Annotated in this window: 59 protein-coding genes and 2 pseudogenes (1 of these 61 cut by a window edge); 28 read left to right on the forward strand and 33 right to left on the reverse strand. The window is 69.7% G+C overall.

What is annotated here, in order from left to right:
• Window positions 1-96 precede the first annotated feature (96 nt).
• Both ACIQI8_RS34615 and ACIQI8_RS34620 read left to right on the forward strand, forming a co-directional pair.
• Window positions 97-657: pseudogene (locus ACIQI8_RS34615) on the forward strand (tyrosine-type recombinase/integrase); the annotation flags it as partial.
• Between the two features lie 590 nt (window positions 658-1,247).
• The gene (locus ACIQI8_RS34620) at window positions 1,248-1,436 is read left to right on the forward strand and encodes a hypothetical protein (RefSeq protein ID WP_402359412.1); all 189 of its coding nucleotides are present in this window, start codon (window positions 1,248-1,250) and stop codon (window positions 1,434-1,436) included.
• 87 nt (window positions 1,437-1,523) lie between these two features.
• On the opposite strand, the gene ACIQI8_RS34625 is transcribed toward ACIQI8_RS34620, so the two are convergent.
• Window positions 1,524-2,285, reverse strand: a complete 762-nt coding sequence (locus ACIQI8_RS34625; protein WP_402359415.1) for a phosphoglyceromutase — start codon at window positions 2,283-2,285, stop codon at window positions 1,524-1,526.
• A 196-nt stretch (window positions 2,286-2,481) separates the two neighbouring features.
• Here ACIQI8_RS34625 and ACIQI8_RS34630 point away from each other — a divergent pair, with 196 nt between their 5' ends.
• A complete protein-coding gene (locus ACIQI8_RS34630; RefSeq protein ID WP_402359418.1) occupies window positions 2,482-3,741 on the forward strand; it encodes an MDR family MFS transporter in 1,260 nt (419 codons plus the stop codon).
• Between the two features lies 1 nt (window position 3,742).
• Here ACIQI8_RS34630 and ACIQI8_RS34635 read toward each other — a convergent pair whose 3' ends face one another.
• A complete protein-coding gene (locus ACIQI8_RS34635) occupies window positions 3,743-4,207 on the reverse strand; it encodes a DUF2000 family protein (RefSeq protein ID WP_402359421.1) in 465 nt (154 codons plus the stop codon).
• 49 nt (window positions 4,208-4,256) lie between these two features.
• On the opposite strand from ACIQI8_RS34635, the gene ACIQI8_RS34640 reads away from it, so the two are divergent.
• A complete protein-coding gene (locus ACIQI8_RS34640) occupies window positions 4,257-5,117 on the forward strand; it encodes an AraC family transcriptional regulator (RefSeq protein WP_402359424.1) in 861 nt (286 codons plus the stop codon).
• Here the strand turns inward: ACIQI8_RS34640 and ACIQI8_RS34645 are convergent.
• From ACIQI8_RS34645 to ACIQI8_RS34655, 3 genes are all read right to left on the reverse strand, one after another.
• Complete coding sequence (locus ACIQI8_RS34645) at window positions 5,077-6,756, reverse strand: glycosyl hydrolase family 28-related protein (RefSeq protein WP_402359427.1); 1,680 nt, start codon at window positions 6,754-6,756, stop codon at window positions 5,077-5,079. The two genes, ACIQI8_RS34640 and ACIQI8_RS34645, sit on opposite strands and share 41 nt — an antisense overlap.
• A gap of 194 nt (window positions 6,757-6,950) precedes the next feature.
• Complete coding sequence (locus ACIQI8_RS34650; protein ID WP_402359430.1) at window positions 6,951-7,481, reverse strand: YbjN domain-containing protein; 531 nt, start codon at window positions 7,479-7,481, stop codon at window positions 6,951-6,953.
• On the reverse strand, window positions 7,474-8,985 hold the full coding sequence (locus tag ACIQI8_RS34655) for a glycosyltransferase (RefSeq protein WP_402359433.1): 1,512 nt from the start codon (window positions 8,983-8,985) through the stop codon (window positions 7,474-7,476). Before ACIQI8_RS34655 ends, ACIQI8_RS34650 begins: the two co-directional genes overlap by 8 nt.
• A gap of 186 nt (window positions 8,986-9,171) precedes the next feature.
• On the opposite strand from ACIQI8_RS34655, the gene ACIQI8_RS34660 reads away from it, so the two are divergent.
• The 3 genes from ACIQI8_RS34660 (at window position 9,172) to ACIQI8_RS34670 (ending at window position 12,867) form a co-directional block, all read left to right on the forward strand.
• Entirely contained in the window at window positions 9,172-9,966 is a 795-nt protein-coding gene (locus ACIQI8_RS34660) for a class I SAM-dependent methyltransferase (protein WP_402359436.1), read from the forward strand.
• Window positions 9,967-10,181: 215 nt separating this feature from the next.
• Window positions 10,182-11,285 carry an NlpC/P60 family protein gene (locus ACIQI8_RS34665; RefSeq protein WP_402359439.1) on the forward strand — a complete coding sequence of 368 codons (1,104 nt, stop codon included), beginning with the start codon at window positions 10,182-10,184 and terminating at the stop codon, window positions 11,283-11,285.
• Between the two features lie 268 nt (window positions 11,286-11,553).
• Complete coding sequence (locus tag ACIQI8_RS34670; RefSeq protein WP_402359442.1) at window positions 11,554-12,867, forward strand: PP2C family protein-serine/threonine phosphatase; 1,314 nt, start codon at window positions 11,554-11,556, stop codon at window positions 12,865-12,867.
• 53 nt (window positions 12,868-12,920) lie between these two features.
• On the opposite strand, the gene ACIQI8_RS34675 is transcribed toward ACIQI8_RS34670, so the two are convergent.
• The 3 genes from ACIQI8_RS34675 to ACIQI8_RS34685 all read right to left on the reverse strand — a co-directional run bounded on the left by ACIQI8_RS34675 (window position 12,921) and on the right by ACIQI8_RS34685 (window position 14,821).
• Window positions 12,921-13,253 (reverse strand): DUF2516 family protein, encoded by a 333-nt coding sequence (locus ACIQI8_RS34675; RefSeq protein ID WP_402359445.1) that lies wholly within the window; start codon window positions 13,251-13,253, stop codon window positions 12,921-12,923.
• A gap of 151 nt (window positions 13,254-13,404) precedes the next feature.
• Entirely contained in the window at window positions 13,405-14,091 is a 687-nt protein-coding gene (locus tag ACIQI8_RS34680; RefSeq protein ID WP_402359448.1) for a hypothetical protein, read from the reverse strand.
• Window positions 14,092-14,191: 100 nt separating this feature from the next.
• Window positions 14,192-14,821 (reverse strand): helix-turn-helix domain-containing protein, encoded by a 630-nt coding sequence (locus ACIQI8_RS34685; RefSeq protein WP_402359451.1) that lies wholly within the window; start codon window positions 14,819-14,821, stop codon window positions 14,192-14,194.
• 222 nt (window positions 14,822-15,043) lie between these two features.
• Between ACIQI8_RS34685 and ACIQI8_RS34690 the strand changes: the two genes are divergently transcribed.
• Entirely contained in the window at window positions 15,044-15,586 is a 543-nt protein-coding gene (locus tag ACIQI8_RS34690; protein ID WP_402359454.1) for an AAA family ATPase, read from the forward strand.
• Window positions 15,587-15,614: 28 nt separating this feature from the next.
• Complete coding sequence (locus ACIQI8_RS34695; RefSeq protein ID WP_402359457.1) at window positions 15,615-16,496, forward strand: GNAT family N-acetyltransferase; 882 nt, start codon at window positions 15,615-15,617, stop codon at window positions 16,494-16,496.
• On the opposite strand, the pseudogene ACIQI8_RS34700 reads toward ACIQI8_RS34695, so the two are convergent.
• The 4 genes and pseudogenes from ACIQI8_RS34700 to ACIQI8_RS34715 form a co-directional block, all read right to left on the reverse strand.
• Window positions 16,457-16,564 (reverse strand): annotated as a pseudogene (locus tag ACIQI8_RS34700) (MarR family transcriptional regulator); the annotation flags it as partial. The gene ACIQI8_RS34695 and the pseudogene ACIQI8_RS34700 sit on opposite strands and share 40 nt — an antisense overlap.
• Window positions 16,565-16,617: 53 nt before the next feature.
• Window positions 16,618-17,124 (reverse strand): hypothetical protein, encoded by a 507-nt coding sequence (locus ACIQI8_RS34705; protein WP_402359460.1) that lies wholly within the window; start codon window positions 17,122-17,124, stop codon window positions 16,618-16,620.
• Window positions 17,125-17,183: 59 nt separating this feature from the next.
• On the reverse strand, window positions 17,184-17,678 hold the full coding sequence (locus ACIQI8_RS34710; protein ID WP_402359463.1) for an HAD domain-containing protein: 495 nt from the start codon (window positions 17,676-17,678) through the stop codon (window positions 17,184-17,186).
• A gap of 109 nt (window positions 17,679-17,787) precedes the next feature.
• Window positions 17,788-18,411, reverse strand: coding sequence for an RraA family protein (locus tag ACIQI8_RS34715; protein ID WP_402359466.1), 624 nt, complete (start codon window positions 18,409-18,411; stop codon window positions 17,788-17,790).
• A gap of 183 nt (window positions 18,412-18,594) precedes the next feature.
• Here ACIQI8_RS34715 and ACIQI8_RS34720 point away from each other — a divergent pair, with 183 nt between their 5' ends.
• On the forward strand, window positions 18,595-19,476 hold the full coding sequence (locus tag ACIQI8_RS34720) for a nitroreductase/quinone reductase family protein (protein WP_402359469.1): 882 nt from the start codon (window positions 18,595-18,597) through the stop codon (window positions 19,474-19,476).
• 60 nt (window positions 19,477-19,536) lie between these two features.
• Here the strand turns inward: ACIQI8_RS34720 and ACIQI8_RS34725 are convergent, their stop codons facing one another.
• From ACIQI8_RS34725 to ACIQI8_RS34755, 7 genes are all read right to left on the reverse strand, one after another.
• Window positions 19,537-21,600, reverse strand: a complete 2,064-nt coding sequence (locus ACIQI8_RS34725) for a HelD family protein (protein WP_402359472.1) — start codon at window positions 21,598-21,600, stop codon at window positions 19,537-19,539.
• A gap of 39 nt (window positions 21,601-21,639) precedes the next feature.
• Window positions 21,640-22,263, reverse strand: a complete 624-nt coding sequence (locus ACIQI8_RS34730; protein WP_402359475.1) for a TetR/AcrR family transcriptional regulator — start codon at window positions 22,261-22,263, stop codon at window positions 21,640-21,642.
• A 23-nt stretch (window positions 22,264-22,286) separates the two neighbouring features.
• Window positions 22,287-23,174 carry a hypothetical protein gene (locus ACIQI8_RS34735; protein WP_402359478.1) on the reverse strand — a complete coding sequence of 296 codons (888 nt, stop codon included), beginning with the start codon at window positions 23,172-23,174 and terminating at the stop codon, window positions 22,287-22,289.
• An 82-nt stretch (window positions 23,175-23,256) separates the two neighbouring features.
• Window positions 23,257-25,446 carry a phosphotransferase gene (locus tag ACIQI8_RS34740; RefSeq protein ID WP_402359481.1) on the reverse strand — a complete coding sequence of 730 codons (2,190 nt, stop codon included), beginning with the start codon at window positions 25,444-25,446 and terminating at the stop codon, window positions 23,257-23,259.
• 370 nt (window positions 25,447-25,816) lie between these two features.
• Window positions 25,817-26,689 (reverse strand): GntR family transcriptional regulator, encoded by an 873-nt coding sequence (locus ACIQI8_RS34745; protein ID WP_402359484.1) that lies wholly within the window; start codon window positions 26,687-26,689, stop codon window positions 25,817-25,819.
• Between the two features lie 20 nt (window positions 26,690-26,709).
• Window positions 26,710-27,447 carry an HAD family hydrolase gene (locus ACIQI8_RS34750; protein WP_402359487.1) on the reverse strand — a complete coding sequence of 246 codons (738 nt, stop codon included), beginning with the start codon at window positions 27,445-27,447 and terminating at the stop codon, window positions 26,710-26,712.
• The gene (locus ACIQI8_RS34755; protein WP_402359490.1) at window positions 27,447-28,325 is read right to left on the reverse strand and encodes a GntR family transcriptional regulator; all 879 of its coding nucleotides are present in this window, start codon (window positions 28,323-28,325) and stop codon (window positions 27,447-27,449) included. Before ACIQI8_RS34755 ends, ACIQI8_RS34750 begins: the two co-directional genes overlap by 1 nt.
• A gap of 183 nt (window positions 28,326-28,508) precedes the next feature.
• Between ACIQI8_RS34755 and ACIQI8_RS34760 the strand changes: the two genes are divergently transcribed.
• Window positions 28,509-28,697, forward strand: a complete 189-nt coding sequence (locus tag ACIQI8_RS34760) for a hypothetical protein (RefSeq protein WP_123996644.1) — start codon at window positions 28,509-28,511, stop codon at window positions 28,695-28,697.
• Window positions 28,698-28,778: 81 nt separating this feature from the next.
• Here ACIQI8_RS34760 and ACIQI8_RS34765 read toward each other — a convergent pair whose 3' ends face one another.
• Window positions 28,779-29,621 carry a winged helix-turn-helix domain-containing protein gene (locus tag ACIQI8_RS34765; protein ID WP_402359493.1) on the reverse strand — a complete coding sequence of 281 codons (843 nt, stop codon included), beginning with the start codon at window positions 29,619-29,621 and terminating at the stop codon, window positions 28,779-28,781.
• Window positions 29,622-29,865: 244 nt separating this feature from the next.
• Here ACIQI8_RS34765 and ACIQI8_RS34770 point away from each other — a divergent pair, with 244 nt between their 5' ends.
• Window positions 29,866-30,048, forward strand: a complete 183-nt coding sequence (locus ACIQI8_RS34770) for a hypothetical protein (protein WP_123996642.1) — start codon at window positions 29,866-29,868, stop codon at window positions 30,046-30,048.
• Between the two features lie 269 nt (window positions 30,049-30,317).
• Here ACIQI8_RS34770 and ACIQI8_RS34775 read toward each other — a convergent pair whose 3' ends face one another.
• From ACIQI8_RS34775 to ACIQI8_RS34785, 3 genes are all read right to left on the reverse strand, one after another.
• Window positions 30,318-31,571 carry a GNAT family N-acetyltransferase gene (locus ACIQI8_RS34775; protein ID WP_402359496.1) on the reverse strand — a complete coding sequence of 418 codons (1,254 nt, stop codon included), beginning with the start codon at window positions 31,569-31,571 and terminating at the stop codon, window positions 30,318-30,320.
• Window positions 31,572-31,667: 96 nt separating this feature from the next.
• Window positions 31,668-32,648, reverse strand: coding sequence for an asparaginase (locus ACIQI8_RS34780; protein WP_402359499.1), 981 nt, complete (start codon window positions 32,646-32,648; stop codon window positions 31,668-31,670).
• A 138-nt stretch (window positions 32,649-32,786) separates the two neighbouring features.
• A complete protein-coding gene (locus ACIQI8_RS34785) occupies window positions 32,787-33,416 on the reverse strand; it encodes an aerial mycelium formation protein (protein ID WP_402359502.1) in 630 nt (209 codons plus the stop codon).
• 200 nt (window positions 33,417-33,616) lie between these two features.
• On the opposite strand from ACIQI8_RS34785, the gene dtd reads away from it, so the two are divergent.
• Window positions 33,617-34,042 (forward strand): D-aminoacyl-tRNA deacylase, encoded by a 426-nt coding sequence (gene dtd, locus ACIQI8_RS34790; RefSeq protein ID WP_402359505.1) that lies wholly within the window; start codon window positions 33,617-33,619, stop codon window positions 34,040-34,042.
• 22 nt (window positions 34,043-34,064) lie between these two features.
• Here dtd and ACIQI8_RS34795 read toward each other — a convergent pair whose 3' ends face one another.
• The 5 genes from ACIQI8_RS34795 to ACIQI8_RS34815 form a co-directional block, all read right to left on the reverse strand.
• The gene (locus ACIQI8_RS34795) at window positions 34,065-35,030 is read right to left on the reverse strand and encodes a YgfZ/GcvT domain-containing protein (RefSeq protein WP_402359508.1); all 966 of its coding nucleotides are present in this window, start codon (window positions 35,028-35,030) and stop codon (window positions 34,065-34,067) included.
• Window positions 35,031-35,040: 10 nt separating this feature from the next.
• Window positions 35,041-35,478 carry a Fur family transcriptional regulator gene (locus tag ACIQI8_RS34800; protein WP_402359511.1) on the reverse strand — a complete coding sequence of 146 codons (438 nt, stop codon included), beginning with the start codon at window positions 35,476-35,478 and terminating at the stop codon, window positions 35,041-35,043.
• A 15-nt stretch (window positions 35,479-35,493) separates the two neighbouring features.
• On the reverse strand, window positions 35,494-36,069 hold the full coding sequence (locus tag ACIQI8_RS34805) for an FABP family protein (RefSeq protein ID WP_402359514.1): 576 nt from the start codon (window positions 36,067-36,069) through the stop codon (window positions 35,494-35,496).
• 233 nt (window positions 36,070-36,302) lie between these two features.
• The gene (locus ACIQI8_RS34810) at window positions 36,303-37,172 is read right to left on the reverse strand and encodes a hypothetical protein (RefSeq protein ID WP_402359517.1); all 870 of its coding nucleotides are present in this window, start codon (window positions 37,170-37,172) and stop codon (window positions 36,303-36,305) included.
• Window positions 37,169-37,951 (reverse strand): hypothetical protein, encoded by a 783-nt coding sequence (locus tag ACIQI8_RS34815; protein WP_402359520.1) that lies wholly within the window; start codon window positions 37,949-37,951, stop codon window positions 37,169-37,171. The genes ACIQI8_RS34810 and ACIQI8_RS34815 overlap by 4 nt, the downstream gene beginning before the upstream one ends.
• A gap of 84 nt (window positions 37,952-38,035) precedes the next feature.
• On the opposite strand from ACIQI8_RS34815, the gene ACIQI8_RS34820 reads away from it, so the two are divergent.
• A complete protein-coding gene (locus tag ACIQI8_RS34820) occupies window positions 38,036-38,575 on the forward strand; it encodes a hypothetical protein (protein WP_402359523.1) in 540 nt (179 codons plus the stop codon).
• Here the strand turns inward: ACIQI8_RS34820 and ACIQI8_RS34825 are convergent.
• Window positions 38,506-39,243, reverse strand: a complete 738-nt coding sequence (locus tag ACIQI8_RS34825) for a hypothetical protein (RefSeq protein WP_402359526.1) — start codon at window positions 39,241-39,243, stop codon at window positions 38,506-38,508. The genes ACIQI8_RS34820 and ACIQI8_RS34825 overlap by 70 nt on opposite strands.
• 101 nt (window positions 39,244-39,344) lie before the next feature.
• Between ACIQI8_RS34825 and ACIQI8_RS34830 the strand changes: the two genes are divergently transcribed.
• The 6 genes from ACIQI8_RS34830 to ACIQI8_RS34855 all read left to right on the forward strand — a co-directional run bounded on the left by ACIQI8_RS34830 (window position 39,345) and on the right by ACIQI8_RS34855 (window position 42,498).
• On the forward strand, window positions 39,345-39,707 hold the full coding sequence (locus tag ACIQI8_RS34830) for a DsrE family protein (protein ID WP_402359529.1): 363 nt from the start codon (window positions 39,345-39,347) through the stop codon (window positions 39,705-39,707).
• Between the two features lie 137 nt (window positions 39,708-39,844).
• A complete protein-coding gene (locus ACIQI8_RS34835) occupies window positions 39,845-40,585 on the forward strand; it encodes a DUF2993 domain-containing protein (RefSeq protein ID WP_402359532.1) in 741 nt (246 codons plus the stop codon).
• 201 nt (window positions 40,586-40,786) lie between these two features.
• On the forward strand, window positions 40,787-40,867 hold the full coding sequence (locus ACIQI8_RS34840; protein WP_350751515.1) for an Ms5788A family Cys-rich leader peptide: 81 nt from the start codon (window positions 40,787-40,789) through the stop codon (window positions 40,865-40,867).
• Window positions 40,868-40,991: 124 nt separating this feature from the next.
• The gene (locus tag ACIQI8_RS34845; RefSeq protein WP_402359534.1) at window positions 40,992-41,831 is read left to right on the forward strand and encodes a sulfurtransferase; all 840 of its coding nucleotides are present in this window, start codon (window positions 40,992-40,994) and stop codon (window positions 41,829-41,831) included.
• Window positions 41,832-41,872: 41 nt separating this feature from the next.
• Entirely contained in the window at window positions 41,873-42,160 is a 288-nt protein-coding gene (locus ACIQI8_RS34850; protein WP_004986406.1) for a DUF1416 domain-containing protein, read from the forward strand.
• A gap of 77 nt (window positions 42,161-42,237) precedes the next feature.
• On the forward strand, window positions 42,238-42,498 hold the full coding sequence (locus ACIQI8_RS34855) for a DUF3099 domain-containing protein (protein WP_280879399.1): 261 nt from the start codon (window positions 42,238-42,240) through the stop codon (window positions 42,496-42,498).
• A 24-nt stretch (window positions 42,499-42,522) separates the two neighbouring features.
• On the opposite strand, the gene ACIQI8_RS34860 is transcribed toward ACIQI8_RS34855, so the two are convergent.
• The 3 genes from ACIQI8_RS34860 to ACIQI8_RS34870 are packed head-to-tail and all read right to left on the reverse strand — an operon-like array spanning window position 42,523 to window position 44,866.
• Window positions 42,523-43,653 carry a hypothetical protein gene (locus ACIQI8_RS34860; protein WP_402359539.1) on the reverse strand — a complete coding sequence of 377 codons (1,131 nt, stop codon included), beginning with the start codon at window positions 43,651-43,653 and terminating at the stop codon, window positions 42,523-42,525.
• A gap of 2 nt (window positions 43,654-43,655) precedes the next feature.
• Window positions 43,656-43,910 carry a MoaD/ThiS family protein gene (locus ACIQI8_RS34865; protein ID WP_123996627.1) on the reverse strand — a complete coding sequence of 85 codons (255 nt, stop codon included), beginning with the start codon at window positions 43,908-43,910 and terminating at the stop codon, window positions 43,656-43,658.
• Window positions 43,911-43,966: 56 nt separating this feature from the next.
• Window positions 43,967-44,866, reverse strand: coding sequence for an alpha/beta hydrolase (locus ACIQI8_RS34870; RefSeq protein WP_402359542.1), 900 nt, complete (start codon window positions 44,864-44,866; stop codon window positions 43,967-43,969).
• A gap of 193 nt (window positions 44,867-45,059) precedes the next feature.
• Between ACIQI8_RS34870 and ACIQI8_RS34875 the strand changes: the two genes are divergently transcribed.
• The 8 genes from ACIQI8_RS34875 to ACIQI8_RS34910 all read left to right on the forward strand — a co-directional run bounded on the left by ACIQI8_RS34875 (window position 45,060) and on the right by ACIQI8_RS34910 (window position 52,544).
• Window positions 45,060-45,839, forward strand: coding sequence for a response regulator transcription factor (locus ACIQI8_RS34875; protein ID WP_402359545.1), 780 nt, complete (start codon window positions 45,060-45,062; stop codon window positions 45,837-45,839).
• Between the two features lie 115 nt (window positions 45,840-45,954).
• Window positions 45,955-46,983, forward strand: coding sequence for a LacI family DNA-binding transcriptional regulator (locus tag ACIQI8_RS34880; protein ID WP_402359548.1), 1,029 nt, complete (start codon window positions 45,955-45,957; stop codon window positions 46,981-46,983).
• Window positions 46,984-47,176: 193 nt separating this feature from the next.
• Window positions 47,177-48,403, forward strand: a complete 1,227-nt coding sequence (locus tag ACIQI8_RS34885) for a S1C family serine protease (RefSeq protein WP_402359551.1) — start codon at window positions 47,177-47,179, stop codon at window positions 48,401-48,403.
• Window positions 48,404-48,457: 54 nt separating this feature from the next.
• Entirely contained in the window at window positions 48,458-48,646 is a 189-nt protein-coding gene (locus tag ACIQI8_RS34890; RefSeq protein ID WP_402359554.1) for a hypothetical protein, read from the forward strand.
• 100 nt (window positions 48,647-48,746) lie between these two features.
• Window positions 48,747-49,478 (forward strand): response regulator transcription factor, encoded by a 732-nt coding sequence (locus tag ACIQI8_RS34895; RefSeq protein WP_123996621.1) that lies wholly within the window; start codon window positions 48,747-48,749, stop codon window positions 49,476-49,478.
• Complete coding sequence (locus tag ACIQI8_RS34900) at window positions 49,475-50,932, forward strand: ATP-binding protein (protein WP_402359558.1); 1,458 nt, start codon at window positions 49,475-49,477, stop codon at window positions 50,930-50,932. The genes ACIQI8_RS34895 and ACIQI8_RS34900 overlap by 4 nt, the downstream gene beginning before the upstream one ends.
• Before the next feature lie 119 nt (window positions 50,933-51,051).
• Window positions 51,052-51,795, forward strand: a complete 744-nt coding sequence (locus ACIQI8_RS34905; protein WP_402359561.1) for a hypothetical protein — start codon at window positions 51,052-51,054, stop codon at window positions 51,793-51,795.
• A gap of 44 nt (window positions 51,796-51,839) precedes the next feature.
• Window positions 51,840-52,544 carry a response regulator transcription factor gene (locus tag ACIQI8_RS34910; RefSeq protein ID WP_402359564.1) on the forward strand — a complete coding sequence of 235 codons (705 nt, stop codon included), beginning with the start codon at window positions 51,840-51,842 and terminating at the stop codon, window positions 52,542-52,544.
• A gap of 24 nt (window positions 52,545-52,568) precedes the next feature.
• Here the strand turns inward: ACIQI8_RS34910 and ACIQI8_RS34915 are convergent, their stop codons facing one another.
• A protein-coding gene (locus ACIQI8_RS34915; RefSeq protein WP_402359566.1) for an ABC transporter ATP-binding protein crosses the window boundary here: on the reverse strand, window positions 52,569-54,348 show its 3' portion. The gene runs 5 nt beyond the window's last position; only the last 1,780 of its 1,785 coding nucleotides appear in the window; its start codon lies off the right edge, out of view; its stop codon occupies window positions 52,569-52,571.

Genomic DNA, 54,348 nt, shown 5'->3' on the forward strand with positions numbered 1-54,348 from the left:
CGGTGTGCGAGGGACAGGAACGCCACTGGGTGAATCGTCCACGTGATACGAGTGCCGGCCTGGGAGACGACGCGTCCGGGTCGAGTGCCGGTGAGATCGCTGCACGTGGTCCAGCAACTCAAGCGGAGCCGGAGCAAGGCCGTCTTCGCCCCGCCCAAGGGTGGCAAGCTCCGGGACGTGCCGCTTCCCGAGCCGGTCGCCGACGCGCTCCGAGCGCACATGAAGCAGTTCCCACCGGTCGAGATCACGTTGCCGTGGAAGGTGACAGATGGGCCTCCGGTGTCCAAGCAGCTGCTCTTCACCGGGCCGCGCAGTGGTCACGTCTGGCGCACGTCCCTCAACGAGGAAGTGTGGAAGAAGGCGCTCGCCTCGGCTGAAGTGATCCCCGAACGGAAGCCAGGTGAGTCGTACGCCGAGTCTCGCGAGAACGGCATGCACGCCCTCCGGCACTTCTACGCCTCGGTGCTCCTAGACGCCGGGGAGAACGTCAAGGCCGTCGCCGAGTACCTCGGACACTCAGACCCTGGTTTGACGCTTCGCGTGTACGCACACCTCATGCCATCCAGTCAGGAGCGCACTCGCAGAGCTGTAGCAGCGGTGTTCGAAGGATGTGCTACTGATGGAAAGCTGGCTAGCAAAGTTGAATCTACAGTTTAAGTTTCACAACCTAGATTCACATCACAGAATCAACTTGACACTCACAAAACATAGCTTCGCAAGCCACCGCTTCAACTTCATAGTTCACATCGCGCACCGAATCATAGCTTCACTGCAAGATTTCAAAACCTAGCTTCACGATGGAATCAGGGGTTCATTATCGGTGATGCCAGATCTGAAATCTACATCGGACTTAGTTCCGCGCGACTAGATTGCCCAACAAGCCGAACCGCGAGCCCATAGACACCGCCGACAACCAAACGTCCTGGCTGACGCGACCCTCTCTTCAACGGATCAACGGAGACACGGCTCTGCGGATCAACGGAGATGCGGCTTCACGGGTCAACGGTTTTGCGGTTTTCTGCGAGGAGTAAGGTAACCCTTACTGGAAACGCCAGCGCTCCCGCATAGTCATCGAGGAGAGAGGAAGGAGGGCCGCATAGGAGCAGGAACCCACCTTTAGCTGCGGATTTGGAATTCCCCACGCACGGTGAGTAAGGTCCTGCCATCGATATACCGGAGAGGCCGCCCGGCCAGGGGCGACCTCTCCTCTCCATCGGTGCAATCATTTCCACAGCATGGGAGAAGTCATGAACCGCCTGGAGAAGGCTATGGTGCCACGGCGCAGCCTGCGCATCGACCTTACCCCTCGGGAACTTCCGTTCGGCGTCATCGGGGGGACCGGGGCGGCGCTGAGCCTCTGGTCCGACGTCCATCCTGCTGCCGTAGTGCCCCTGGCGTTCGTGGCGTCCGTCCGCGTGACCATCCGCCTCGTCTAGTCCCTGACGGCCCAGGGGCGGCCCAGCCTCACCAAAGAGCCCCCGGCCCGCGAAGAAGTCGCAGGTCGGGGGCCTTCTGGCGTCAGATTACTTCTTCTTGCCCTGGTTCTTAACAGCCTCAATAGCCGCCGCAGCCGCATCCGGGTCCAGGTACGTGCCCCCGGCGGTGATCGGCTTGAAGTCCGCGTCGAGTTCGTAGGCCAGGGGGATGCCCGTCGGGATGTTCAGGCCCGCGATGTTCGCGTCCGAGATGCCGTCCAGGTGTTTGACCAGGGCTCGGAGCGAGTTGCCGTGGGCGGCCACCAGGACCGTGCGGCCCGCGAGGAGGTCGGGGACGATGCCGTCGTACCAGTACGGGAGCATGCGGACGACGACGTCCTTCAGGCACTCCGTGCGGGGGCGCAGTTCCGGGGGGATCGTCGCGTAGCGCGGGTCCGCCGACTGGGAGAACTCCGTGCCGTCCTCAAGGGGGGGCGGGGGCGTGTCGTACGAGCGGCGCCACAGCATGAACTGCTCCTCGCCGAACTCCGCGAGGGTCTGCGCCTTGTCCTTGCCCTGGAGGGCGCCGTAGTGGCGCTCGTTCAGGCGCCAGCTGCGGTGGACGGGGATCCAGTGGCGGTCCGCGGCCTCCAGCGACAGCTGGGCCGTGCGGATCGCGCGCTTCTGGAGGGACGTGTGGACCACGTCGGGCAGGAGGTCGGCGTCCTTCAGGAGTTCGCCACCGCGGACCGCCTCCTTCTCGCCCTTCTCGTTCAGATTGACGTCCACCCAGCCGGTGAACAGGTTCTTCGCGTTCCACTCGCTCTCGCCGTGGCGGAGGAGGATCAGCTTGTACGGTGCGTCGGCCATGGGTCAGAGCGTAATCGACGGGTTCGGGGCGCAGGAGGTCCGTCCGGCAGGTGGAGCGGTCAGTGCGGCGGCCAAGGGACAGTTGACGGGAATCGTTAATCCAGTGGTCATCCCGCACCTCACCTTCGTAAGTTGTGCTCGGCGCTTGAGACGCTTACCGCTTACCGCTTACCGCTTTCGTTCGTGGGGGACCCCTATGCCACTCGCCGGCCTCAGACGTGCCGCCCGTGAGTCCGTCTCCGGGCTGCCCAGGGAGTTCTGGTGGTTGTGGACCAGCACGCTGGTCAACCGGCTCGGGGCCTTCGTCGCCACCTTCATGGCGCTCTATCTGACGCTCGACCGGGGGTATTCGGCGACCTACGCCGGTCTCGTCGCCTCCCTCCACGGGCTCGGCGGGGTCGCCTCGTCGCTCGGGGCCGGGGTGATGACGGACCGGCTCGGGCGGCGGCCCACCCTGCTGATCGCCCAGGCGTCCACCGCCGCGTCCGTCGCGCTGCTCGGCTTCATGCACGACCCGGTCGCCATCGCCGCGGTCGCCTTCCTCGTCGGCATGGCCTCCAACGCCTCCCGGCCCGCCGTGCAGGCGATGATGGCCGACATCGTCCGGCCCGAGGACCGCGTACGAGCCTTCTCGCTCAACTACTGGGCCATCAACCTCGGGTTCGCCGTCTCCTCCATGGGCGCCGGGTTCATCGCCGAGTTCAGTTACCTCGCCGGGTTCCTCATCGAGGCCGGCATGACCGCGCTCTGCGCAGTGGTCGTGTTCCTGAAACTGCCCGAGTCCCGGCCGCAGCGCACCTCCGCCGAAGGCGGCGCCAAGGACGACGTCCGGCTCGGTGCCGTCCTGCGCGACGGGCGCTTCATGGGCGTGGTCGGACTGTCCTTCCTCGTCTCCGTGATCTTCCAGCAGGGTTCGGTCGGGCTGCCGGTCGCGATGGGCCAGGCCGGGTTCACGGCCGCCGACTACGGCATGGCGATCGCCGTCAACGGCGTACTGATCGTCGCGCTGCAGATCCCGGTCACCCGCTTCATCGAGCACCGCGATCCGCGACGGCTGCTGGTCGTGTCCTCCGTCCTCGCCGGCTACGGCTTCGGGCTCACCGCCTTCGCCGGATCCGTCGGCCTCTTCGCGGTCACGGTCTGCGTGTGGACACTCGCCGAGATCGTCAACGCGCCCACCCAGACCGGCCTGGTCGTCCGCCTCTCCCCCGTCCACGGCCGCGGCCGCTACCAGGGCATGTACACCCTCTCCTGGGCGGTGGCCGCACTCGTGGCGCCCCTGATGTCCGGATTCATCATCGACCGGTTCGGGGCCGAGTGGCTGTGGGGCGTGTGCGCGGTGATCGGGACGGTGGCCGCGGTCGGGTACCACGCCCTGATGCACCGCCTCCCGGCCGAGAAGCCGACGCCGCGCACCACACCCACGGCGGCAGAGGCCGAGGTCAGCACCGCGTAGCTCACGGATGCATCCGCGCACCCTTGATCACCTTGTCCACCGCGTTCTTCGGGCCGTACACCGCCAGTCCTACGAGGTCCAGCTCCCCCGTCGGCACCGCCCGCACCGCCGCCCGGTTGGCGCGGTCGTGGCCGGTGCCGAAGAGGTCGGAGGTGAACAGGGCGCGGGGCAGGACGCGCGCGAGCGCCTTGGCATGGGCCGACGTCAGCGTCTCCTTCGTCCCCTCGAAGACCAGCACCGGCTGCCGGAACATCGGCAGGTAGGGCACCCCGTCGGCGTCCTCGTACGGCTCCCCGATCACCTCAGGGACCTGCGTGCCCAGGCCGCTGACCAGGAACGCGGTCACGTTCAGGCGTTGCCAGGGCTCCAGGTCCTCGCGCAGGATGACGGCGATCTTGGTGTCGAAGCGGACGGGGGCTTCCGCGGGTGCGGTGGTGTCGAGCGCATGCGTGTCGGTCGCGTTCATACGACGAGACTGCCGAGCCTCGTACGACGTCGTCTTGTACGTTCTTTGCATGGCCGCCGAGCAGGAAGTCACCGCCTGGCGCCCGCGGGTACCGGGCGTGGTGGAGGTGTTCCACGCCCACTTCACCGAGTACGCGTATCCGATGCACGTGCATGACGCGTGGACGCTGCTGATCGTGGACGACGGGGCCGTGCGCTACGACCTCGACCGGCACGAGCACGGGACGCCGGACGACACGGTGTCGCTGCTGCCGCCGCACGTTCCGCACAACGGGGCCGCGGCCACACCGGAGGGCTTTCGCAAGCGGGTGGTGTATCTCGACGGCTCGCAGCTGCCCCACGACCTGATCGGTGCCGCCGTCGACGGCCCCGATCTGCGCGACCCGCTGCTGCGCCTGCGCGTCGGTCAGTTGCACACCGCGCTCACCCTGGCCGGGGACGAACTGGAGGCGGAGAGCAGGCTGACGTTCATCGGCGAGCGGCTGCGCGAACGCCTGCGGCCGAGCACGGAGTCCGCTCCGCGCCCGGACCCCGTGCTCGCCCGCCGCCTGCGCGAACTCCTCGACGCGCATGTCGTGGACGGCCTCACCCTCGACCGGGCAGGCGCCCTCCTGCACGCCCATCCGGCCCATCTGGTACGGGCGTTCAGCACCGCCTACGGCATCGCCCCGCACCAGTACCTGATGTCACGCCGGGTGGACCGCGCCCGCCGTCTGCTCCTCGACGGCCTCCCCGCGGGCGAGGTCGCCCCGGCGACGGGCTTCTTCGACCAGCCCCATCTCACGCGCCACTTCAGGAAGTTGGTGGGAGTGACACCGGGCCAGTACGCGAAGGGACGGGCCACGACTGGGCGGGCTACAACTGGTCGGGCTACAGCTCCCGTTGGGCCTCGTACAGATTCCGTGGCCTGACGACGTCCGTCGTGCCGTAGAGCTCCAGGCGCGCGTGCAGGTCGCCGGTGAAGTCGGGGACGTCGATCTGGTCGAACTCGGTGACCTCGTTGAGGCCGACGGTGGCGCTGTAGGGAGCCAGGCCGTCGATCTTCATCAGGCCCGCGCGGCCGTTGGTGACACGGACGTTCCAGTGGGTGAAGCGGGCGCCGAAGAGGGGGCCCGCGATGGCGTCACCGCCGTGGCGGCCGTTGTTGTTGACCGTGATGTCGGTGCGGACGTTGGCGAAGGGCAGGCCGCGGTGGCTGTCGAAGGTGCCCATGCGCATGTCGCCGCGGGACCAGACGTTGTAGGAGGAGAGGCCCTCCACGTTGATGCCGTGGAGCTGGGTGTCCGGGCGGGCGGGGACCGTGCGCTGCTCGATCGTGAAGTCCTCGATCAGGTTGTCGTGCGCGCCCTCGCGGCAGAAGTAGGGGTGGTGGGAGCCGCGGCCCGCCACCGTCGTACCGCGCAGGGTGCAGGCCGACGCGGCCACCAGGCCGAAGCCGTTGTCGACGTGCCGGACCGTCACGTCGTCCACCCAGCAGTCGTAGGCGCATTGCAGTACGACGCCGTTGTAGCCCTTGTCGAGGAGGTGCGGGGACTGGACGGTCTCCACCGCCTCCAGGGTCAGGCCCTCCACGCCGGAGCCGGTCAACTCCTTGACGTGGGTCACCAGTTGGGGGGTCCACTCCGGGCGTATGTCGAGCGGGAGCGGGCGCTCCAGGGTGACTCGGCGGCCGTGCACGCGGGTGATGCGGACCGGCCACTCGTAGGGAACGTACGAGGTCAGTTTCGTCTTGTCGTCCCAGAAGTACGCCTCGGGCCCCGGGCCGCCGCCCGACATGTGCTCCAGGAGCGTGTGGTCGGCGTCGTCGGCCAGGCGGAGCAGGACCAGGGCGCCGGGGCGCAGGTGGGAGGGGTCGGCGACCTTCACCGTGGAGGCGCCCTGACGGGCCGGCTCCACCGCGGTGAGGGGCGTCCACTCGTCGCGCTTGTTGCCCGTCCAGCCCTCGAAGGGCCAGGCCTTGGCCTTGATCGCGGTGACCAGGGAGTTCCAACGGGCCTCCGGGGCAAGCCAGATGAGGCCGCCGGCCCAGGACCAGGACGACTTGTCGCCGCCGTAGCGGGAGCCGTACACGCCGATCAGTTCCGTGAGGTTCTTCGTGGCGTACAGCTTCGTACGGGCGCTGCCCGCGCCGCGCAGGACCACGTTCGAGTGGCCGATGCGGATCAGGTCGTCGATGCGGAAGGTGCCGGGCGGGATGGTGACCGTGCCACCGCCGGCCCGACCGGCAGCGGCGATGGCACGGTTGATCGCGGGGGCACTGTCGGTGACGCCGTCCGCCACCGCGCCGTAGTCCGTCACATCGGCGACGACCCGGTGGCGCGGGAGGCGGCGGGCGCCGGCGTGGGCACCGGCCCGGCCGATGTACGGGATCTGGGGGTGGGTGAACGGGGTGCGGGTGAACTCCCGCCAGATGGCCGGTACTTGGCCCTTGACCACCGGGGTGGCTCTCGCTGTCCCCACGCCGGTCGTCGCCGCCAGCGCCACGGCTGTGGCTCCGCCGAGCAGGGTCCGTCTCGTGAGGTGCGCGGTGTTCTTGTCCGAGGTGCTCATTGCCCCACCCGTCCTTCCATGCGGCTCTTCATGGATGTGAACGCTGTTCAGAAGTGCGATGGCGGCGAGCATGACATCGCTACCCCTTGGCGGGGAAGGGGTCGGGTGGGGTCAGTCCGGCGGAATTTCGTTCATTCCCATGAACGCGCAGGGAATGCGCTTCGAGGAAGCCCGCGGAAGGCTTCCGTCCGGGGTCAGTCGGCCGAGCGGCGCGTCAAGTGCTCGAACGCGTCCAGGTTCCGAGTGGACTCGCCCCGGGACACCCGCCACGCGTACTCCTTGCGGATGGCGGAGGCGAAGCCCAGTTCCAGCAAGGTGTTGAAGGCGCCGTCGGCCGCTTCCAGGACCTGGCCGAGCAGCCGGTCGAGTTCGTCGGGGGTGACGGTGGCCAGGGGAAGGCGGCCGGTGACGTAGACGTCACCGAGCTGGTCGACGGCGTAACTCACGCCGTACAGCTTGAGGTTGCGCTCCAGGAGCCAGCGGTGGACGCCGGACTCGTTCTCGTCGGGGTGGCGGATGACGAAGGCGTTGAGGGAGAGGGAGTGGCGGCCGACGCGGAGCGAGAGGGTCGTCGACAGCTTGCGGGTGCCGGGGAGTTTGACGACGTAGGTGCCGGGCTCCGGGCTCTCCCACTCCAGTTCGTCGTCCTTCAGGACGGCCTCGATGACGGCTGCCGCCTTCTCCGCCGCGTCCTGTCCCGCCGCCGACTTCCGCGCATCACCCATGGTGGGAGCGTACGTGACGGCGGTGCGCGTGCATCGCGGCCGTGTAGACGTCCGCTGTGGCGGCGGCCGCGGTGTCCCAGCCGAAGGACTTGGCGTGCTTGGCCGCCGCCGCGCCCATCCGGTCCGCCAGCTGCGGGTCGTCGGCGAAATCGGCCAGCACGCGCGCGTAGGCGGCGGGATCGTGGCCCTGCACCAGGAAGCCGGTCCGCCCGTCGCGTACGGCGACCGGGAGGCCGCCGACCGCGGCCGCGAGCACCGGCGTACCGGCGGCCTGTGCCTCTATGGCGACCAGTCCGAAGGACTCGCTGTACGAGGGCATGACCAGCACCGAAGCGGCCCGGAACCAGTCCGCGAGCTGGTCCTGGCCCACGGGCGGGCAGAACCGTACGACATCCGCGATACCGAGCCGGGACGCCAGTTTCTGCAGGCCCTCCGGCTTGGCGAGGCCGCTGCCGCTGGGGCCGCCGACGACGGGGACCAGCAGGTGGGAGCGGAGTTCGGGGCGCTCGTCCAGGAGGACGGCGACCGCGCGCAGCAGCACGTCCGGGGCCTTCAGGGGCTGGATGCGGCCCGCGAAGAGCGGGATCAGGGCGTCCTGCGGGAGGCCCAGGCGGGCGCGGGCGGCTGCTCGGGCGGTGGCGGCCGTGGAGACGGTGGCAGTGGTGGAGGGGCTCCCTGAGGCGCGGTTCCCTGCGGGGCTGTTTCCTGTGGGGCTGTTTTCTGCGGGGCTGTTTCCTGCGCAGCTGTTCCCTGCCTGGCTCAGGTCGACGGCTCCCGGGAACAGCGTGTCCAGCCTGTCCGGGTCCTTCGGGAACGGGCGGAAGCGGTCGAGGTTGACGCCGGGGTGGACGACCGCGACCTTGCCGGGGTCGGCGCAGTAGTGCTGGACGAGTTCGTCGGCCTCGCCCGAGGTGTTGGCGATCAGCCGGTCCGCGGCGGCGACGATCTGGGTCTCGCCGATGACACGGGCGGCGGGCTCGGGGGTGTCGCCGGCGGCAAGGTTGGCGTTCTTGACCTTGGCCATGGTGTGCATGGCGTGCACCAGGGGGACGCCCCAGCGCTGGGCGGCGAGCCAGCCGACGTGACCGGAGAGCCAGTAGTGCGAGTGGACCAGGTCGTAGTAGCCGGGGCGGTGGCCGGCCCATGCCTGCATCACGCCGTGCGTGAACGCGCAGAGCTGGGCGGGGAGTTCTTCCTTGGCGAGGCCCTCGTAGGGGCCCGCGTCGACGTGCCGGACCAGGACGCCGGGGGCAAGTTCGACGGTCGGCGGCAGGGCGGCCGTGGTCGCGCGCGTGAAGATCTCGACCTCGATGTTGATCGCGGCGAGGCGCTGCGCGAGCTCCACGATGTAGACGTTCATGCCGCCGGCGTCGCCGGTGCCCGGCTGGTGCAGCGGTGAGGTGTGCACGGAGAGCATGGCGACGCGGCGCGGGCGGCGGTGCAGCCTCAGTCGCGAGGGCGTCGCCGACGAGCGCCGCCCGAGCCTGCTCACGTACTGGCTCACGTGGCGTTCCTCCTCGCTGCGGGCATGCCGGACGGAGGACGTGGAGCGCCCTCCAAGGGAGGCAACAGCGGAGGCAGGCATTCCCATTCCAGGGGCGGCGACTTTTGCCGAGACATTACCGAAGGTCGCTCAACCGTTCGATGCGCGCGTGCGTCGTCGTACCGGCGGCCACATACCCTCGTAGGCATGACAGCCCGCGCAGCCCACCGCCCCGTGGGCACCGTCACGCGCGGGACCACGAACCCGAACCGGCTGCGCCGCATGGACCGCTGGATCGCGGCCACCCACGGCGCCGAACTGCGCCGTGCCGCCGACCCCGTGGCCGTCGACCTCGGGTACGGGGCCGCGCCCTGGACGGCCGTCGAACTGCTCGCCCGACTGCGGACCGTGGCTCCACGCGCGCGTGTCGTGGGCGTGGAGATCGAGCCGGCCCGGGTCGCGGCGGCGAAACCGTACGAGCGTGAGGGTCTCGTCTTCCGGCACGGCGGCTTCGAGATCCCCCTCCCCCAGCGTCCGTTGCTGATCCGTGCCGCCAACGTGCTGCGCCAGTACGACGAGTCGGAGGTCGCCGCGGTCTGGGAGCGGCTGTGCGCGCGGCTCGCGGACGGCGGGTTGCTCGTCGAGGGGACCTGCGACGAGATCGGGCGCCGGCACGTCTGGGTCGCGCTCGGCCCCAAGGGGCCGCGGACGGTCACCTTCGCCACCCGGCTCGGCTCGCTGGAGCGCCCGTCGGACCTGGCGGAACGCCTCCCCAAGGCGCTCATCCACCGCAATGTGCCCGGCGAACCGGTGCACGCCTTCCTGCGCGACTTCGACCGCGCCTGGGCGGCCGCCGCGCCCTACGCCTCCTACGGCGCCCGCCAGCGCTGGATCCGCTCGGTCCGGGACCTGAGCGCCGACTGGCCGGTGACGGACGGGCCGGGGCGGTGGCGGCAGGGGGAAGTGACGGTGGCGTGGGGGGCGTTGGCGCCGAGGCGCTGACCGGAGAGCCACGCGAGGCCCCGGCCGCCCCTGAGTTGATTCCGGTGGGAACGATCTCGATGAGTCCTTCGTCACAAAGAGTGGGAGATCGAATACGGGAGCGAGGAGGGGGGAAATCCGACTTCCGTACACCTCTGTCGATTTGCGCGCCACCGTGGCACGATCCCCGGGCAGCCGTAAGTTACTGACGGTAAATCAGATCTGGGGGCAGAGGTATGGGACCGGGCAAGCGCAGCGCGTATGTCGCCGTGACCGTGGTCTGTGCGGTCACCGTGCTGGCCACCGCCGGTACCGCGTTCGCGAGCCCCACGCCGCCTCCGGCCCCCTCCTCCACTTCCCCGACCCCCTCCTCCACTTCTTCGGCGCCCTCGACTCCCGTACCGAACAAGGACCTTGAGGCCGTACGCGAGAAGCTCGACACGCTGTACCACGAAGCCGCGGTCGCCACCGACTCGTACAACGCGGCCGAGGAGAAGGCCCAGCAGCAGTCGGCGGCGATCGTCGACCTGGCGAACAAGATCGTCCAGGGGCAGAAGAAGCTGGACGAGTTGAAGAAGCGCGCGGGTGCCGCGGCCGCCGCCCAGTACCGCAACGGCGGGCTGCCCGACGAGGCCCATCTGCTGCTCAGTGACAATCCGCAGCAGTTTCTCGACGGCGCCGGCCGGGTGCTGCAGGGCCAGCGCGCCACCAGGGGCCTGATCGCCGAAATGACCCAGACCCAGCAGGACTTGGAGCAGTACGCCGCCGACGCCTCCACCCAGTGGAAGCGGCTGGAGGCCAACCGCAAGGCGAAGGACGCGGCCCGCAAGAAGATCAAGGCGCGGATCGCGGCGGCCGAGAAGCTGGAGTCCAAGCTGGCGAAGGAGGAGAAGAGACGCCTCGCCGAACTGGAGGAGGAGGCCGCGTACCAGGCACAGACCTCCTGGCTCAGCTCCGGCATTCTCGACGAGATCAACGGCAAGGCGTCCGCGCAGGGCAAGAAGGCGGTCTCGTTCGCCACGGCCCAGATGGGCAAGCCGTACGAATGGGGCGCCGAGGGCCCGAAGACGTACGACTGCTCGGGGCTGACGTCCCAGGCCTGGCTGAGCGCCGGGGACCCCATCCCGCGTACGTCGCAGGAGCAGTGGAGGCAGCTCAAGCACATCGACGTGAAGGACATGCGGCCCGGCGACCTGATCATCTACTTCGACGACGCCAGCCATGTGGGGATGTACATAGGCGACGGCGCGATCGTGCACGCGCCTCGGCCGGGGCGGACGGTGACGATCGCGGGGGCGGGGTCGATGCCGATACTCGGGGTGGTCCGGCCGGACGCGTGAGTCCGGCGCCGGCGAGAGACCCCGGTCACGTGACCCACGGCACCCCCGGCCGCTCCCAAACCCCCCGCCGACGTGATGTTCGTCATCCCCCCTGGTGGGCCGCCGTGTCCAACTGCGGTACAGAACGCGGCATATGACAGCGGCGGGTGTGCGGGCGACGTGGCTCACACCATTCCGTTCGCCCGCCGAATACCGCTATGGTCCCCGTCGGTGGATCGAGGACCCTCGCCCCACCGCGCCCTCGGGGGGAGGGAAGGAACCCAAGACGATGCCCGTACCCATACCGCGGCAGAGAGCGATCCCGGCCGCGGAGAGTGGTCAGGCGCAGGCCGTGCACGGAGGCGGCCCTTCCAAGGAAGAGACCCCGCGCAAGGAAGCCCGCAAGGAAGCCACGGTCGACAACAACGCCGCCACCCATCTGACGCTGCTGCTGATCCAGGACGACCCCGGCGGCGCCACGGTCGTGCCCGAACTGCAGGACGCGACCGGCCGGCCGTTCCGTGTCCGCAGCGCCCGCAACCTCACCGAGGCCGAGCGGCTGCTGACCGACGACGTCCACTGCATCCTGCTGGACCTCGCCCTGTCCGAACCCGGCCAGGACGCGGACGACGACGAGCTCGCCGTACTGAAGCAGGTTCTGCTGCTCGCGCCCCGGCACGCCGTGCTCGCGCTCACCGCGTCCGGTGACGCCGAGCGAGGCGCCGAAGCCGTGCGCGTGGGCGCGCAGGACTACCTCTTCCGGGACGAGCTGGACGCCCGGCTGCTGAGCCGCGCGATCCGGTACGCCGTGGAGCGGAAACGTTCCGACACGGCCGAGCGCCGGCTCGCCGAGGGCCGCCTGCGCGCCCAGGAGAACCGTCGCCTGGAACGAGGGCTGCTGCCGACGCCCCTCCTGGAGGGCTCGTCCCTGCGCTTCGCCGCCCGCTACCGCCCCGGCCGCTCACGCGCGCTGCTCGGCGGTGACTTCTACGACGTCGTACGCACCCCCGACGGGACCGTGCACGCGATGATCGGCGACGTCTGCGGGCACGGCCCGGACGAGGCCGCGCTCGGCGTGGAACTGCGGATCGCCTGGCGCGCGCTGACCCTGGCGGGACTCTGCGGCGACCAGCTGCTGGGCACCCTGCAGCAGGTCCTGGAGCACGAGCGCTCCGACGACGAGATCTTCGCGACGCTCTGCACGGTCGACATCGCCCCCGACGGCAAGCGCGCCGGCCTGTGCCTGGCCGGCCACCCGTCCCCGCTGATCGCGCGCCCCGGCCGCCCCGCGGAACTGCTCCCCTACGACAACAACGGCCCCGCCCTCGGCCTCCTGCCCGGCGCCCGCTGGCCCCGGATGCAGGTCGAACTCGGCCGTGAGTGGAGCCTGATGCTCTACACCGACGGCCTGATAGAGGGCCGCGTCGGCACGGGCCGCGAGCGGCTCGGGCAGGACGGCATGGTGGCGATGGTGCGCCGCCAACTCGCGGAGGGGCTGCGCGGCGAGGCACTGCTGCGGTCGTCGGTCAACGAGGTGCGGGAGCTGAACGGCGGCGAGCTGACGGACGACGTGGCGGTGCTGCTGCTGGACCGGGTGCCCTAGGCGCAAGTGGGCGGGGGCGGGCCCTCGGGCTCCGCCCCCGCCCACTCAGGCGCTTACCGTCCGCCGTTGTACGGCCCGTACGGACCGTCGCTGCTCGAACCGCGCCGGCTGCGGCCACCACCGGACAGACCGCGCAGCGCGGGGCGTACGTCGACCATGTACACGATCGTCGCGACGAGCCCGATGATGGGCAGGAACGACAGGATGTTGAAGATCAGGTTCACCACGAAGGCGAGCCCGAGGACGATCAGCCAGAAGACCTTGGTCTTCTTGTCGGCCGCGCGGTAGGCGTCCTCGCGGCGTGTGGCGGCATCGATCAACGCGAAGCCGCTGAACAGGATCAGGCCCACACTCAGCAGCCACATGAACCCTGCGAAACCCTGCATCAGCACTACGTCCACCACCCGACTCGGCTTGTCTCCACGCCGCTCACCGTACCCGTTCCCAGGGAGCCTCTACCCGAAGAACGGGCCGGGCTCTCATGGAGTGCCCGGCCCGTCCCACTTGGCGTCGTCTCGTGACGTGCCCGTCGTTTCCTTACTTGGCGGGCGGAGTCGTCTTCTTGGCCGTCGTCTTGCGGGCCGGAGCCTTCTTGGCGGCGGTCTTCTTGGCAGGAGCCGGCGCGGGGGCGGCCTGGGCGGCCACGGGCTTGGGGGCGGCGGGCTTGGGGGCCTCCACCTTCTCCTCCTTGACCGGGACCGGGGCCGGCGTCGGGTCGGGCTCGACCGCGATCGCCAGTTCCTCGATCTCGTCGGCGGCCTCGCCACGCCAGGTCTTCACGGCCTGCTCGCCGTGCTCGGCGACCTTCTCGTAGGCCTCGCGGGCCTTGACGGCGTACTCGGCGGCGACGCCGACACCGCGCAGCGCGAAGTCCTGGGCGCTCTCGCCGAACTTCTTCAGGTCGGCGTCGAGGGTGGCGCCGAGCTTCTTGAAGTCGCCGTCGAGGGAGGTGATGAACTCGTTGACCTTGGACTGCAGGGTCTCCTGCGCCTCCTTGGCCTTGGCGGAAGCCTCCTTGGCACGGGCGGAGGCCTTCTCCTGCACGGCCTTCGGGTCCGCGGTGCCACGGACGGCCTCGAACCGGGCCGGGGCCTCGGTACGCAGCTGCTCCACCAGCGCGGGCACCTTCTTGGCCTGCTGAAGGGCCAGGTCGGCGGTGCCGGCGGCGAAGTACAGCGGCGTCGGGTCGCTGAGGGTCTTACGGAGATCGTCGGTGATGGCCATGGTGATGGTCCTCCCGGGTCGCTTTCAGCTGAGGGTTTTGGGGTCCGCGTGCAGCAGGTCCGGCCGATCGCTCGCTGCTTGCCGGCAAGCAGCCGCTGGATCAACCGGCCGACTGCGGCGGGTCGGCATCGCTGCCGTCGACCGCGCGGGTGCGGACCGCACGGGTCTTGCTGGTCGTACTGCTCTTACTGGTCTTACCGGTCTTGCTGGTCCTACTGGTCGTGCGAGTACGTCGCTCAGGGGCGTCGTCGGCCGGCCGATCGGCCACCTCGTCGTCATCGACGAGGCCGGTGGTGGCGACGGCGTCGACCACCTGCCCGATGTCCTGCCCGACGTCGACGGCGTGACCCGCCCCGTCGGCTTCCGCTTCCGCCCCGATCCCGAACCCGTTCTCCTTGCGGAAGGACTCGTAGATCTGGAGCAGGACCTGCTTCTGCCGCTCGTTCAGCGTGGGATCGGCGGTGATGACGGCACGTGTCTCCACCTCGTCCCGGTCCCGCTCGGCGTCGAGGATGCCGGCCCGGACGTACAGCGTCTCGGCGGAGATCCGCAGGGCCTTGGCGACCTGCTGCAACACCTCCGCGCTCGGCTTGCGCAGCCCGCGCTCGATCTGACTGAGATACGGGTTGGACACCCCGGCGGCCTCGGCGAGCTGCCGGAGCGACAGCTGCGCGGTGCGCCGCTGGTCCCGCAGATACTCACCGAGATTGCCGACGTTGAGCGATGCCATGGCCCCACTGTGCATCACTCGCGCTAACTATTGCAAGCAGACGCTTGCAAAAGTGCGCCATGCCACTTGAACGGCGGTACGAACCGATCCCGTCGCACGCCTGCAGAAGCCGGGCGTCGCCGAGGTCCACGGTGCCGGCCGCGTCCCGAGTCGCGGACCCGCCGTCGCGGGAGTCCAGGACTGCCAGGGCCCCGGCCGACCGGCACGCTAGCGTCGGTTCGCATGATCGTATGGCTCAACGGCACTCACGGCGCGGGCAAGACGACGACCAGTGCGCTCGTGCAGCAACTGATCCCGGGTTCACGGGTGTTCGACGCCGAGAAGGTCGGCGAGACGCTCATGGACATCTCGCCGGGGCTGCCCGAGACGGACAACTTCCAGCACTGGCCGCCGTGGCGGCCGCTCGTGGTCGAGACCGCTCGCCGGGTGCTCGACTACACCGGCGGCACGCTGGTGATCCCGATGACCGTGCTGGTCGAGGCGTACTGGCGGGAGATCGGCGCCGGCCTGGCCCAACACGCCATTCCGGTACGGCACTTCGTCCTCCACGCCGACCAGGAGACCCTGCGTGCGCGCATCGCGGGCGACACCGTCATCGGCCCCAACTCCTCGTTCCGCCTGCGCCACCTGGAGCCCTACGCCGAGGCGGCCCGCACGTGGTTGCACGGCGAGGCCGAGGTCGTCGACACCACGTATCTGACGCCGGATCAGGCCGCGGCGAGGATCGCGGAGGCGGTTAAGAGGTCGGGGGACACCGAGAGTTGAGGTCCCCCGGGGTGGGGGACCATGGAGCATGCGACCGGATGACTGGTACCTCACCGAAGACGTCGACGACTTCCTCACCCGCGCCGGCGACTTCCTGCGCGCGCGGCCCGGCCTGCACGTCATGCAGCTGACCTGGGCCGAGAGGGTACGGAAGCGTGGGGCGGAGGCGTTCGCGGGCGCCCCCCTCTTCGGCGTACTGGAGCAGGCGGGCGAGGTCCGGGCCACCTTCTACCGTCTCCCGCCCGGCTCCCTCGGCCCCTCCCCGCTCACCCCCGAGCAGGCCGACTCCCTCGCCGCCCGCATGGCCGCCCTCGGACACCCCCTCCGCTCCGTCAGCGCGGGCCACGACACGGCCACCGTCTTCGCCGAGGCCTGGCAGCGGCACACCGGAGCGACGCCGACCATCCGCGACACACGGCTGCGCCTGTACGGCCTCGGCACCCTCACCCCACCCGAGCCCCTCCCGGCCGGCCGCGCTCGCGTCCTGGGCGAGCAGGATCTCGACGAAGTCATGTTCTGGTGCGGCGAGTTCGCCAAGGCCGTCGGCGAGGACGTCACCATCAACGCCGACACCTGGGCCGACACCCGCTACGCCGACAAGCGCTACACGCTCTGGGAGACCCCGGACGGCACGCCCGTCTCCGTCGCGGGCATGAACCCCATGATCGGCGGCCAGATCCAGGTGGACATCGTCTACACACCGGCCCACCTGCGCGGTCACGGCTACGCGGCCGCCGCGTCGGCGGAGGTGAGCCGCGCCGCCCTGGCCGCGGGCGCGAAGGACGTCGTCCTCTTCGCGGACCTCGCCAACCCCACCAGCAACGCGCTCTACCAACGCCTCGGCTATCGCACGCTCACCGATTGGGCGGCCTACGACTTCTCGTCCGGGGGCGCTTCGGGCTTCGCGTAGAGCACCTCGCGAGCCTGCTCCGCGGCGCGGGTGAGGCTCTCGGAGACGAAGTCGAGGAAGCGGGCGATGCCGGGTCGGTCCCCAGCGTCACGGTCCGGCCACCGTCATGATCCGTCCGCCGTCACGTACAGCCCGCCCTCCACCGCGGCGCCTCGTCGTCCGGGACGTCCGGGGAGGCGAAGTGGAACGGCACGCCGAGGTGGTGGGCCAGGGAGCGGCCTGCCTCGGCGGCTGCGGTGCCCGGCGGGGGCTCACCTTGGCGGTGGTACACGGTGGCCAAGTGGGCTTCCCCGACAGGGCTGTTGAGGACGGCGACCAGAACCACGAACCAGTCGTGGACGGTGTCGCCGTCCCAAAGGGCCTCAACCGCGGCGACCTGCCCCGGGTGAGCGGCCGCCCGGGCCGCGAGCGAGGAGACGTCGAGCGGATCGGGCCGCGCGCGCCGGACGCGGTCGCCGAGCACCTCGTAGCGCCCGTGGACGATCCGCTCGGCCTCGATCAGTCCCAACTCCAGTGGCCGCAACGCATCCCACACGGCCTTGACCGCGAGCAGCCGCCGGTCACACAGGACGTTCGCGTCGACCTCCTGGCGAGTGCGCTCCTCCAGGTAGCTCCACCAGCCGCTCACCGGCACCTCCCCCTTCGACTCCGCCGAGTCTGTTGCCGGACCGGGTGGAATGCCACTGCTCACCGCCTGGCCCGACTCGCTCCGATCCACTCCTCCAGCACGTCGAAGTCCGCGTCGGTCAGGCCGTGCCGGTGGTCGACGCGGTGCAGGAGGGCCCGTTCGGGATGATGGCCGGCGACCCAGGTGCGGTCCACGTCGGTGATCTCGTCGTCGACCCAGACGAAGGGCCGCCCGGCCGCCCAGTCCACCAGCGGCCGGGTCTTCCAGTGCAGCGGAGCCGGGAACTCTTCCTCGTCCGGCCAGTCCACCAACGGCAGTTGCGGCAGACCGAGCCATGGCGCGAGACAGACGTTCGCGTCCTCCATCCAGGTCGTGGCCCACACCAACTCGCAGTCCAGCGCGGCCAGTCGAGCTCCGAGCGCCGGATCGACGCGGCTCAGCAACGGATGTCCGTCCGCCACCCCGGGCACCTCGAAGCGCGGCGCGTACGCCGGATAGGCCCCGGCCGCGCCGAACGGGAGCAACGTTCCGTCGACGTCGAGGAAGAGAAGCATCAACACCAGGATCGACCAGGACGGGGATCGGCGAAAGCGGTACGGCGACCACGGCGGAGCATCCTTTCGGTCCCCGACCGGTCCGCCCTCGAATTCCCGCCCCTTTCCCTCAGCCCTCGAACCCCTGCTCGGCCAAGATCTTCTCGACCCGGGCCCGGTGCGCCGCCTCCCAGTCGTCCAGCGTCTGGTCGGCCTCCTTCGCCAGTTTGGCCAGGGCCAAGTCCAGCACCTCCGCCCGCCGTGCGAACGGCACCGCCGCCACGCCCTCCTCGTCGGCCACGATCACATCACCGGCCTCGACCCGCACACCACCGCAGGTCACGGGCTCGCCCAGCGGTGCTACGGCCGCCTTGGCGCCCGGGATCGGAATGACACCCCGCGCGAACACCGGGAACCGCGCCTCCCGCACCTCGGCGAGATCGCGGATCAGCCCGTCCAGGACGAAGGCCGCGACGCCCCGGCGCTGGGCGATCGCGCAGACGTTGCCGCCGGCCAGCGCCCAGTCCAGGTCGCCGGACTCCACGACGATCACCGAACCGGGCTCGGCGCGGTAGATGGCGGTGTGCAGCATCAGGTTGTCGCCTGGCGTGCAGCGCACGGTGTACGCGGGCCCGGCCACCCGTCCGACCGGCCCCCACAACGGCCGGATGCCGAAGTCCATGATCCGGTCACGGTCGAGGATCTCGCCGAGGGTCGTGGTGGGAATGTGCTGGAAACCGGTGGCATCAGTCATACCTCGGACGCTACCGTCCCTCCCATGACTGCCGGGTCGGCCTTGAGCCGTGAGCGAGTCGGGTACCCGGCCTCTGAATGAGGCCGTGGTGGGCCAGAGGCCCGCCGTCTCTTTCTCTTCGCGATCTGCATCACCGGAACACACCACCGGAATCCAGCGACAGAGAAAGAGAAGAGAGAAGACTTGCCCGACGAGAACGACAATCCCTTCCAGAATTTCAACCAGCAGGTCATCGACGAGTTCCGCGCCAACCGCGGTCGCGTCGGCGGCTACTTCGAGGGTGCCCGCCTGCTCCTGCTGACCACCACCGGCGCCCGCACCGGCACCCGGCACACCACCCCCGTCGGCTACCTCCCCGACGGCGGCGAACGCGTCCTGGTCATCGCCTCGGCGGGCGGCTCGCCCCGGCACCCGGACTGGTACCGCAACCTCCTCGCCGACCCCCACGTCACCGTGGAGAGCGGGGTGTTCACGTACGAGGCGCAGGCCGTCGTACTCGCAGGCGAAGAACGGGACCGCGCCTGGGCACGAGCGGTGGAGGCCGACCCGGGCTGGGCGGCGTACCAGAAGAAGACCGAGCGGGTGATCCCGGTGGTCGCCCTCTACAACACCACGCAGGGCGGCCCGGGGAACATCAACGCGTCCTCGATGGGCGAGGCGATCAAGGTGGTGCACGACGCCTTCCGCCGCGAACTCGCCCTGATCCGCGAGGAGATGAGCAAGGCGGACAGCGGGGGCGGCACCCTCGGCGCCCAACTCCGCGTCAACTGCCTCACGTTCTGCCAAGGCCTGCACAACCACCACACCGGCGAGGACCAGGCCCTGTTCCCGTTCGTGGCCGACCGCCACCCCCAGACGGCACCGGCCATCGCGCGGCTGCGCGAGGAGCACGAGCACATCGCCGCGCTCGTGGAGGAGTTGCGCCGAACGCTGGCCACGGAGGGCGGCGAGGCCGGCGACCCGGCCACCGTACGCACGGAGGTGGAGCGCCTGACGCTCGCCTTGGAGGCTCATCTGGATTACGAGGAGCGGGAGTTGATTCCGGTCATCGACGGCGCGGCCTGACCCACCCACGGGCGGCCGTCGCAGTTCTGTGTTCTGCGTTCTGCGTATTGCGTATTGCGTTCAGAACGGCAACGGCCGCCCGTGCACCACCTCAAGCCGTGACACCGCCCGGGTGAGGACGACATACAGCCGATGCAGCCCGCGCGCCTCCGCCTCCGCGATCGCCGCGGGCTCGACGGCGACGACATGGTCGTACTCCAACCCCTTGACCAGAGAAGCCGGTACGACGGTCACGCGCGCCCGCAGCTCGTCCATCCCGCCCACCACGACCCCGGCCGCACCGAGCGCGCCCCGCACCCACTCCACATCGGCATCCGCGGCGACGACCCCGACCGACCCCTCCCGCCCGAGCGCGTCGCGTACGGCGGCCACGACCGCCCCCGCCACATCCCCGCCGTCCGCCACCTCGCGCAGCCTCAACTCACCGTCCCGGCGCAGGGACTTGCCCGGCGCCACGTCGACGTCGAGCCGGGACAGGAGCCGGTTGGCCAGGGTGACGACGGCCTCGGGCACGCGGAAGCCGATGGTCAGCGGTACGACGGCCGCGTCCGGCTTGCCCAGGTGGCGCAGGGAGGTGTCCCAGGAGCGCGCCGCCCAGGGCGTGGTGCCCTGCGCCAGGTCGCCGAGGACGGTGAGCGAACCGAAGGGCGCGCGTCGTGCGATGGCCCGGCACTCCATCGGGGAGAGGTCCTGCGCCTCGTCGACGACTACATGGCCGTACCCCTCGGGGTGTTCGACGAGCCCGGCGACCTCGTCGAGCAGGACGAGGTCGGCGGCCGACCAGCGCGCCGACTTCCAGGACCGCGGCGGCCGCTGCCACAGCACGGCCCGCTGCTCGTCGGCGTCCAGCAGGCCATCGGCGGCCGCGCCCAACACATCGGGATCACTGAGGAGTTCGGCCACGACCTCCTCGGGCCGCACCCGTGGCCACACGGCATCGACGTACGCGCCGACGGCCCGCGCCCGCGAGATCTTCTGCACCCACGCGCCCGACCGCGGCCCGCTCCGCCGCTCGGCCTGCAACTGCACACTCCGCACGACCCGCGACCGCACCCGCTCGCGCCCGATCCCGTACGGCGGCTCCTCGGCCCGCACCCCTTCGACGATCCGAGCGAGTTCACCGACCCCGACCCGCCATTGATACGAACCGTCGGGAAGGAGAAGGGGGTTGACGGCTTCGTCCGAGACATGGGCGTACAGCGCGCGGCGCAGTACCTCCGCCATCCGGGCATCGTGCTTGACCACGGCCGCCGGCTCGCTGTCGGTCCCGCGCACAGGATGGCGCGCGATCTCCTCCCCCAGCGTCGACTGCCGTACGCCGGTCTCTCCGAGGGCGGGGAGCACCTCGGAGATGTAGGAGAGAAAGGTGCGGTTGGGACCGAGGATGAGGAGGCCGGCGCGGCGGATGCGCTGGGCGTGGGTGTAGAGGAGATAGGCGGCCCGGTGGAGCCCGACGGCGGTCTTGCCGGTGCCCGGGGCGCCCTGCACGCACACGGAGAGCCCGATGTCACCACGTACCAGATCATCCTGCTCGGGCTGGATGGTCGCGGCGATGTCCCGCATGGGCCCGACGCGGGGCCGTTCGATCTCGCGCGCGAGCATGTTCCCCGTCCCCGACTCGCCCCGACCGAGCCGCTCGTCCTCCAGTCCGGTGAGGTCGGCGGAGTCCCCGCGACTCCCGGGCGCCCACCCGAAACGCCGGCGCACCTCGACGCCCTGCGGATCACTGGCACTTGCCTGGTAGAAGGCGCGGGAGACGGGGGCACGCCAGTCGACGACGAGGGGTGGGGCGGCGGGGTGTTCGGAGATGCGGAGGCGACCGATGTGGTAGCGCTGGCCGGAGTGCTCACCACGGAAGAAGTCCAACCGCCCGAAGAACAGAGGCCCTTGAGGCAGCTCCCCCAACTCCTTCGCTTTGCTGCGCAGTTGATAGCCAAGCACCTCGGCGTCCGCACCGGAGGCGGAGACGTCCTCGCCGGTGACGACGTGTTCCTGTGCGCCGGCGACCATGGCGTCGAAGGCGGTACGGCAACGGTCGTGGTGGGCTCGCTCGCGGTGGAGGGATTCTCTGAGGGCGGAGGGAGAGGGGGCGGGGGAGCGTGGGTGCGGCTGGGCGGACGTCATGGGACGACCGTACCCAAAAACGTAACCGAGTTACATATATTACCGAGTCTCACCCTGGCTGAAGTGCGGCAACCCGGCCGCGAGCAGCCCAAACGCGCGCTCCGCCGCCGCAACGGCATCCGCCCGTACGTCCTCGACCCGCTCCCCGTCGTCGATCCGCCGCCAGTTCTCCAGCGCGAGGATCCGCCGCACGGCGACGATCTGCCCGGCGGCAAGCCGGGCGTCGAGCCCGCCGCCGAGCGCCTCGGCAAGCGTGGCCTCGGCCTGCTCCTGGTAGCCGTACACCCGGACGACCAGGGCGGGAGTCCCGTAGAGGAGGGAGTGAAATGCGAGCACGTTCGGATGGTCGTTCAGCCCGGTGACGGGATCACACCGCGCCAGCCCGTCGAGAAAGTGCCGCCGCAACGCGGGAACCGGCGCCTCGTCCGCCTCGACGACCACCCGCGCGGCCTCGTCCTGATGATCGGCGATCCGATGCAGGACGAGGTCTTCCTTCGCCGGGAAGTACCGGAACAACGTCGGCTTCGAAATCCCGGCCGCGGCGGCGACCTCGGCAACGGAGACGGCGTCGAAGCCCTTCTCCATGAACAGGCGGATGGCGATCTCGGAGACGTCTTGGTACATCCGCTGTTTCTTGCGCTCGCGGAGGCCGGGGGTGGTCATGGGTGGGAGCCTAACCAGATACGTCAGACGATCGTCCCTCGCCGCCACTCGGGCACCTTCGCGAGCGCCCAGAGATCGTCGAAGTGTTTGTTCCAGATGGTGACGGCCTCTCCGGCGGCAGCGGTTCCCTCACGGGACCAGACGTTGAGGTCGGTCCGGTAGCCCTTCGGATCGTAGAACTCCGGGCCCATGTGGATCAGCCGGGTCCGTGCCGAGAGGTCGTAGAGGCCTTGCAGTACCTGCTCCCGGTTGAAAATGCAGATCTTGTCGCGTGGGATGCCGGGGTAGCAGCGGTACTCGCACTGGACGGACACCCGACCGGTCGCGGTCAGTCGCTCCGCGAGCTCCGAGAGGATGCCGTCGTACTCACGGCACAACTGCTCGACCCGTTTACGGAAGTCGGGGTCGTCTTTGGGGCCACCGTCGTCGCCCACCCTGGCGGGCACGATCATCGGTTGTCCGAAGTCCGGTACCAGCATCCGGATCAAGACCCGCCGGGTCGGCCCCGGGTCGTCGAAGAGGCCTTCGAGGTGGTGATACACGGAGTGGTACAGCGTCTCGCCGGTGTAGCCGAGAAAGCCGATCTCCACTCTGCGTGCCTGGAAGGCCTCGGTGACGAAGTCGCCCACTCGGCTGGAGCTAACCAGGACACGGGTCGGCACCCGGACCGACGAGACCAGTTCCCTCAGTTGGCCGTACAGCACATAGCCGACGAGGCTGAGCAGCGCCCCGCCCAGATAGGCCTTGCCCTCCAAGGCGTCGCCGACCGGCTTGACCAACTGCGCGGCCAGTCCCGTGAAGAAGATCCCCAGCAGCACCAACCGCGTCACGACGGATTCGAACCGGTCCTGGAAACGCCTCAGTTGGCGCCCTAAACCGTTCTCGGCCTGCCCGTTCCCCCGCTCCACCATGCATGCCCCTCCCCCGTCGGCGGGTTCGGGGCAAGGTCATGCACCCACGAACATGCCAGCCTTTGGTGGAGTCATGGTCTGCCTATACCCGAGCGGAAGCAAGATACGGGTGCGCCGCCTGACGGGGCCGCAGGCCCAGGGACGCGGTGGCCGCCGCGAGGGTCATCGCGTACGAGTCGACTGCTCGCCGTACGTTCGGGGCGTCGAGGCTCGCGCCCGTAACCAGCCGGTCCATGTCCACGTATGCGGACCGTACGATCTCGATCCACCGATAGACGCGCCAGTCCTGCCGCCACGCCTTGGTGTGCTCGGGTGACAGAAGCCGTTCCCAGCGATTGAACATGCGGTCACGGATCTCGGGGCGGGTGGGCGTCAGATGCATGTGGCGCACCAGGTCGTAGAGCGGGTCGCCGACGAGCGCCATCTCCCAGTCGATGATGGTCAGCGCCAGGTCGTCGTCGCGACGGACGAGGTTCCACGGGTTGAGGTCGCCGTGCAGCAACGCCGGCTCGCGGGGGCTCACCGTGTGCCGGGCCAGGATCTGCGCCAGCACGCCCGCGTCGGGAAGCCCCAGGAAGCGGGCCAACTGCTGCGACTGCTTGGGAAGTTCCCCGACCATGGCCACCAACTGTTCGCACAGCCACTCGTAGAAACGTCCCTGTCCGGCCAGCGGGTCGACCTGGCGGTAGTCCACCTCCGTCAGAGCATGGAGCTGATCGACGAGCTTGTCCGCCTCGCGCGGCAGCAGTCCGTCCACCGGATGGTTGGGGGGGCGCTCAGTGTCGCTCGGCCCCACATAGGTGTGGACGGCGAAGGGCTGTCCGTCATGGCTCCAGCCCAGGGCGAGGATCTTCGGCGCTGCCACGCCCTTGCCCGATTCCTCGATGGTTCGCAGCACGGCGTGCTCGCTGAGGAAGAAGCCGCGCTCGCGTCTTCGGACATCGGCCACCATGCGCCGCACCACCACACGGGAGGGGTAGTCCGGCACGCCGACCACCGTATTCAGGTGAGCGGTTCCCTTGAACACCCTGCTGGCCGGCGCCGCGCCCTCCGCCAAAAGGGCCTTCTGCACGGCCTGTTGAGAGAAGTCGGTGCGCTCCGGCACACGGTCGTCCCGGTGCCAGTCGTACGCCCCGACACTGAAGCTGCGGTCCCCGAAACGAGCGGCCGCCCAGCGGAGAAGGATCTGCTTGATCTGCCGCTCACTCGGGATGTTGCTGAGCCTCAGCGGCTCCGCTGCGACTTCCAATGCCCGCCTTATCGATTCCATTGCCGCGTCGAGGTGCTTGTGATCGGCGGAACCCTCCAACGAACGTGCGGCGCGCATCACATCCGGGTAGACGGACTGCGCGCGCTCGAAGGAGACGTAGTGGCGGAGATCCTTGGCTACGCCGTTGACGGCTGCGGGTCGGACTTGGCGCATGGCGTCGGCCCACGCATCGACGACCTCGCCCCACTGGTGTTCCGGATACTGCATCCGGACCAGGTGTGTGGCCAGGTCGTGCAGGGGGTCGCCGTATGTGGCCAACTCCCAGTCGACGCAGATCAGAGAGTGATCGTCGCCGTAGGATCTGATGACATTGTCGCGATGAAGGTCAGCGTGGAGCAGGCTGTAGGGACGGCGCACCATGGCCGGTACTCGGTCGGTCAGTCGGAGCAAGGCGTCCTCGGGGATGCCCAGCGCCGCGAACAGGCCCCCGAAGTCATGCCAGTTGGGGCGCCGAATCTGTCGGTCCGCCTCATGCGCGAGCGTCTGCAGGAAGCCACGGCTGTCGGTGTGGTCGCTGGGCCAACCGGCAGGCAGCGTCGGCAGCGCTCTGCTGCGCACCTGTGCGGTTTCCGCCAGGAGAGACGCCAGCGCCTTGATGAACAGCGTGTCGAGCGGCTTGCCATTGCCGCAGATGTTCGAAAGGGGTTCGCCTTCCACGTAGCTGTGGATGGCGAAGCCATCCCCTTCGAAGAGGCATTCGGGCACGTTGGGCAGGACGCCCTTGATGGCCCGCAGGATCTCCGCCTCGTTCTGCCAGGTCCTGATGACCACGGGCAGCGCATCGGCACGCCGGACCCGAGCGATGACGGACGTGCCGGGAGCACGGGCCACCAGACGCGCCACGGACTGCGTCAGTGGCAGCACGTGGTTCTGATTGTGGAAGCCGTTGCTCGCCCGTCCCAACTGCTCGGCACGCCCGAGGAACGCCTTGTAGACGGCGTCCGGCCGGCCACTGGCAATCCGCCCCGCAGCCCGAAAAGGGGAGTCAGACGGTGTACCCACTGGCCGCTCCGGGGTATGTGACTCGACGGTTGGAAGGGGCCGGACCCTCTAAATGTAAGAGTTATACACAAAAGGCCCGATGTCAGTGGAAATGGCCACAATGGGTGGTTTGCCACGTATCTGCACCCGGATGCTCAGGGCTGACGTGTGCGCCGGGCCCTTATATACGCACGAGCACGAGCGGTTGCTCAGTCGAGGTTCGGGGATCTTAGCGTACGGAATTTCCGACCCTGTCACCGCCCCCCTTCCTTTCTCGACATACTGCGTGACCTGCGAGAACGCACTCGGTCATGTGCTCGAGAAGTCGAATGTCCCTACCGTGAGGCGCGGGATGCCAGCGCACCGCGCTCCTGTCACAAGGCATGGCCACCTACTCGGCCAGCAGGTCCCACACCGAGTCGAACCACGTCTGCATCGTGTCGACGAGCACCGAACCGGGAGACTCGGGATCATGATCCTTCACGTGATGGGTCAGCGTGGCACCGAGGCCGAGGACATCGAGAGCCGTGACCATCTCTCCGTCCGGCCCGAGCTGCATCGGACGCTCGATCACCTCGTACATCCCGTGCAGGACTTCGACTCCGTTGAGCAGGTATAGCTTGAACGTGGGGATCAGCGGCGCATGGCGGACCTGAACGTCGACGGAGGCCACCAGTCGCTCGGTCTGCAAGTCCTCCAGCAGACCCCGCAATGAGTCGGTGGCCCGCCGAGTGATCGCCTGCAACCGCTCCCGGGGGCGGAGGTCGTCCTTGTCCCCCTTGACGCGGGGATAAGGCAGGGCCATCGACTCGTCGGGCAGAAGCATGCGAAGGGCGATGCGTTCAGGGGTGATCACGCGGCCATGAATGCGCTCGGCTTGGAGCCGGATGTGCATGTCCAGCGATTCCGAGGTCAACGTGCTTACATCAAGCGTAACTTCGGGCCGCTCGAAGGCCTCGCTTATGAGCGGCCCCAACGTCATGCCGCGCCGAGTCCGGGTAGCCCTGGGAGTCGAGGACTGTATGCGCTGAATCCTGATGACGCGTGAGCCGCTGCCCTGCCTGGACTCGATCCACCCCTCGTCGACCAGCTCCCGCAAGGCCCGCTGGACGGTGTCCCGGGAGACCCCGAACTCTTCGGCGAGGTCCCGCTGGGACGGCAGAAAGGAACCTCGCACGTATGTCCCGTCGGTCATGCGGACCCGCAACTCGTCCGAGACCCTCTGGAACTCCCTGCCACCGCCCTCAGAAGTCTGTCCCTCCATGCCCAGAAAGTACCGTCCGTTCAAGCCTGATCCCGCAGCAACCGCAGTACCGGCAACAACGAATCCACGATGTTCTGCGCGCCGGCGTCCTTGAGTAGCTGGAACTTGTACTCGTTACGCGCGTAGCCCAGGAACGGCACTCCGGCCCGGTCGGCCGCGTACAGGTCGGTGGGGGCGTCGCCGATCATCAGGGCCGCGGAGGGGGCGGCGCCCATCGCGTTGAGGGCGCGGTTGAGGCAGTGCGGGTCCGGCTTGAGGAGGTCGAGTTCGCCGGTGCGGCCGTAGACGTGCGGGGCGAAGCAGCCGGCCAGGCCTCGGTCGGTGAGGTAATTGGACACCGTGCGGGGGGAGTTGTTCGTGGCTACCGCGAGTCTGCTGCCGACGGCCGCCCACGTGCGTATCAGCGGATCCGCGTACGCCGTCGGCATGGCGGTGGCGATCGCCTTGAGCTCCTGCTGAGTGAGCCTCTCCTCCAGTTCGGCCACCAGATCGCTGTGCGGGTGGCGTCTGTTGACCGCGTAGAGCACGACCATCGGGTCCGGGTGGCCTCGTTCCTCCTCGGTCAGCAGGCTGTGCAGGCCCTGTCGTTCCAGCCAGTCGACGAGTTCCTTCGCCACCTGTTCCGCCTTGTGCCCCGCGAAGAGTTGGCAGATCGGGCCGTCGAAGTCGAACAGGACGAAGCGGGCATCGGTGATCAGTTCTCGCAGGTTCCCTGTCTCTACCGTCACCAGTTCAGTCTGCGTCGTATCAGGAGTCACTAGGAGAGTGTCAGGTCCGTGGTGATGGTTTCCCAGAGGGCGTCGAACCACTTCTGGGATTGCTCGACGAAAGCGGCGTCCCGCAGGCCCGTTTGTTGCTCGAAGGAGAAGAGGAGCGACTTGCCGCCCAAGGTGTCGTACATCTCGAGCGTCTCGCTGTCCCACTCCTCCTCTCGCCTGGTGATCATGTAGTACGCGATCAGCGCTTCCGTGCCGTTGAGCAGGTAGAGCTTGATCGGTGGCGTGAACGGCAGGGCACGGAAGGTGACATGGACGTCGATGCCATGGGTGGCGCGCAGGGCCTGGAGGTTGTGTTTCAGGACCTGGCCCTGGGCGTTGCGCTGGGCCAGCCAGCGCTGGTGTACGGGATCGCCGCTGCCGCTGGCGTCCACCGGGACCGGGAAGGCGAGCGGGATGTCCCGGGACGGCAGCAGGATCCGGACGTTGATCGACTCGGGGCGGACCTCGCCCGCATGGATACGGCGCAGGGGTTCGCCGAGCCCGAGCATCAGGGTCTCGGCGGTCAGACAGGCCGCGTCCACGTGCACGTGCGGCACCGAGAACGCCTCCACCAGCCGCGGCGCCAACCCCACCATCGTCGGCTGCGGCTCCCCGCTCACCGCCGGGGGCTCCGCGATGCGCGGTGGGCTGCCCTTGCTGACGTTGCTGAGGAGGCCGTCCTCCTGGAGGGCGCGGAGGGCCTGGCGGACGGTGCCGCGTTCCACGCCGAACTCGTCGGCCAGTTCGGCCTGGGTGGGCAGGCGGTCTCCGGCTTTGAGGTCGCCGGTGCGGATGCGGTCCCTGAGGATGTCGGCGATCTCCTGGGGGGAGAGCTTTCTGCTGCCGTTCACTGCCACGTTCTCCTGTGTCACGACCAAACGCTACAACTCGAATCCATCTACGGGGAGTTGTTGGTGACTTGTTTATGAGTAGGTACCAAGTGGGGATAACTTAGGTGGAGTTGGTTGCCAACTTGGTTGAGTTGGCGGAAGTTTTGCTTCCTCTACCGGCACCACCCCCCACGCACCGTCCCGCCCGCGAAGCCTGAAGGGGGAACCACCGTGCCTGTCCTCGCTCTCCTCTCCGCCGTCTTCGTCGTCGGCATCGAGCAGACCCTCCAGTGGAAGTACGGCGTCACCGGGATCATCGGGCTGCTCCTGCTCACCATAGGCATCAAGGCCAAGAGCCCGGCCGTCAGCTCCATCGGCGCCGTGGTGCTCGCCCTGCTGGTGACGGGCCCCGCTCTATGAGCGGTGCCACCGTCCGGCCCCTCACCACAGAACCCGCAGAACCCGCAGAACCCGCAGAACCAGTAGAACCCGTGGGAGACATCAGCTCGTGAGCGTCAGCTCCGAACTGATCGTCTCCCACAGCGCGTTGAACCACAGGTGGGACTGCTCCACGAAGGTGGTGTCCCGCAGGCCGGCGCCCTGGGAGAAGGAGAACAGCATCGACTGCGTGCCCTCGGCGTCGTACATCTCCAGGTGCTCCTCCCCGATCTCCTCCGCGCGCCGCGTGAGCGTGTAGTACGCGAAGAGCGCCTCCGTGCCGTTGACCAGGTACAGCTTCACCGGCGGGGTGAAGGGCAGCGCGCGGAAGGTGACGTGTACGTCGATCCCGTGCGTGGCGCGTAACGCCAGCAGGTTGTGCTGGAGCACCTGCCCCTGGGCGTTGCGCTGGGCCAGCCAACGGCGTTGCAGCCGGTCGTCGGTGGAGTCGTCGTCCACCGGCGTCGGGAAAGCCAGGTCGATGTCCCGCGAGGGAAGCAGGACCCGGACATCCACCTTGGCCGGATTTAGCTGTCCGGCGTGGATCTGGCGCAGCGGTTCGCCCATCGCCAGGGTCAGCGAAACCGAGGTCAGACACAGGGCGTCTATCTCGACGTGCGGGGTCGCGAAGGCGGCCGCTATGCGGGGAGCGAGGGCGACGGTGGTGGGCTGCGGGGGCGCTGCGGGGCCGGTCAGGGCGTTGCCGAGGCCCAGGTCCAGGGCGACGGTCGCGGGGCTGCCCTTGGACACGTTGGTCAACAGGCGCTCGGACTGCAGGATCCGCAGCGCCTGGCGTACGGCACCGCGTTCGACGCCGAACTCGTCGGCCAACCTGGCCTGGGTGGGCATGCGCTGGCCCGCCCGCAGCGCGCCGCTGGTTATCCGGGCGCGCAGCTCGTCGGCCACGTCGTGATGGGACAGCTGTGGCCGCTGTGACCTCGTCCGCCCATTGACGGAGCCGTGTTTCGGGTCCACGACCAAACACTACAACTTCCCGCCATCTTTGGGCAGTTCTCCTGAAGGTGGTTATGAGACGCTTCCAAGTGGAGATAACTGAAGTGAAGTTGGTCGCCAACTTGAGCAACATGGTCAAACTTCAGGAGGGTTGGCCACCGGGGTCCGCCTCCCCGTCCCGAAGGAGGGACCGTTCATGCCGCTCGCACTCTTCGTCGCCGCCCTCGCCATCGGTTTCGAGCAGCTCGTCCAGTGGCGGTACGGCCCGATGGGCATCATCGCCATCGTCGCGCTGACCGTCGGGATCAAAGCCCGAAACACCCTGATCAGCGGCATCGGAGCGGTCATCCTCGTGATGCTGCTCGCCCAGTCCGGTTGAGCCGACACCGTTCGGCTGAGCCGACACCGTTCGGCTGAGCCGATCCAGTCCGGCTGACCGAGCTCCCTTCCGGAGGGGAGCCGGGAGCTTGGTCAGTCTGCACCAACCGCACAGTCACAACTGAACACCGACAACTGAACAGCTCCACCGGCACCGTCACAACTGAACAGGCACCACTGAACGAGCACGACCGCACAGCCACAACTGAAGAGCTCAGCTACGGATGAGTACCGCACCAGCCATGAAGGACCGTCGACCGAAAGCAGGTCTCAGAACATGTCCGGGCACCAAGGCCGCCTGGACGTACGCAGCAGGGCGTCGGCCACTCGGCCGGCGCCCGCTCGTTCTTCCCGGACCCGCCCCAGCGCAAGCAGCCGCGCCACCGACTCGTCACCGAGCCACAGCGCCGCCAACTCGGCCACATCGAGGGAGAGTTCGGCGCTCTCGGTGGTCGGCACGCAGGACGCGCCCTCCGGTGACGCCTCCAACCGGTAGCGCCCGCCGGTCAGTCCGGCCCGGTCGGCCACCTCAAGGACCAGGGACCCCGTCCCCTCGTACGTACGCGCCTCAAGAGCCCGTACGACATCCAGGATCCGCACCCAGAACCAGTCCGACTGCGTCGTGATGCGCGCGGCGCGCGGGTCGGGCAGGAGGAGGGGGAGCAGGTCGTCGGGGGCGCGGGGGCCGGACTTCACCCGGGTCACCCAGTCGATCGAGCAGAGGTAGTGCCACAGGGCGCGCTCGGCGGCCGGTGTCGCCGCGCTCAGCCAGCGCACGGTCGCCGTGTCCAACGGTTGCTTCGCGTCACCCCAGTTGTCGTCCACCTCGTAGGCCGCGAGGCCCTCGACCGTGCCGTCCGGTGCGCGGTACGCCACGAAGAACGGGACCGTCCACGACTTCTCGACGCGCACGGCGCCGGTCCTGAGCTGCCACCACCAGTCGTCGCGGCTGACGGCACCCGGCGTACCGCGACGCACCCGCTCATGCAGCTCCGGGCCGATCTTGCGTACCTCCTCGGGCTCCACGAGGTCGATCCGCCCGCCGTCCGCCGGCCCCGACCAGCGCCGGTCGAGCCCGGTGCGCGGGACGTCGACGACCCACTCGGTCGAGGAGGCGGCGGGCCCGAAGCCGTAGCGCCCGTAGATCGGGTACTCGGCGGCGATCAACGTGGCCACCACATCGCCGCGTTCCTTCGCGGCCGCGAGGTCCTGGTTCATCATGCGCGTGAGCAGGCCGCGCCGGCGATGGGTGGCCGTGACGGTGACCCCGGTGACGGCATCGGCGGCCACCGGGGCACCCCCGACCGCGGTGACCTCCTGCGCGAACGACCGGAACGTCGCCACGCACCGGTCCCCGTCGAACGCCGCCAGATACCGCCCCGGCTGGAACTGCGCACGCCGAGCCGCCAGTTCGTCCTCACCCACCACCGGCTCCCGCAGGAACCCGGTGTTCACCGCCCGCAGCCAGTCGGGAAACTCGGCCTCGGTGATCGGACGGACGTCGACATGCGCGGATCGGCTCATGAAACCACCGTAGATCCACGGCGGTGAGGTCGTCGCGCGGATTTTCGAGACAGCACCTGAGCCACGGCCTCCCCTCCTCAGTCCTCGCCCGACCACTCAGAACCCCGCCCGGATCTCCCCCACCACCCGCCCGCCCCCCGACAACCCCACTCGCCCGATCCGCTCCACCACCGGCGACTCGACCCCCAGCAGGGTCAGCGCGCGGGCCAGTACCGGTCGCAGTGCCCGTACGGCCCCGTCCTCGACCTTGAAGGCGAGGGCCCGGCCGTCGGGGAGGGCGACCGCCTGGACGCCCTCCGCGCCCATCTTGGACAGGACGCCCGGGACCTCCCGCATGAGCCAGGTGTCGTGGCGGTGGGTGCCGGCCACGTACTCGGGGTGGGCGCGCATGGCGTCGGCCACCCGGCGTTCCGGGGAGTCGGAGGGCGACAGGACGAAGGTGTGGAAGGCGCGGGCCAGGCCGGTCAGGGAGATCGCCATCAGGGGCGCCCCGCAGCCGTCCGTGCCCACCGCCGCGACCCGCTCCCCCGACGCTTCCTCCACAACCCTGTGGATGAGTTGCTGGAGCGGGTGGGCCGGGTCGAGGTAGGTGTCCAGCGACCAGCCGTTCAGGGCGGACGCGGCGAGCATGGCGGTGTGCTTGCCGGAGCAGTTCATGGTGACGCGGTCGCGTACGGCTCCGGCGGCGAGGTAGGTCTCACGCTCCGCCTCGTCCAGGGGCAGGTCGGGCGGGCACTGGAGCAGGCCCGCGTCGAGCCCGTGCTCGTCCAGCATCTTCTGGACCAGATCCCGGTGGAAGGGTTCGCCCGAGTGGCTCGCGGCGGCAAGCGCCAGTCGCTCACCCGCCAGGTCGAGGCCCGCTCGCAGCACGCCCGCCGCCTGCATCGGCTTGTTGGAGGAGCGCGGGAAGACCGGTTCCGTCACTTCCCCGAGCGCCAGTTCCACCGCCCCGTCCGCGTCCAGGAGGACCAGGCTGCCCCGGTGTCTGCTCTCGACGAACCCGGAGCGGACGACCTCGGCGAGCACGGGGGGTATCGGAGAGTCGGCGGAGTTGGCGGAGACGGCGGAGACGGACATCGGCGGTGGCCTTCCGGAGAGGGTCCCGGGTGAGCCCTGACGCACCCGGGTGTGGCGTGCCGCCCGGACACCTGACGCACCCGGGTGGAGCGGACCCGCCCGAAGGCCCGGCGCACCCGGGATCGCCGGGGCCCCGCCTCACATCAGCAGGTCGTCGACTTGCGCTTCCCCTTCACGGTACCTGCGGGTGATCTCCCCGCTGCAGTCGTCCGCCGTGCGCTGCAGCCGCTGCCGGCGCCGGGAGACCTGCTGCTCGTAGCGCACGAGCCGGCCCATCGCCGTGTTCAGTTCCAGGTCCGTACGGGCGTCCAGGTCCGACAGCTCGACCTCCGCGAGCATGTCCGCGGCCAGCCGCCGGTACTCCTCGCTGTGCGGTGTACCCAGCGTCACATGGCGGGCCGAGGAGCGGTGCCGGGCCGGGGCGTCGGTCAGGATCTCGCCGAGCCGCTCGACCACGACGACGGAGGCGGCGCCGGCCGGGGAGCGCCGGGCCAGTTCGGCGCGGAGGATGTCGATACGGCCCTGGAGCAGCCGGCGTACATAGCTGAGGTCGGCCTCGTCGCGCTGCGCGTCGCGGCGCAGGGTGCGCAGCTCGGGCAGGCTCAGCACGGTCAGGTCGGGCTCGGGCGGATCGGCGGGCAGACCGGAGGGGTCGATGCGCCGTCCCGGGCTGTCGGTGCGCTGTGTGGGCGGCCGTACCGGCGTGCGGTCCGCGTCGCGGATCAACGAGACCGCCCCGGGTGGCTGCCCGCTGCTCGGTGTGCTCATGTGCCTCTACCGTCCCCTCGACCGGATGTGTGAAGCATCGTGCCACCCCAAGTGGCCGCTATGTGACCGAGTGCCCCCGATCGGCCCCAGATGGGGGGTTAAGGATCAATAAGAAGCCGCCCGCCGACCGCTCTCGGCCCTGCGGTCCCATCCCTCAGCCCCCTGCGGACCCTTCTCATGCGCACGGCATGATGGTCCGCATGCGAGCAGTGGTGCAGAGGGTCGACGGCGCGAGCGTCGTCGTGGACGGCGAGACGGTCGGGGCGATCGAGGGCGAGGGCCTGTGCGTCCTGGTCGGCGTGACGCACGAGGACACCAAGGAGAAGGCGGCCCAACTCGCCCGCAAACTCTGGTCCGTTCGCATGCTGCACGACGAGAGGTCGTGCAGCGACATCGACGCCCCGCTCCTGGTCATCAGCCAGTTCACGCTGTACGGCGACGCGCGCAAGGGCCGCCGCCCCACCTGGAACGCGGCCGCCCCCGGCGACATCGCCGAACCCCTGGTCGATGAGGTCGTGGCCCAACTGCGCGCCCTGGGCGCGACGGTGGCGACGGGCCGCTTCGGCGCGCGGATGCGGGTGTCCCTGACGAACGACGGCCCGTTCACGGTCCTGCTGGAGATGTGAGCCGCGCCCCGGCCCCGAACAGCTACGGCTCTACGACGACTTCCTGGGCCGCGGCCGTGGCGTCGGCGAGCAGCCGCGCGTCCACGGGCACGTTCCGCTTGACCAACGCGAGGGCGATCGGGCCGAGTTCGTGGTGCCGTACGGCCGTCGTGATGAAGCCGATCTTGCGGCCGTCGGGCCCCTCGTCGGCGACACGGAGTTCCGTGCCCGCCGCCGGGAGATGAACCTCGCTGCCGTCGAGGTGGAGGAAGACCAGCCGGCGCGGGGGCTTGCCCAGGTTCTGGACGCGGGCGACGGTCTCCTGGCCCCGGTAGCAGCCCTTCTGCAAGTGAACGGCCGTGCCGATCCAGCCCAGTTCGTGCGGGATGGTGCGGTGGTCGGTCTCGAAGCCGAGGCGGGGCTGGTGGTGCTCGACGCGCAGGGCCTCGTAGGCGAGGATCCCGGCCGCCGGTCCGGCCTTGGCGGCGAAGGACTCCAGCTCGGCGCGCGGCAGGAAGAGATCACGGCCGTACGGCGTCTCGCGGACGACGACGCCTTCGGGCACCTCGGCGATGGAACCGGCGGGGAGGAACACGACCGCGAACTCGTCGCTGCGGTCGGCGACTTCGACGCGGTAGAAGAACTTCATGGACTCCAGGTAGGCGATCAGCGCCTCCTGGGTGCCGGGCTCCACGTGGATCCAGACCGTCGTGCCGTCGTCGACGAGATAGAGGGCGTGCTCGATGTGGCCGTGCGCGGAGAGGATCAGCGCCTCGGTGGCGAGGCCGGCCGGCAGGTCGCTGACGTGCTGGGTGAGCAGCAGGTGCAGCCAGCTCAGCCGGTCCGCACCGGTGACGGCGACGACACCCCGATGGGAGAGGTCGACGAACCCGGTGCCGTCGGCGAGGGCACGCTGCTCGCGGAACAGGTCGCCGTAGTGGGCGGCGACGCTTTCGTCCACGCCCTCGGCGGGAACCGCGCCGGGCAGGGACAGCAGAGGGCTCTTCATGCGCACAAGCCTACGACTCGGTAGTTGAACTCTTGAGCGAGCAGTCGCGGCAGCGACCGAAGATGGCGAAGTGCTTCATGTCGGTCTCGAAGCCGAAGTCCTCGCGGAGCTTGTCCGTGAAACCGCCGGCGACCGCCACATCGGTCTCGATGACGTTGTCGCAGTCCCGGCAGACCAGATGGATGTGATGGTGCCGGTCCGCGAGGTGGTACGTCGGCGCGCCGTGCCCGAGATGCGCGTGACTGACCAGCTGGAGCTCCTCCAGCAGCTCCAGGGTCCGGTACACCGTGGAGATGTTCACCCCCGACGCCGTCTTCCGCACTTCCACGAGGATGTCGTCGGGGGTCGCGTGTTCCAGGGTGTCCACGGCTTCGAGCACGAGTTGCCGCTGCGGCGTCAGCCGGTAGCCGCGCTGCCTGAGGTCACTCTTCCAGTCGGTGCTCACCACACTGGAAGTGTAGGACTACTTGAAGAAAGCGATCCCGTCGTCCGGCATGTCGTCCGGGAGGGCCTTCGCCCAGCGTTCGACGTCCTCGGGGGTGACGACCTTCTTGAGGTGGGCGGACATGTAGGGGCGCAGCTCGACCTCGGGGGTCTGCTTCTCGCCGACCCACATGAGGTCGCTCTTGACGTAGCCGTAGAGGCGCTTGCCGCCGGTGTAGGGGCGGGAGGCGGCCGTGCGGGCGACGGCGTCCGTGACCAGGTCGATCTGGGGCTTCTGCTGGGCCAGCTCGCCGTACCAGATCTCGATGACGCCGTCGTCGCGGGTCATCGTGACCTCGACCTTGCGGTCGGCGTCGATGCGCCAGAAGCCGGACTCGGACTCCAGGGGGCGGACCTTGTTCCCCTCGTTGTCCAGCACCCAGGTGTGGGAGCGGTACTCCAGGAAGTCACGGCCGTCGTGCGTGAAGGAGACCTCCTGGCCGAAGTTGCACTTCTCGGAGCCGGGGAAGTCATGCACACCCGCGCCGGCCCAGTCGCCGAGCAGGAAGACGAGAGGGACCAGGTCTTTGTGGAGGTCGGACGGGATCTCGATCATGGGATCGGCAGTTCCTTCAAGGCTTTATGGGGATCAGCGCTGGCCCTGGTACAGCTTCTTCACGGTCAGCCCTGCGAAGGCGAGCACGCCGACGCAGACAAGGGCGAGCAGGGCTTCGAAGAATGCCTCAAGCACGGGGGGCTCCTCGGACGATCGGAAGTGGGCGGTACTGAGCCGGGCCCCAGCTTAGTCGGCCAGGGCCCGGCTCTCTCCGCGAGGTGCACCCCGCGGGGTCAGTCCAGCAGCTGGCTCTGCAGAGTGACCGTCTGCTGGAAGGGCACGGCCTTCGCGACGCCCTTGCGGGACTGCACGACCAGGGCCAGTACGTCACCGGCGGACAGGTACGCCTGCCGCACGTGCTCGGCGCCGTACGGCTTGGTCTCGACGTAGGCGGAGTACGGGATCTTCTCCAGCCGGGCCGCCTCCGGGAAGTCCTCGTCGAAGACGGAGGCACCGGCGCCGCGCAGGGGGTAGCCCGGGCTGCTGTAGGGCGCGATGTCGGCGCTGAACATCTCGTCGACGACCGCGGCCGTGCCGAACTGCAGCAGGTACACGCGCGTGTGCGTGCCGTCCGTGGTGGTCCAGCCGCGGGCCGCGATGTGCCGCAGCCCCGCGTCGGTGAACTTCTGCGCCAGCTCGGTCCGGTCGTCCTTCTCGGCGTACTCCGCCAGGAAGTCCTTTGTCGCCAGCCAGCCGTCCGCGCCGCGCAGCTTCTTGTCCTCCGTCGCACCCTTGGGCGCGGGCAGAAGCAGGGCGCGCAGGTCGGCGTAGTGCGCGCCGGCCTTGTTCGTCTCGGCGAAGGGGCCCGGGCTGCCGGAGGGGAGCGGCGGCAGGGTGAGCGTGGGGTAGTCCCACCGCCCGTCCGACGCGGTGGCCAGTCCGGGTACGTCCGTCCGCTCCATGCCGGTGATCCCGTACGCCGTCCCCGCCCCGACCGCCGCGAACGCGACGACGGCGGCGGTCCAGCGCAGCACGCTCCGCAGGGCTCGGCGGTCCTTCTTGGGTGCGGGCGCCGGTTCCGGTACGGGGATCGGTTCCGGGACCGAGGGCGGGGCGGTCGGCATGGGCGGTACCGGTGTCGTCGCTTGCGTCTGCTCGGTCATACGGCTTCTCCCGGCTCCGCGATGCGGTCGAGCTGCTGGCTCATCAGCAACGCGACGCCCTTGCTGTCGAGTGGCTTGGGCCCGTCCGCGCTGAGGGTGACCATGACGTCTCCGATGGACGCGGAGCAGTACATGCCGGTGAGCTCGGAGTCGGCGTCCTTGGGCGGCAGGAAGCACTTGGCGTCCTTGTGGCCCTTGACGGCGGGGCCCTTGCGGAAGAGGTCGAAGGCCTCGAAGAGCTCGTTCTCGACCGAGGAGAGCGTCTTGGCCTGCGCCCGGCTGTCCATCCGCGTCAGCAGGACGCTGACGGTGAAGATCCCGTCGTTGGTGTCGAGGTTGCTCGCGTCCGAGCTGAGGTAGCTGCGCATCGCCATGCCCTTGATGGGGTGCTTGTCGTACTGCTTCTGCAACTGTGTGCGCTGGGAGCGGGGCAGATCGCTCAACGACTCCTTGCGCAGGGCCGAGGCCTGGGCGCCGCTGAGTTCCGCGTCCGAGCCGAACTGTCCGAGGTCGGGCCCGCGGCTCCAGCCGTCGGTGCCGTACGGGACGAGCATCCCGCCGAGCCCGTTCGCGGACGCGCCCTTGGGCTCGCCGCCCGAGCCCTGCCCCTCCAGCCGCCTCGACGGGAACTTCCACTCCGGCGCCTGCGCGTCACGGTCGGCGTTGCGCACGGTGATGACGGTGTACGCGACCCCGGCGACGACAGCGGCAACGAGCAGCACGACAGCGGTGACGGAAACGGTACGGCGACGACGGCCGGACTTCTTGCCGGCCGGCACGGGAGCGGCGGTCTCCCCGAGGGCCTCGACAGAGCCGACCGCGCCGACGGGACCGGACTCGTCACCGGGAGTGGCCTGGGCGACGTGCCGGGACTCACCGACGGGAGCGACCTCGGCAACAGGAGCGACCTCACCGACAGGACCCGGCTCTCCGACCGGACCGACGGGACCGGACGCGACGGCACGACTCGCTTCGCCAACAGAACCCACCTCACCGACCGGGTCGGCCTCGGGGGCAGAAGCCGCCTCGTCGACCGGACCGCCAGGCGCGGCTGGACCGGACTCGGCCGCACGGCTCGCCTCGCCGGCGGAACCCGTCCCGCGGGCAGGACCCGCCTCATCGTCCGGACCGGTCTCGCCAACCGGAACGGCGTCACCGACAGCACCGCTCTCCCCGGCACGACCGGCCTCGGCGGCAGGACTCTCTCCGTCGACCGGACCGGCAGGCGCGGCTGGACCGGACTCGCCGGCACGGCCCGCCTCGCCGACCGGACCAGCCTCGGCGGCAGGACCCGCCTCATCGGCGGAGTCGAGCGGGTTCTTCTCGTTCTCTGTCACAGCCGCTCCATCTGCCGCTCGGCCAGGTCCAGGATCTTCGCCTTGGGGATCGGCTTGGTGTCGTAGACCCAGATCTCCACGGCGATGTCGCCGCGGGAGGCCGTGGCCTCGGCGCTGTACTGCGGCAGGTATCCCGCCTCGGTCTTCGGCTTGGTGTGGACGTACGCCATTCCCTCGCCGGTGCCCGGCACGGACCAGCTGTCGGTGCCGGACTTGGCGTCGGCCCAGTACTCGTTGTTGTCCACGACGTCGGCCGCCGCTCCGGACTCCTCCTGGCGGAACTGGAGCAGCCGGATCTCGACGGTCTGGTTGCCCGACTCCCAGCCGGTGACGGCGGCCCGGCGGAACTCGTCACCGACCAGCTCGCCGAACATGTCGCCCGGCGACTCGTAGGACTCCGCGTAGGTGCCCAGGTCCATCCAGCCGTCGTCGCCGGTCAGCCAGTCGGCCTCCTTCGCGCCGGCCGGCTTCTTCAGCAGCAGCTTGCGCAGGTCGCCGTCGACCTTCACCTGACGGTCCTGCGCGGCCGACAGCGGCTCGGGGGCCGGGCCCTTCGCCTGCGTCAGCACCGGCTGGGACAGGGAGGCGAGCTTCGTCGGCTCACGGTCGGCCTGGATCAGGTAGCCGACGCAGGTCCCCGCGACGACGCCGAGCACAGCGGCTGCGGCGATCAGCAGGGTGGTACGGCCACGACGCCGGCGCGCCGTCGGCTCCGCCGGTTCGGGTACTTCCAAGACGTCCCCCACGAAACGTGTAGCGCACATGCCATATGTACGCGCACAGAAGACTCGTGGGTCCCGGCGGTAGTTGCGGAGGCGTTGATTACGATTCGGCCATGGCGAAGAAGCTCGTGATCAAGGTGACGGCAGGCGCGGACGCCCCCGAACGGTGCTCCCAGGCTTTTACGGTGGCCGCCGTCGCCGTGGCCAGCGGGGTCGACGTCTCCCTCTGGCTGACCGGTGAGTCGGCGTGGTTCGCGCTTCCGGGGCGCGCGGCCGAGTTCGACCTCCCGCATGCCGCGCCGCTGCCGGATCTGCTCGACTCGCTTCTCGCCGGCGGCAAGGTGACCCTGTGCACCCAGTGCGCGGCCCGACGGGACATCACGGAGAAGGACGTCATCGAGGGCGTGCGGATCGCGGGGGCGCAGGTGTTCGTCCAGGAGGCGATGTCCGACGGGACGCAGGCGCTCGTCTACTGACGTCCGCGCCGGGGTTCTCCTGTCACAGCTGATCAACAATCCGACTGCGTTCCTAGGCCACGGGGTTAGTCTCGCGCTGGGCGGCCACCCGGTCGTCAGTGACCCTCGTCCGATGACCGCCTAGGTAGGGGACCCGAATGCGCGCCCTGCGAATACTTCTGATCGTCGTCGTGATCCTGGGCGGCCTCTTCGTGATCGCGGACCGGGTCGCCCTGCACTTCGCCCAGGGCGAGGTCGCGGACAAGCTGAAGACCACCGAGAACCTGTCCGCCACCCCGGACGTGTCCATCAAGGGCTTCCCGTTCCTCACCCAGGTCGCGTCCGGTGAGCTGGACGACGTCGAGATCGGCATCAAGGACTACGACGCCGACACCGGCAACAGCGCGGGCGACGGTCCGCGGACCATCCGTATCGACGACCTCAAGGCGCAGATGAAGGGCGTCGACTTCTCCGGCGACTACAGCTCCGCCACCGCCACGAACGCGGCCGGCACCGCGACCATCGCCTACGACGAGCTGCTCAAGGCCGCCAAGTCCGAGCCGACGCAGGTCTTCACCGGCGTCACCGCCCAGGTCATCGGCCTCTCCGACGGCGGCAACGGCAAGATCAAGGTCGACGTGAAGGTCTCGGCGCTCGGCCAGTCGCAGACGTACCCCGTGCTCAGCACGGTCACCGTCGCCGGCGACACGGTCAAGGTGCACGCCGACAACCTGCCCAAGCTGGTCGTCGATCTCGCCGACTCCCGGATGCGCTCGATCACCGACTTCCAGCAGACCATCGACCAGCTGCCGGGCGGCATCAAGCTGGACAGTGTGCAGGCCGCGAAGAGTGGTGTGGAGATCGCGGTGAAGGGTTCGAACGTCAAGCTGGCCGGGTAGGACGAGGGGCGTTGACGGACGAACGGTGTCCGACAGGCGAGACGGCGCCGTCCGCCCCGTAGATGTGACACCCCGTACCGGGGCCCGGCGGCCGTGCGGGACGCGTTCGCCCCGCCATCGCATCCCATATTGCGGACGATCGCGTCTCAGGATTTGACACGCCGGTGACATGTCCGGCTTTCCGTCCCTACGATCGTCGTCATGAAGCGACAGGCGGACCTCACGAAGCGGCGGGCAGTCGACCTGTGCCGCGTCGCCGCCATGCTCTGTCGCCCCTTCTGAGCGGGAGCGTTCGGCTTCCGCATCTCCCCGCCCTGTTCAGGGCATCCGTGCGCACGCTCTCGCACGAGCGCGCACACCTCGCATCTCGCACGCCCCGCCGCACCTGCCCCGGAGGAGAAAGAGCATGAGCCGCAGCGACGTCCTGGTCGACGCCGACTGGGTCCAGGACAACCTGGACAACGCCGACATCGCGATCGTGGAGGTGGACGAGGACACGTCCGCCTACGAGAAGAACCACATCCGCAATGCGATCCGCATCGACTGGACCAAGGACCTGCAGGACCCGGTCCGCCGCGACTTCATCGACCAGGAGGGCTTCGAGAAGCTCCTGTCGGCGAAGGGCATCGCCAACGACACGCTGGTGATCCTCTACGGCGGCAACAACAACTGGTTCGCGTCCTACGCCTACTGGTACTTCAAGCTCTACGGCCACGAGAACGTCAAGCTTCTCGACGGCGGCCGCAAGAAGTGGGAGCTGGACGCCCGCGAGCTGGTGGAGGACGTGCCCGAGCGCGCCACCACCGACTACAAGGCCAAGCCGCAGAACACCGCGATCCGTGCCTTCCGCGACGACGTCGTGGCGGCCATCGGCGCGCAGAACCTGGTCGACGTCCGGTCGCCCGACGAGTTCAGCGGCAAGCTGCTCGCGCCGGCCCACCTGCCGCAGGAGCAGTCGCAGCGTCCGGGTCACGTCCCGTCCGCGCGCAACATCCCGTGGTCGAAGAACGCCAACGACGACGGCACCTTCAAGTCGGACGACGAGCTCAAGGAGCTCTACGCCGAGGAGCAGGTCGACCTCGCCAAGGACACCATCGCGTACTGCCGTATCGGCGAGCGCTCGGCCCTGACCTGGTTCGTGCTGCACGAGCTGCTCGGTGTCGAGAACGTCAAGAACTACGACGGCTCGTGGACCGAGTACGGCAGCCTCGTCGGCGTGCCGATCGAGCTCGGCGCCAACAAGTAGGACCACCGACCGACCTTTCATCACCCCTCAGGAGAGACGACATGTGCGGAGCGAAGGCCGGCGGCCCGGACGCCTCGACGATCAAGCCCGGTGAGACCACGATCCAGGGCCAGGTGACGCGTGACGGCGAGCCGGTGACGGGCTATGTGCGGCTCCTGGACTCGACGGGCGAGTTCACCGCGGAGGTTCCGACCTCGGCGACGGGGCAGTTCCGCTTCTACGCGGCCGAGGGCACGTGGACCGTTCGCGCGCTGGTGCCGGGTGGCACGGCCGACCGCACGGTCGTCGCCCAGCAGGGTGGGCTGGCAGAGGTCGCGATCGCGGTCTGAGCGGCAGCTGATCGGCTGGAGGGCCGTACCCCGTCGGGGGTGCGGCCCTCTGCCCGTTTCGGGCCTACGCTGGACGTATGTTGGCACGACGGCGTCATGTCTACTTCGCCATGATGGGCACGTGCATCGGCCTGTTCGTCCTGGCCTGGGGCGTCGTGCGCCTGTGGTCCGTACCGGTCGCCGTGGGCATGTGCGTGGTCGCCATGCTGATCCCGCCGGTCGCCGCGATGGTGGCGAACCGGCGGGGCCCCGACGACCGCTGGTGGGACGACCCGTCGGGCGACCCGAAGTCGGACGACTGGTGGGACGAGTTGGACGGCAAGAAACGGCGTCCTTGAGGCCTTGGTACGGGTGGCACCCGACTACGCCAGCGCCCGCCCCAGCACCCACACCACCGGTGCCGCCGCCGCCAGCGGCAGGGCGACCCCCGCTGTGAAGTGCACGAAGCGGGACGGGTAGTCGTAGGCCGCTACGCGGTGGCCGATCAGGGCGCAGACCGCCGCGCCCGCGCCCAGGAGCGCGCCCTTGGCGCCGAAGTCCGTCAGGCCGCCCATCGCGATGCCCGCGCCGGCCGCCGCCAGGAGCGAGACGATCAGGGAGGCCGGGGTCGGCAGCGGGAGCGCTCGGGCCAGGATCGCCACCGCTGCCGCCGCCGCTCCTACCGTGACCGCCTCCGGGTCCGCCGCCAGATAGCCGGTCGCGATGATCGCCAGGGCCGCCGAGGCGACGCCCGCCATCAGGCCGTACATCCGCTCGTCCGGGTCGGCGTGGGAGCGGAGTTGCAGGACCAGGGAGAGCAGGACCCAGACGCCCAGGGTGCCGAGGATCGCCGCCGGGCCGTTCTCGCGGCCCGCCGTCAGCAGGGCCACGTCCGCCACCAGCGCGCCCAGGAACGCCAGCGCGATGCCCTGGCGGGCCGGCCACATGCCGTTCAGGCGGAACCATCCCGCCGCCGTCACGCCCTGGAGGGCGATCAGGGGGAGCAGGAGCGCGTACGAGCCCGCTGCCGCCGTGGCGGAGAGGAGGACGCCCAGCAGCGCCGTCAGCGCCGCCGGCTGCATGCCCGGGTCGATGATCGGGGAGCGGCCCTCCAGGCGGGCACGCTGGGCGTCCGTGATGCGGGCGTTGCCCGCGACGGTGGCCGGGCCGTAGGCGGCCGGCGCGGGGGCGTCCGTCGCGAAGGGCTCGGGGGCCGGGGCCGGCGGGGTCGTCTGCTGCCAGGGCTGGGGCTGCGGCTCGTTGCCGTACGCGCCGTAGGCCGGGGGTGTCTGCGGGGGCAGGTACGCCGTGTCCGCCGGGGCCGCCGGAGGCACCGGCTGGTGGACCTGCGTCTCCCAGGTCTGGCCCTGCCACTGCTGCGTGTACTGCTGGGCCGCGTGCGGGTCCTCGTAGCCCTGCTGGCCCGGCCACTGCTGCTGCGGCTGCTGTTGCTGGGGTTGCTGCTGGTAGGGGTCGTAGCCCTGGTATCTCGGGTCGTACGGCTGGTCGGTCATCGTCACCCTCCTGCGAACGGCGGGAGCACCTCGACCGTGCCGCCGTCGGCCAGCCGTACCGTCTCATGTCCGCGGGTACCCACGGGGTCCCCGTCGATGAGGAACGAGCATCGGCGCAGGACGCGCGCCAGTTCGCCGGGGTGTCGCTCGCGCACGGCGTCGAGCGCCTCGGCGAGCGTGCCCGCGTCGTACGGCTCCTCGGCCACCCCGGCCGCGGCCTTCGCGGCGGCCCAATAGCGCACCGTCACCTTTGGCATCCGGATACCGGTTCCTCTGTCGATCGGCTGTGTACTCGGCTGTGTACCCCGTCAGGCTAGCCCGCCTTGGCGACGGCCCAGTCCCCGATACGGGCCAGCAGCTCGTCACCGGCCGCGTGTTCCGCGTGGCCCATGGGTTCCAACCACAGCTCGGCGTGGCCGGCGGCGGCCTCGGCCAGCATCTTGGGGTGGTCGACCGGGAAGTAGCCGTCACGGTCGCCGTGGACGATCAGGAGAGGGGTCGGGGCGATCTTCGGGACCGCTTCCACCGGGGAGAGCGGGACCGGGTTCCATTCGCGGTGGTGGATGCGGGTGTGCAGGCCGTAGCGGCCGACCAGGCGGCCCTCCGGACGCGTCACCAGCCAGTGCAGGCGACGCATGGGAGCCGTGCCCCGGTAGTACCAACGGGCCGGCGCACTCACCGAAACCACCGCGTCCGTACGCGCTTCCGTGCGCCCCGCGCGCCCCGAACCGTCCGGACCATCCGCGTCACCCTCGCGCTCCCGGCCGCCGTACAGCGCCGCATGCCGCAGCACCACCGAACCGCCCATCGAGAAGCCGACGGTGACCACGCGCGCGTGGCCGAGTTCGCGCGCCCAGGCGACCGCCGCCGCGAGATCGAGGACCTCACGGTCGCCCACCGTGGAGCTCCCGCCGGACGCCCCGTGACCTCTGAAGGAGAACGTGACCACGGGCGCGTACTGCGCGAACGCGTCCACCACCCGCCGTACGTGCGGCTTGTCCACATCACCGGTGAAACCGTGGGCCACGACGAACGCGAGATCAACGGACGATGGCGTGGAAGCGTCGTATACGGACGTACCCGGGTCGTATACGGAATCGATCGTCACCCCGTCGTCGGTGTGCAGAAACGTCCGCAAAGGTGTACGTCTGATCGTCTCAGAGTTCGGACGAATGGTGGATCGTGCCACATGACCTGCCGGACCAGTGCTCATGTGGGCTATTCTGCTCGGCAGAGGACTCGGGCAGCGAAGCCCCCGGGTCCTTTTGTGCTTTCGAAAGCGTTGTATACGAAGCGGGAAACCTCGGGAAACCACAGGTGGCCGCAGGTGATACAGGGCCCTCGGGATCGCAAGTGCTGTGCCGCACGACACACGTCCTCGCAGGGACCGAGGAGGAACCAGACATATGAGTTCTCTGCTGCTCCTGACCAATGCCCTCCAGCCGTCGACGGAGGTGCTCCCCGCCCTCGGACTGCTGCTGCACAACGTGCGGGTCGCCCCGGCCGAGGGCCCCGCTCTCGTCGACACCCCAGGTGCCGACGTCATCCTCATCGACGGCCGGCGTGATCTGCCCCAGGTGCGCAGCCTGTGTCAGCTGCTCCGGTCGACCGGTCCGGGCTGTCCGCTCATCCTCGTCGTCACCGAGGGCGGCCTCGCCGCCGTCACCGCCGACTGGGGCATCGACGACGTGCTGCTCGACACGGCCGGTCCGGCCGAGGTCGAGGCGCGGCTGCGCCTCGCCATGGGCCGGCAGCAGATCGTCAACGACGACTCCCCCATGGAGATCCGCAACGGCGATCTCTCCGTGGACGAGGCGACGTACAGCGCGAAGCTCAAGGGCCGGGTCCTCGACCTGACCTTCAAGGAGTTCGAGCTGCTGAAGTACCTCGCACAGCACCCGGGCCGCGTCTTCACGCGCGCGCAACTGCTGCAGGAGGTGTGGGGCTACGACTACTTCGGGGGTACGCGGACGGTCGACGTCCACGTACGACGGCTGCGCGCCAAGCTCGGACCCGAGCACGAGTCGCTGATCGGGACCGTCCGGAACGTGGGTTATCGATTCGTTACCCCCGAGAAGGTCGACCGCGCCGCCGAGGAGGCCAAGGCCAAGGCGGCCCGGGCAAAGACGGAGGAGTCGGACGAGATGCCCGCCCTGGAGGACACCGAGGTCCAGGTCGAGGCGTAGCGGAGGCGTGGGCAGGGCATGGTCCCCGTACCGGGGACGCTCCCGGCAGCGGGAGCAGGGAGCCAAGCTCCTTCACGCCCTGCCCAGAGCGGGTCTCTCCGCGTAGACTCCGCGCGTGGCCAAGGTAACCAGGGATGATGTGGCGCGGCTGGCAGGTACGTCGACTGCCGTGGTCAGCTATGTCATCAACAACGGACCCCGGCCGGTCGCCCCGGCCACCCGCGAGCGTGTCCTCGGCGCGATCAAGGAGCTGGGGTACCGACCGGACCGAGTCGCCCAGGCGATGGCGTCGCGGCGCACGGACCTCATAGGCCTGATCGTCCCGGACGCCCGTCAGCCCTTCTTCGGCGAGATGGCCCACGCGGTCGAACAGGCCGCCTCCGAGCGCGGCAAGATGGTGCTGGTCGGCAACTCCGACTACATCGGTGAGCGCGAGGTCCACTATCTGCGCGCGTTCCTCGGGATGCGGGTCTCCGGACTCATCCTCGTCAGCCACGCGCTCAACGACAACGCGGCCGCGGAGATCGAGGCCTGGGACGCCCGGGTCGTCCTGCTGCACGAGCGGCCCGAGGCCATCGACGACGTCGCCGTCGTCACCGACGACCTGGGCGGCGCCCATCTCGCCGTGTCCCATCTGCTGGAGCACGGCTACGAGTACGTCGCCTGCATGGGCGGCACCGCCGACACCCCCGCCGTCGGCGACCCGGTCTCCGACCACGTCGAGGGCTGGCGGCGCGCGATGGAGGAGGCCGGCAAGCACACCGAGGACCGGCTGTTCGAGGCGCCGTACAACCGCTACGACGCCTACCGGATAGCGCTGGAGATCCTCGGCGGCCCCCGCCGCCCGCCCGCGATCTTCTGCTCCACCGACGACCAGGCCATCGGCGTGCTGCGCGCGGCCCGCGAACTGCGCATCGACGTGCCGGGCGAGCTGGCCGTGGCCGGCTTCGACGACATCAAGGAAGCGGCCCTGACGGACCCGCCGCTGACCACGGTCGCGTCGGACCGCTCCGCGATGGCCCGCGCGGCCGTGGACCTCGTCCTCGACGACGGCCTGCGGGTGGCCGGCTCCCGGCGCGAGCGGCTGAAGGTGTTCCCCTCGCGACTGGTGACGCGCCGGTCGTGCGGTTGCGCCGCGGCCTGACCGGCTGACGCGTTCACCCGGCCGTACGAGGGGTTTCCGCGTCCGCATGAGGAGCTTCCGCATCCGTATGAAGGCTTTCTGAGAGAGCCCTTCCTGGTGCCTGAGCGGGCTTTATATCGGGCATACGCGGTTCTGCCGGGCTTCTCAGCGGGCACTCAGGGAGCTCTCATGGTCGGGCGACATGCTCATTGTCATGACCGAGAGCCTCCGCCGAAGCGGCGAGTACGAGAACCCGTACCAGGGCGAGCAGCAGCAGAACGCGTACCACCAGCAGCCCGCCTCCTCCCCCGTGAATCCGGAGTGGCCGCCGCCCCCCGCGCAGCAGCCCGTTCAGCAGCAGCCGGCCCAGCAGCCTCCGGTGGAGCCGGTCACCATCGAGCCCGGCACCACCGTCTGGCCCGCCCAGTCCTCGCACGCCGCCGCCCCGGCCGACTTCACCGCCGAGGGTGCCGGTGCCGGCCACGGCGGTGACGGCAACGGCGGCGGTACGGCCGTCATGACCGCCGTACCCGCCGAGCCGGGCGGGGCCGCACCGCACGCGAAGAAGCGGACCCGGGGGCCCCTCGCCCTGCTGGCCGCCGTCGCGATCGTGGCCGCGGCCGTGGGCGGCGGCACCGCGTACGGCATCCAGGAGCTGACCGGCAGCGACACCGTCGCCACCAGCTCCACCACGACCAGCGTCGTGCCGTCCAGCAAGAAGGGTGACGTCGCCAGCATCGCCGCCGCCGTCAGCCCCAGCGTGGTCGAGATCACCGCCACCTCGAACGCCGGTCAGTCCACCGGCGCGGGCGTGATCATCACCAGCAACGGCGAGATCGTCACCAACAACCACGTCATCTCCGGCGCCAGCACGATCAAGGTGCAGACCAGCAACGGCAAGAGCTACACCGCGAAGGTCGTCGGCACCGACAGCAAGAAGGACCTCGCCCTGATCAAGCTGGAGAACGCCTCCGGCCTCAGGCCGGCCACCCTCGGCAACTCCGACGGTGTCCAGGTCGGCGACCAGGTCGTCGCGATCGGCTCCCCCGAGGGGCTGACCGGCACGGTCACCAGCGGCATCGTCTCCGCGCTCAACCGTGACGTGACCGTCTCGACCGACGAGAGCCAGAGCCAGGGTCAGGGACAGGGCGGCGACCAGTGGCCGTTCCAGTTCGGCGGCCAGCAGTTCAACGGCGACACCGGCTCCTCCACCACGACCTACAAGGCGCTGCAGACCGACGCCTCGCTCAACCCCGGTAACTCCGGCGGCGCGCTGATCGACGCGAACGGCAACATCATCGGCATCAACTCCGCGATGTACTCGGCCGCTTCGTCGGCCACCTCCAGCGACGCCGGCAGCGTCGGCCTCGGCTTCGCCATCCCGATCAACACCGTCAAGGCCGACCTGGCCACTCTGCGGGCGGGCGGCAGCGACAGCTGACCTCGCGCGCCCCTCCGTACCACCGCTCTCACGGCAACCAGCAGGGAGTACGTCATGAAGATCCAGCAGGTTTCGCACACCGGCGCCGCCATCGGCGCGGCCGACCTCGGTCTCGCCCTCGCCGTGGCGTACGAACTGCACGCACCGGCTGCCCGGGCGCCCGAGGTGGCGGTCGCGCACGGCGCCGGCCGGCGGGCGACGGCCCCGGTCCGCGCCCGTCGCCGCACGGCGACCCGCGGCTGAGATCCGTACCGCTCCGCCCTTTACGCGCCCGCAGGGAAACATGCGAGGCTGATGAGAATCAGCCCATGTCGTCCCACCGCACCCGAGGAATCCGAAGCCCATGAGCCCCGCCGATGGCGACCGTGACCCCCAGCGCATCCTGATCGTCGACGACGAGCCGGCGGTGCGCGAAGCACTTCAGCGCAGCCTCGCCTTCGAGGGGTACGACACCGAGGTCGCCGTGGACGGCGCGGACGCACTGGAGAAGGCCACGGCCTACCAGCCCGACCTGGTCGTCCTCGACATCCAGATGCCGCGCATGGACGGCATGACCGCGGCACGCCGCATGCGGGGCGCCGGCACGACGACTCCGATCCTCATGCTGACCGCCCGTGACACGGTCGGCGACCGCGTCACCGGGCTGGACGCGGGCGCCGACGACTACCTCGTCAAGCCCTTCGAACTCGACGAACTCTTCGCCCGCATCCGCGCGTTGCTGCGGCGCAGCTCCTACGCCGCCGCCGCGGGCGCCGCCCAGGAGGACGAGGCGCTCACCTTCGCGGACCTCCGCATGGATCTGGCGACGCGGGAGGTGACGCGGGCGGGGCGGCCGGTGGAACTGACCCGAACGGAGTTCACGCTCCTGGAGATGTTCATGGCGCACCCGCGTCAGGTGCTCACGCGGGAACAGATCCTGAAGGCGGTCTGGGGCTTCGACTTCGAGCCGTCGTCCAACTCGCTGGACGTGTACGTGATGTACCTGCGCCGGAAGACCGAGGCCGGGGGCGAGCCGCGGCTTGTGCACACGGTTCGTGGAGTGGGGTACGTGCTGCGGCAGGGTGGGGCGGAGTGAGGAAGGTTCTACGCCGGCTCCGGGCTCTTCCGATCCGGGCCCGGTTGTCGATGCTGGTCGCTGCGGCGGTCGCGTTCGCGGTGGCGGCGGTTTCGGTTACGTGTTGGTTCATCGTGCAGGGGAAGTTGTACGACGAGCTCGACAACGACTTGCAGTCGAGCATTCCCCGTGGGTTGCCGGAGGCTCAGATCGCGGCTGCGTTGGCCACCTGTCCTCAGTCGCCAACAGACACCTTCGGTCTCGGGTCTCGGTTCAAGGGCTATTCCCAACTGGTCAAGTCCGACGGCAAGGCATGCCTGTACGGCGGATCCACAACCTTGTTGAAGACCACCAGCAGCGATGAGGCGGTGGCCAAAAATCCGCAGATCAACACCATCACGCTGCGCAACGGAACGGATGGCGACGGCGCTGCCGTGCGCGTGTTGACCACAGCTCTGGTCGTGGAGGGCCCCAGCGGCCGCTACATCGTCAAGGACACCGCTCTCCAGTTCGCCGTCCCGCTGAAGAGCACGGAATCCACCCTCAACGAACTCGCCCTGATCCTGCTCCTCGTATCCGGCATCGGAGTCCTCGGCGCCGGCGCAGCCGGACTCGCCGTCGCTCGTGCGGGACTGCGCCCCGTCGACAAGCTCACCGAGGCCGTCGAACACGTGGCCCGTACCGAGGACTTGAGTATTCGGATCCCTGTCGACGAGGACCGTGAGGACGAAGTCGCCCGGCTGTCCCGTTCGTTCAACTCGATGACCTCCTCCCTGGCCAGCTCCCGCGAGCTCCAGCAGCAGCTGATCGCGGACGCCGGGCACGAACTGCGCACCCCGCTCACCTCCCTCCGTACGAACATCGAACTCCTCACCCGCAGCGAGGAGACCGGCCGCCCCATCCCCGAGGCGGACCGCAAGGCGCTGCTCGCCTCGGTGAAGGCACAGATGACCGAACTGGCCTCCCTGATCGGCGACTTGCAGGAGTTGTCGCGGTCGGAGGGCCAGCGGGGCGAGCGCGTGCAGTACGTGTCGATGCAGGACACCGTCGAGGCCGCGCTGCGCAGGGCCCGGCTGCGGGGGCCGGAGTTGACGATCAACGCCGACCTCCAGCCCTGGTACGTCCGGGCGGAGCCGTCCGCGGTGGAGCGGGCGGTGGTCAACATCCTGGACAACGCGGTGAAGTTCAGCCCCGAGGGCGGCACGATCGAGGTGCAGCTCGAGGACGGTGTACTGACCGTCCGCGACCACGGCCCCGGCATCCCCGCCGAGGAACTCCCGCACGTCTTCGACCGCTTCTGGCGCTCCCCCAGCGCCCGCGCCCTCCCCGGCTCGGGCCTGGGCCTGTCCATCGTCGCCCGCACGATCGAACAGGCCGGCGGCGAGGTCACCCTGGCCCGCGCCCCCGGCGGCGGCACGGTGGCGACGGTACGGGTGCCGGGGGCGCCGACACCGCCGCCGGCTGATCCGCAGTAGCGCTCGCCTGCGCCGAGGCCGGCTGGATCCGCGCGTGCCCCTGTGGCGCGGGCCTGTTGAGCCACCCCGCCCCGCCGTACGATCATCCGGCCGGATGTCGAGGTGAGGTGGGGTGCGGGGTGTCCGACAGCGGGGGTGTCGAGCGCGAGTACGGGCGGCGAAGACCCATGTCGTGGAGCAGGCGTGGGTTTCTGGTGATCACACTGGGCTACCTGGTGAGTTCGACCCTGCGGGACTCCACGATGCCCGGGTGGGCCAGGGCGCTCTTCCTGGGAGCCACGCTGGCCCTGATCGGCACGGCCGGGCTCGGGTACTGGCGCGGGCGGACCTTCGTACGGGCCGACGGCATCAGCGCGCGCGGTGCGATTCGTGTGCGGCGGCGGGCCTGGCAGGACGTCTACGCCATCCGGATCGAGCCCGCGCCGACGCGGCGCAAGGACGGCCCCAGGCTGCTGACCTACCTCTACGACAACGACGGCCGCCGTCTCCAACTCGTCCGGCTCGACGACTGGCAGTGGCCGGACCTGGAGGCCGAGGTCGACGATCTACGGACCGCCGCCGCCCGGCACCGCGGCACCGGCTGGGAGTCCCGGCCCGAGGCCGAGGACCGCGTCCGGCGGCGCGCGGGGCACCGTACGGCGTGGGTGCGGGCGTTCAACGGGGCGCTGTTCGTGCTGCTCGCCATGGTCCTGTTCATGCTGTGGGAATTGCTGAGCGGCGCCGACACCCGCCCCCTCCTCCTGCTTCTCTGCATCCCGCTCGCCGCGTTCGCCCTGCTCGCGGCCCTGCTGCACTGGCGCTGGGAGTCCCAGGTCCCCTGGTATCTGCGGGAGACCCCGCCCGTTCCCCCAGCTCACCCATAACCGCCTGCCAGGTCCCGCACAGCCCCCCACCCCACCGTGTTCGAATGGCACGGAAGATTCTGCTGGCCGATGACGACGAGGACGTGCGCGACGGGGTCGGTCGGCTTCTCAGGTTCGAGGGGTACGAGACCGTCCTCGCGGGGGACGGCCGGGCCGCTCTCGACCTGATGGGGGTGCCCGAGGGCGAGCCCGATCTCGTGCTGATGGACGTGACCATGCCGGAGCTGGACGGGCTGGCCGCGACGCGGCGGATCCGGGCCTCCGGGTGCATGGTCCCGATCCTGATGCTCACCGGACGGCACGCGGTCGGCGACCGGATCGTCGCCCTCGACAACGGCGCCGACGACTACCTGATGAAGCCCTTCGCCACCGAGGAACTCCTCGCCCGGGTAAGGGCGTTGCTGCGCCGTGCCCCGCGTGGGGCCGTCGCCGAGCCGAAGCGGGATCAGCGGCTGGACTTCCAGGACGTCGCCATGGACCTGCGGACGCGGACCGTCACCCGGGGCGACCGGCCGCTCGGGCTCACCAAGACCGAGTACCTGCTCCTCGAATACCTGATGCGGCATCCGGCGAAGGTGCTCAGCCGGTCGCAGATCCTCAAGGAGGTCTGGGGCTTCGACTTCGAGCCGACGTCCAACACGCTGGACGTGTACGTGATGTACCTGCGGCGCAAACTGGAGAGCCGCGGCGAACCGCGGCTCATCCAGACCGTGCGGGGGCTCGGCTACTCGCTGAAGGTCACCGGCTAACGGTCGCCGGGAGCCTCGCCCGCCTCACCACCTGAGGATCATCGTCTCGTCCACCGTCGGCGGCAGGTCCGCCACCGCGTCCGGCAGCGGCTCGGCCAGGCTCGCGTAGGCGCCGCCGCCGGCCAGCAGTTCCTTGTGGGTGCCGGACTCCACGAGCCGGCCCCGGTCGACGACCAGGATGCGGTCCGCGTCCGGCGCGAGGCTCAGATCGTGCGTGATCATGATCGTCGTACGGCCCGCCATCAACGTGCGCAGGGGCTGCACCACTTGGCGGGCGGCCACCGCGTCCAGACCTGCCGTCGGTTCGTCCAGGACGAGGACCGGGGCGGAGCGGAGCATGGCGCGGGCGATGGCGACGCGCTTGAGCTGGCCGCCGGAGAGGACGGCCGTGCCGGGGGCGAGGTGGGTGTCGTAGCCCTCGGGCAGGGCGGTGACGAAGTTGTGCGCCGCCGCCTCGCGGGCCGCCCGCTCGATCTCCGTGTCGCTCGCGCCGGGGCGGCCGCACGCGATGTTCTCGCGGATCGTGCCGTTCAGGATGAGCGTCTCCTGGGGCAGCAGCGCCACCTTCTCGCGCAGGAACTCCAGCCGCAGGTCGCGCAGCGGGACGCCGTCCAGGGTGATCACGCCCTGCGAGGGGTCGTAGAAGCGGGTCAGCAGTTTGGACAGGGTCGACTTGCCGGCGCCGCTCGCCCCGGTGACGATCACCAGCTCGCCGGGTGCCGCGCGGAAGGTGACATCGCGCAAGGAGGCGCGGAGGGACCGCGGGTAGCGGAAGGAGACGTCGTGGAAGGCGACCCAGCCGTTCACCGGCCACTCGGCGACCGGTTCGGTGGGGTCGGTGACGGCCGGGCGGGTGTCGAGGATCTCGTTCAGGCGCTGGGCGCCGGCGGTCGCGGCGGTGAGGGTGAGGCCGAGCTGGCCGAGGCTGCGGACCGGCGGGTAGAGGTAGCCGATGAAGGCGGCGAAGGCCAGGAGTTGGCCGAGCGTCATGCGGCCCGCGGAGATCTCCCACACGCCGAGGCCGATCACGATGAGCACGCAGAGCGTCTCCACGACCTCGACGAACTGCTCGTACAACTCGCTCAGTCGGGCCCCGCGCACCGATGCCCTCATCCAGGCGCGGGCCTCGACGTCGAGCCGCTTCTCCTCGTCGCGGCGGCGGTTGTAGGCCTGGGTGAGGACGACGTTGCCGAGGGACTCCTCGACGACCGAGGTGATCGCGCCGTCCGCCACCCGCTCGTCCCGGGACGCGGTGCGGATCCGGCCGGAGAAGCGGCGCGCGGCGAGCAGGAAAAGGGGCGCCAGGACGAAGGTGGCAAGGGCCAGGTCCCAGCGCAGATAGAGGGCCGCGCAGGAATAGAAGACCGCCGAGAAGAGCGCGGAGACCGTGCCGACGACACCGGAGACGACCATCTGCTCGATGGCCTCGACATCACCGGTGAGCCGCTCGACGAGATCGCCCTGGCGGTGCTTCTGGAAGAAGTCCGGGGGCAGGTCTTGAACATGACGGAAAACGCCCGCCCGTAGCCGCAGGACGAATCTCTCCGCGGTCCAGGTGGCGAGCGAGTTGCCCAGATAACCGACCAGCGCGCCGAGCGCGGCCACGCCCAGCCAGGCGCCGGCCGGGCCCCAGAACGCGGAGAGCGAACCGGCTTTGAGGGCGTTGTCGGTGAGGTCGGCGAACAGCAGGATCGAGGCGGTCTCGGCGAGCGCGGACAGCACCACGCATCCGATGACCACCAGCAGCCATCCGCGATCGCCGCGGGTCAGCGGCCAGAAGCGCCGAAAGGCCTCACGCACTTCC

The sequence above is a fragment of the Streptomyces sp. NPDC092369 genome (genome assembly GCF_044755245.1).
Classification (GTDB): domain Bacteria; phylum Actinomycetota; class Actinomycetes; order Streptomycetales; family Streptomycetaceae; genus Streptomyces.

Coding starts and splice junctions, on each gene's coding strand:
- ACIQI8_RS34730 (WP_402359475.1), bottom strand. CDS start 22,263: ATGACCACCCCCGGCCTCCGCGAGCGCAAGAAACAGCGGATGTACCAA.
- ACIQI8_RS34725 (WP_402359472.1), bottom strand. CDS start 21,600: ATGACGTCCGCCCAGCCGCACCCACGCTCCCCCGCCCCCTCTCCCTCC.
- ACIQI8_RS34715 (WP_402359466.1), bottom strand. CDS start 18,411: ATGACTGATGCCACCGGTTTCCAGCACATTCCCACCACGACCCTCGGC.
- ACIQI8_RS34675 (WP_402359445.1), bottom strand. CDS start 13,253: ATGCAGGGTTTCGCAGGGTTCATGTGGCTGCTGAGTGTGGGCCTGATC.
- ACIQI8_RS34630 (WP_402359418.1), top strand. CDS start 2,482: ATGCCACTCGCCGGCCTCAGACGTGCCGCCCGTGAGTCCGTCTCCGGG.
- ACIQI8_RS34910 (WP_402359564.1), top strand. CDS start 51,840: ATGGCACGGAAGATTCTGCTGGCCGATGACGACGAGGACGTGCGCGAC.
- ACIQI8_RS34670 (WP_402359442.1), top strand. CDS start 11,554: ATGCCCGTACCCATACCGCGGCAGAGAGCGATCCCGGCCGCGGAGAGT.
- ACIQI8_RS34810 (WP_402359517.1), bottom strand. CDS start 37,172: ATGACCGAGCAGACGCAAGCGACGACACCGGTACCGCCCATGCCGACC.
- ACIQI8_RS34870 (WP_402359542.1), bottom strand. CDS start 44,866: ATGAGCACTGGTCCGGCAGGTCATGTGGCACGATCCACCATTCGTCCG.
- ACIQI8_RS34710 (WP_402359463.1), bottom strand. CDS start 17,678: ATGCTTCTCTTCCTCGACGTCGACGGAACGTTGCTCCCGTTCGGCGCG.
- ACIQI8_RS34690 (WP_402359454.1), top strand. CDS start 15,044: ATGATCGTATGGCTCAACGGCACTCACGGCGCGGGCAAGACGACGACC.
- ACIQI8_RS34890 (WP_402359554.1), top strand. CDS start 48,458: ATGAAGATCCAGCAGGTTTCGCACACCGGCGCCGCCATCGGCGCGGCC.
- ACIQI8_RS34625 (WP_402359415.1), bottom strand. CDS start 2,285: ATGGCCGACGCACCGTACAAGCTGATCCTCCTCCGCCACGGCGAGAGC.
- ACIQI8_RS34695 (WP_402359457.1), top strand. CDS start 15,615: ATGCGACCGGATGACTGGTACCTCACCGAAGACGTCGACGACTTCCTC.
- ACIQI8_RS34840 (WP_350751515.1), top strand. CDS start 40,787: ATGAAGCGACAGGCGGACCTCACGAAGCGGCGGGCAGTCGACCTGTGC.
- ACIQI8_RS34860 (WP_402359539.1), bottom strand. CDS start 43,653: ATGACCGACCAGCCGTACGACCCGAGATACCAGGGCTACGACCCCTAC.
- ACIQI8_RS34785 (WP_402359502.1), bottom strand. CDS start 33,416: ATGAGCACACCGAGCAGCGGGCAGCCACCCGGGGCGGTCTCGTTGATC.
- ACIQI8_RS34635 (WP_402359421.1), bottom strand. CDS start 4,207: ATGAACGCGACCGACACGCATGCGCTCGACACCACCGCACCCGCGGAA.
- ACIQI8_RS34745 (WP_402359484.1), bottom strand. CDS start 26,689: ATGGAGGGACAGACTTCTGAGGGCGGTGGCAGGGAGTTCCAGAGGGTC.
- ACIQI8_RS34650 (WP_402359430.1), bottom strand. CDS start 7,481: ATGGGTGATGCGCGGAAGTCGGCGGCGGGACAGGACGCGGCGGAGAAG.
- ACIQI8_RS34795 (WP_402359508.1), bottom strand. CDS start 35,030: ATGAAGAGCCCTCTGCTGTCCCTGCCCGGCGCGGTTCCCGCCGAGGGC.
- ACIQI8_RS34640 (WP_402359424.1), top strand. CDS start 4,257: ATGGCCGCCGAGCAGGAAGTCACCGCCTGGCGCCCGCGGGTACCGGGC.
- ACIQI8_RS34835 (WP_402359532.1), top strand. CDS start 39,845: ATGCGCGCCCTGCGAATACTTCTGATCGTCGTCGTGATCCTGGGCGGC.
- ACIQI8_RS34660 (WP_402359436.1), top strand. CDS start 9,172: ATGACAGCCCGCGCAGCCCACCGCCCCGTGGGCACCGTCACGCGCGGG.
- ACIQI8_RS34735 (WP_402359478.1), bottom strand. CDS start 23,174: ATGGTGGAGCGGGGGAACGGGCAGGCCGAGAACGGTTTAGGGCGCCAA.
- ACIQI8_RS34895 (WP_123996621.1), top strand. CDS start 48,747: ATGAGCCCCGCCGATGGCGACCGTGACCCCCAGCGCATCCTGATCGTC.
- ACIQI8_RS34830 (WP_402359529.1), top strand. CDS start 39,345: ATGGCGAAGAAGCTCGTGATCAAGGTGACGGCAGGCGCGGACGCCCCC.
- ACIQI8_RS34875 (WP_402359545.1), top strand. CDS start 45,060: ATGAGTTCTCTGCTGCTCCTGACCAATGCCCTCCAGCCGTCGACGGAG.
- ACIQI8_RS34780 (WP_402359499.1), bottom strand. CDS start 32,648: ATGTCCGTCTCCGCCGTCTCCGCCAACTCCGCCGACTCTCCGATACCC.
- ACIQI8_RS34885 (WP_402359551.1), top strand. CDS start 47,177: ATGACCGAGAGCCTCCGCCGAAGCGGCGAGTACGAGAACCCGTACCAG.
- ACIQI8_RS34645 (WP_402359427.1), bottom strand. CDS start 6,756: ATGAGCACCTCGGACAAGAACACCGCGCACCTCACGAGACGGACCCTG.
- ACIQI8_RS34775 (WP_402359496.1), bottom strand. CDS start 31,571: ATGAGCCGATCCGCGCATGTCGACGTCCGTCCGATCACCGAGGCCGAG.
- dtd (WP_402359505.1), top strand. CDS start 33,617: ATGCGAGCAGTGGTGCAGAGGGTCGACGGCGCGAGCGTCGTCGTGGAC.
- ACIQI8_RS34855 (WP_280879399.1), top strand. CDS start 42,238: ATGTTGGCACGACGGCGTCATGTCTACTTCGCCATGATGGGCACGTGC.
- ACIQI8_RS34685 (WP_402359451.1), bottom strand. CDS start 14,821: ATGGCATCGCTCAACGTCGGCAATCTCGGTGAGTATCTGCGGGACCAG.
- ACIQI8_RS34680 (WP_402359448.1), bottom strand. CDS start 14,091: ATGGCCATCACCGACGATCTCCGTAAGACCCTCAGCGACCCGACGCCG.
- ACIQI8_RS34850 (WP_004986406.1), top strand. CDS start 41,873: ATGTGCGGAGCGAAGGCCGGCGGCCCGGACGCCTCGACGATCAAGCCC.
- ACIQI8_RS34620 (WP_402359412.1), top strand. CDS start 1,248: ATGAACCGCCTGGAGAAGGCTATGGTGCCACGGCGCAGCCTGCGCATC.
- ACIQI8_RS34805 (WP_402359514.1), bottom strand. CDS start 36,069: ATGATCGAGATCCCGTCCGACCTCCACAAAGACCTGGTCCCTCTCGTC.
- ACIQI8_RS34665 (WP_402359439.1), top strand. CDS start 10,182: ATGGGACCGGGCAAGCGCAGCGCGTATGTCGCCGTGACCGTGGTCTGT.
- ACIQI8_RS34865 (WP_123996627.1), bottom strand. CDS start 43,910: ATGCCAAAGGTGACGGTGCGCTATTGGGCCGCCGCGAAGGCCGCGGCC.
- ACIQI8_RS34770 (WP_123996642.1), top strand. CDS start 29,866: ATGCCGCTCGCACTCTTCGTCGCCGCCCTCGCCATCGGTTTCGAGCAG.
- ACIQI8_RS34845 (WP_402359534.1), top strand. CDS start 40,992: ATGAGCCGCAGCGACGTCCTGGTCGACGCCGACTGGGTCCAGGACAAC.